This is a genomic window from Vreelandella neptunia (assembly GCF_000712975.1).
In the GTDB taxonomy this organism is placed as follows: Bacteria; Pseudomonadota; Gammaproteobacteria; order Pseudomonadales; family Halomonadaceae; genus Vreelandella; species Vreelandella qaidamensis.
In genome coordinates this window covers 629591-687133 of the sequence record NZ_JHQL01000002.1, presented here as the reverse complement: position 1 = coordinate 687133, position 57543 = coordinate 629591, and the positions used below count along the sequence as shown (strand labels likewise).

Sequence of the window (57543 nt, the reverse complement as noted above, 5' to 3'; positions counted from 1 at the left end):
CAAAGATCAGCACAACGATCATCGACGGCGTCATAATCCCACGGTACAGCTTACGTTCCATGGTTTTAAAGTAAGTGATCGCTTGTTCATCACCTTTGTCTCGCGCCATAGCGTGATAAACATACAGCCGTGGTAAATAAAACAGCGCAGCAAACCAAGTAACAACCGCCATTAGATGAATGGCCTTTACCCATAAATACATGGTCTCTCCTTAGGCATTTGGCTTATTGCTGAGCATCAGCATCACGGGGATCAGCACCGCGTGGGTCAGCGTAGTGATAATAACGCTCGATAGCGTCCCGAGTAATGATACCTGAAATTCGCTGCTGCTTTGGCCGATAACCGTGCACCACATAAAGCGCGCCTAACGCATTGTTCTGAAGCTTTAGAAACGCTTCAGATAGCGTTGCCTGTAGCCCGATAGGTGCCATCTCAAGTCGCTGCCCAGGAATTTCTAGTAAATCGATGAGTTCATCGTCTGAAGGGGCTTCGTCCTGCAGCGCTTCATCATGCTCTAGCAGCCAACGCGCAAGCTCAGCGGCTTTTAGCGCCAGCACCGGTTTTTCTGCATTAGAACGCTCAATCACTAGCCACACAGGATTGGTTTCCAACAGACGCCGAGCCTGATCGGGCGTTATCATTCGCTCGGTACGAACTAGATGGCGCTCCATGACCGCTGGCACCGATACCCGCGAAAGTGCCTGCATTAAAGGCTGTTGTAATGGGTGCAGCCCATAACGCACCGAGCTGATAAAAAAGCCTTCACAACCGGTAAGTTGCCTCGATGTTAAACAGGCCACCACAACGGCTAGCATGCCTGGCAGCATAATATGAGGTGAATGAGTTAGTTCAAGCAATGCCATTAATGCGGCAAGGGGCGCTTGCAATACAGCGCCCATCATTGCTGCCATACCTAGCATGGCATAAATGCTCGGGTCTGCCGCTTTATCTGGCCATACCCAGCCGCCTAGCATTCCCCCTAACGTACCAGTGGCAGCACCGATCACTAACACAGGCCCAATAATGCCGATCGGCACACCACCTGCTACGGTAAGAGCGGTAATCAGTAATTTAGCAATTACCAGTGCGAGCAACACACTGATCGTCAGCTGGTTATTCAACATGGCCGCTACACTGTCGTAACCGATACCTTGTACGTCAGGAAACCACCACGCTACAGCGCCTGTCGATACGCCTACGACCGCTAACCTTAGCCACAGGGGCCATTGCTGCAAATACTGATTGCGGGAGATATGAATAAACAAACCTGCTAATAGGCCAATCGCTAAACCAATTACCACCACCCAAGGCACATTCATCAAAGAGCCTAGAGCAACCTCAGGAATGCGAAACGCTGGTTCGTTGCCATAGACCAATTGAGCCACTAATGCCCCCATGGTAGAGGCGAGAATGACCGGCATAAAGCTCATCAGGGTGTACTCCATCATCACTACTTCCATAGCGAAGATGACCCCTGCAATGGGTGTGTTAAACGACGCTGATATACCCGCTGCTGTACCGCAAGCGACCAACACCCGCAAACTGTTATTGGGTAAACGAAGCTTAAGCCCCAATCCACTGGATGCAGCCGCGCCCAAATGAATAGCAGGCCCTTCACGACCGGCAGAAAGACCACCCAGCACAGAAACAACACCCACCCACCATTGGTTTAACCAGTTGCGCAAAGGAAAGCGCCCCTGGTGATAAGTGAGGCGTTCGATCACATGGCCAACCCCTAATTTTCGTGCCGCGGCTTTTTGGCGATAGAGGAACGTGCCAATGATAGTCACCGCGATGACCGGCAGCAGTGCGCGTATCCAAGGTGAAAGCCCTTCGAACGCTTCGGGATTGCCTTCCGGCATGTAAAGCGCAGCACCCGCTTCTAGCAGCAAACGAAAAGCTACCATCACCGCGCCCGTGATCACCCCAGACACTAACCCCAGCACACAAAGCTGGGGCAACGCATCCACATTGGCCAGCTGGCGGCGAAAACTCTCCAACGTAAAATCTGATCGCGAAAAACGTGCCACAACGTTCATCCTTGCACTGATTATTCGTTTTTTTGAGCGGTGTTTTGCTTTACCACTGAACGGATCACCCTAAACGAGCTTCTTCTGCGCAGTGCTCTTAAGCATCTGCTCTCTTGTGTATCATAGCCAGATACCGTTCGACAGCCTGTTGCCATCTCTTTAGGCTGTTAATTATTGTTATGTCTTAACACGCAACGCGCGCAAGGAGTCGTTTGTGATCAAGGTTGGCATTGTGGGTGGAACCGGCTATACCGGCGTTGAGCTGTTACGGTTACTCGCCCAGCATCCCCAAGTAAGTGTTGAAGCGATTACCTCTCGCTCAGAAGCAGGCGTAAAGGTATGTGATATGTACCCTAACTTGCGCGGCCACTATGATGCACTCACGTTTAGTGAGCCAGACGCCAAGGCATTGGGTGCAATGGACGCCGTGTTCTTTGCGACCCCCCATGGTGTGGCCCACGCACTAGCAGGCGAACTGCTCGACAATGGTACTCGCGTAATCGACTTATCTGCTGATTTTAGGCTGCGCGACGCCGACGAGTGGAGCCGTTGGTACGACCAACCCCACGGCGCGCCGGAACTGCTGAAAGAAGCCGTGTATGGCCTGCCAGAAATGCACCGGGAACAGATCAAAAATGCCCGTTTAATTGCTGTGCCTGGCTGCTACCCAACAGCGGTTCAACTGGGCTATCTACCGCTTTTAGAAGCTGGTTTGATCGACCCAGGCCAGTTAATTGCTGACTGTAAATCAGGCGTTACCGGCGCAGGCCGTGGTGCCAAGGTGGCCTCGCTGCTAGCCGAAGCCAGCGAATCGATGAAAGCTTACGGCGCGTCAGGCCATCGCCACTTGCCTGAAATTCGCCAAGGATTAGGTGATATGCAGCCTAACGCTGTCGGTCTAACCTTTGTACCCCACTTAACGCCAATGATTCGTGGGATTCATGCCACGCTGTATAGCACGCTGGCGAAAGAGCCCGGCGATTTACAGGCGCTTTTTGAACAGCGCTATGCTAACGAGCCATTTGTTGACGTCATGCCTGCAGGCAGCCACCCGGAAACCCGTAGTGTCAAAGGCAACAATACCTGCCGTATCGCTGTTCACCGTCCTGACAATGGCAATACCGTGGTCGTACTTTCAGTAATTGATAACTTAGTTAAGGGAGCATCTGGGCAAGCGATTCAAAACTTGAATCTCATGTTTGGCTTTGAAGAAAATATGGGCCTCAACGCCCCAGCGTTGATGCCTTGAGCCACACAAAACACTAGCATGTAGAAGACAGTTCAAAGAGGAGGGCATTTGCCAGAGCCTCCTCGGTGAGCTGTCCTTTACTTGATACTCCAACACAATAGTTGACCATTTTGCTGGGAATTACCCATAATCACACTCCAATGCCGATTTTTCGTTCTTAAAGCTCGCGGGAGGTACCCATGAGCGGTGCAGAAGCTTTTGTTCCAACGCCTTTACTACTGTCTGATAGTGCCCGGAAACGGATCCAAGCACTAATAGCAGAAGAGGCAAACCCTGCGCTGAAATTACGCGTTTATGTCACCGGTGGTGGCTGCTCAGGATTCCAGTATGGGTTTGATTTTGCTGAAAACGTGGCCGAAGACGACACGTTAATTGAATTTGGTGAGGCGATTCTTGTGGTCGATCCTCTCTCCTACCAATATTTGGTGGGTTCTACCATCGACTATGAAGAAGGGTTAGCAGGTGCCCGTTTTCGTGTCCAAAACCCTAACGCCACAACCACCTGCGGCTGCGGGGCTTCCTTTATGGTCTAACCAACGTTGGTAACAACCCCCACCCCGTGACTTGACGCCTTGGTGGTTTCTCGCCAAGGTTAAAAGGTCAATAACGGTTACAGATGCAATTTATAAGAAAAAATCTTCTTTAAATCGCGTTGCTAACCAAATAAAACACGGGGAAACGAATGAACTACCTACTGAAAAAATCTGTCTTTGCTACCGCCCTTGCGCTTGGCTTAGGTACTACCACTGTCGCGTTTGCACAAACACCCTCTGTCAATGTAGCGACCGACCCAAGCTTTGTGCCGTTCGAAATGATGGATCCAGAAACCGGCGAAATGATTGGTTTCGATATGGATATCATCAACGCCGTCGCCGAGCGTGCTGGCTTTGACGTTAACCTTACCACCATGGAATTCTCTGGCATCATTCCTGCCGTCCAAACCGGCAATCAAGAAATCGCCATTGCTGGCACCACCATTACGGAAGAGCGTGCCCAAGTGGTCGACTTCTCCGACCCCTACTATGACTCAGGTCTGCAAATTATCGTGCGTGCCGACAACGAAGATGTCTCTTCGATTGAGGACCTAGCGGGTCTCACCGTTGCCACCAAAATTGGCTCTACTAGCTACGACTTCCTTCAACAAGAACTCGGCGAAGATGCTGATATTACTCCCTATCCAGGCACCGCCGATATGTACATGGCGCTCTTAGGGCGTAACGTTGATGCGGTACTGTACGACGCCCCTAACGTTGCCTACTTCTCACAAACTCGTGGCGAAGGCCGCACCAAGGTGGTTGGCCCGCTATATGAAGGTCAGCAGTACGGTATCGTGTTCCATAAAGGTAGCGAGTGGGTAGAGCCAACCAACGAAGCGCTTGCTGCCATGCGTGAAGATGGTACCTACGATGAAATCTACACAAAATGGTTTGGTGAAGCCCCCAGCGCTGAATAACATCGCTGGTCGCTATTACTACCGCCAATGAGTAATTTCATTTCAGGGCCGGGTGGCTAACCTCCCGGCCCTGTGCCGTTGTTTATTTTTCTGGAGATAACGCGTGGACGTTAACTTTCAGTTTGATTGGTCGGCCGCGTTTGGGTCGATCCCTTACCTATTACCAGGTATTCCTTGGACACTGCTGATATCGTTTGGCGGCCTAGCCATTGGCTTCTTTATTGGCATTTTCTTTGGCTTATTGCGTATTAGCCCAGTACGTTGGCTGCGTTGGCCAGCTATTTTTTATGTCGAAGTTTTTCGCGGCACGCCTATTTTAGTGCAGGTTTTGTTTATTTTTTACGGTCTACCCCAGCTTCTGGGCAGTCCAATCAACGCCTTAGTCGCCGGCATTGCCGCTATCGCCATAAATTCAGGAGCCTATATCTCTGAAATTGTGCGAGGTGGCGTACAGTCTATTGAATGTGGCCAGCGAGAAGCATCGCTCTCATTAGGCCTATCTCGAACCCAAGCTTTTCGCTATGTGATTTGGCCCCAAGCTCTGCGCCGCATGATTCCGCCACTAGGTAATCAGGGCATTATCAGTATCAAAGATACCTCGCTATTTTCCGTTATCGGGGTCGGTGAGTTAGTCCGCCAAGGACAAATTTATATTGCGACTACCTTTACCGCACTAGAGGTCTATTTCATGGTGGCATTGCTGTATCTTGCCATCACTTGGACCCTCTCTTTGATTCTGCGCCAAGTTGAGCGCAGAGGCCTCGCAGGACAATAAGGAACGTGCAATGACCTCTACCCAATCACCCATTGTGCGTATGCAGCAGCTCAATAAGCATTTTGGCAGCCTGCACGTACTCAATAATATTGACCTTGAAATTGTCCCTGGTGAAGTCGTCGTTATCATCGGTGCCAGCGGCTCTGGTAAATCAACGCTCATCCGCTGTATCAATGGTTTAGAGGAGTTTCAATCCGGTTCGCTTGATGTTGATGGCAACCAATTACTACCCAATGGTAAAAGCAGTAAAGCGCTGCAAACCATCCGTACTGAAGTCGGCATGGTGTTTCAGCAGTTCAATCTTTTTCCCCACTTGAGCGTGCGCGACAACGTTACCCTCGCGCCTATGAAAGTTAGGGGATGGAGCCGCCAAGATGCTGAAGAGAGCGCTGAACGTCTGCTAGAACGTGTGGGCATTGCCGACCAAGCAGATAAATACCCAAGTCAGCTCTCTGGCGGGCAGCAGCAGCGTGTCGCGCTGGCGCGTGCATTGGCCATGGAACCCCGCCTTATGCTGTTTGACGAGCCTACCTCAGCACTTGACCCTGAAATGATTGGTGAAGTATTGGATGCCATGCGCGAGCTTGCCAAAGAAGGCATGACCATGGTGATTGTGACCCATGAAATGGGGTTTGCCCGTGAAGTAGCAGACCGCGTTATCTTTATCCATAAAGGTGAAATTGCTGAACAGGGACCACCTGAACAGCTGTTCGATGCTCCTCAACATGAGCGCACACAATCCTTCCTGGCTCGTGTGTTGAAGCATTAAATAGCAGAGTTAAACTGATTTTTTAGCCAATTTTTACTTCGTTAAATGGCCTGTCGTTGCGACAGGCCATTTTTTTTGCCTGTGGATACTATTTTTTACATGCTGCGCCACATCACGCTGCATCACCTACCATGAGCGGTTATAGCCACTTTTCACGATACTGACTCTACTTGTTCACAGGTGCGGTAACAAACTCGGTATGAGTCGGTGGATAACCCGTTGTTTGCCATGCTTGTGCATAAGTCACGCTTTCATCCACAGGAGTAGCACCGCTTCTACTCAGGTACTTCGCCGTTTAATCATGTAAAAACTAACAGTTTAACTGCATGAAAAATATTGATTTATTATGGTTATCAACAGATTTTGTCCACACTAGTAGTTACAACATCAATAGAACTTCTCTTATATATTTTTATATTGTTATTAATAATAGACAAAGACCTAATTTGGAATGTGGAAAAACCTGACGGTTACCCACAGGAGGTTTATACTGGCCGGCTTACTCAAACAGTGAACACACACTGACCAACATCATCCGTGCCAAACGGCACAAGACGAGGTGCCTCTTGAACTATCCCGACCGCTTTGACGTGATTGTCATCGGCGGTGGCCATGCGGGAACCGAAGCCGCATTGGCCTCTGCTCGTATGGGTTGTCAAACCCTGTTGCTAACCCACAATTTCGAAACGCTCGGCCAGATGTCGTGCAACCCGGCAATTGGTGGGATTGGCAAAAGCCACTTAGTAAAAGAAATTGATGCACTTGGTGGTGCAATGGGGCTAGCCACGGACTTAGGCGGCATCCAATTTCGTGTGCTCAACGCACGCAAAGGTCCGGCGGTTCGTGCCACGCGTGCTCAAGCTGACCGCATACGCTACAAAGCGGCTATTCGTGGCATGTTGGAAAATCAGCCGAATTTAACGATTTTTCAGCAAGCTGCTGGCGATCTGATTGTGGATAACGACACCGTACGTGGTGTCGTAACGGAAACTGGCATTCGTTTCCACGCAGAGTCTGTCGTGTTATCAACAGGCACGTTTTTAGGTGGTGTTATCCACATTGGGTTAGATCAAAGCCGCGGTGGCCGCGCTGGTGATCCCCCTTCCAATGCCTTAGCTGAACGCCTACGTGCACTGCCATTTCGCGTTGACCGGTTAAAAACCGGCACGCCCCCGCGTATTGATGCCAAAACCGTTGACTTCACATCGTTGGAAGAACAGCCAGGTGATACCCCAACGCCAGTTATGTCATACCTCGGTTCACGGGAGATGCACCCTCATCAGGTGAGTTGCCACATAGCACACACCAATGAGCGAACCCATGAAATCATCATGGCGAATTTAGATCGTTCGCCTATGTATTCTGGTGTCATCGAAGGCGTTGGCCCGCGCTACTGCCCATCGATTGAAGACAAAGTTCACCGCTTTGCGGATAAATCGAGCCACCAAGTGTTTATCGAACCTGAAGGGCTCGATACTCATGAGCTGTACCCCAACGGAATTTCGACGTCACTGCCTTTTGACGTTCAGCTACAGGTAGTTCGCTCGATTAAAGGGCTTGAGAATGCACACATCACTCGCCCTGGCTACGCGATTGAGTACGACTTTTTTGATCCGCGGGATTTAAAACATTCGCTAGAAACTAAATTTATCCACAACCTGTTTTTTGCCGGACAAATAAATGGGACCACCGGCTATGAAGAAGCCGGTGCCCAGGGGCTTCTCGCCGGTTTGAATGCCGCTCGTCGCGCAAAGCAGCTAGAAGCTTGGTACCCCCGCCGTGATGAAGCTTATCTCGGCGTATTGGTGGATGATCTGATTACCATGGGTACCAAAGAACCCTATCGGATGTTTACCTCGCGTGCGGAATATCGTCTCCTGCTACGCGAAGACAATGCTGACTTGCGTTTGACTGAAAAAGGTCGTGAGCTGGGTTTGGTGGATGACAAACGCTGGTCGGCGTTTAGCCAAAAACGCGATGCCATTGAGCGTGAAACTGCACGTTTAGCAACCGTTTGGGTACAGCCCAATACACCTGCTGCCGCGAAGATTGCCGAGAAAACCGGCAGGCCACTTCCACGAGAATATTGCTTAAGCGATTTGTTAAAGCGTCCCGAGCTGACTTACGCTGATATCACATCACTGCCCGGCATGGAAAACCATGACGTTAATGACGACGCCGTCGCCGAGCAGGTACAAATTCAAGCGAAATACCAAGGCTATATTGATCGCCAGCAAGACGAGATCGATAAGCTCAAACGCCATGAAGCAACCCCGCTGCCTGCTGAGCTGGATTATCAACGGGTTGAGGGACTATCCAATGAGATCCGTCAAAAACTTAGCGAAACGCGGCCTGAAACGTTAGCTCAAGCAGCTAGAATCTCAGGGGTGACCCCTGCAGCAGTGTCTATTTTGCTGATACATCTAAAAAAACGTCGGCTTGTAAGCAGTACCGAGGTTGTTAACGGATGACTCAATTAACTCCGTTAATCAACAGCTTACCAAATACTGTTGCACCTCGTTTAGATGAAGGAATGGCAGAACTTGGAATTGCTATCAGCGCTGTTCAACGCGAACAGTTACTAGGACTGTTAGCACTGTTGCACAAGTGGAACCGGGCTTATAACCTCACGGCAGTGCGCAATGTTGAAGACATGGTGTCTCGCCATGTACTGGATAGCGCAGCAATTGCACCGTATATTCATGGCACAACGTTGTTAGATGTCGGAGCCGGGCCAGGCTTGCCTGGACTTGTGCTGGCTATTTTAAAGCCTGACCTTCAGGTAACGTTGCTTGATAGTAATGGTAAAAAAGTACGTTTTCAGCGCCAAGCCGTCATGGAGCTATCGCTGAACAACGTAACGCCAACCCAAGCACGTGTTGAACAGTTTAGTGAGCAGGTCTTTGATCAGGTGATTTCCCGAGCGTTTGCCAGCTTGGTAGACTTTGTCACACTGACCCAAGGGTTACCGGCAACTAACGGTCAATGGCTTGCCATGAAAGGCCCTGGCGCTGATGATGAGCTGCGTGAGTTGCCCGCCTACGCTGAACTACAGTCACGACTTTTATTAAGCGTCCCCTTTGAAACGGCCGAGCGGCAGCTGTTGATTCTGACCCCAAAAGGAGTTGAGTAGTGAGCCAGATCATTGCCCTGACCAACCAAAAAGGCGGTGTGGGCAAGTCCACTTCAGCCGTTAACCTTGCCGCTAGTTTAGCGGCATTGGATCGTCGGATCCTGCTGGTAGATTTAGACCCGCAAGGGCATGCCAGCATGGGTAGTGGTATCGACAAGTACGCTCTTGATAAAAGTGTACTTGATGTATTGCTGGGAGAAACAACCGCAAGCGATGCGATTGTTCGCGGACTTCCAGTGAAATATGACGTCCTACCAAGCAATGGCGACTTAACGGCTGCAGAGGTAGAACTGCTTGATAGTGAACAGCGACAAAGCCGTTTGTCGTTAGCGCTACAGAGCGTCGCAGATGACTATGATGTTGTCCTCATTGACTGCCCACCGTCACTGAATATGCTTACCGTCAACGCGCTAACGGCCGCTAATGGTGTGCTGATTCCATTGCAATGCGAATTTTATGCATTAGAAGGTTTATCAGCATTGCTGGATACCGTTGAGCAGATCAAACAAAGCATTAATCCTGACTTAGCCGTTTCTGGCATTCTGCGGACTATGTACGATAAGCGCACCAGTTTGACGCGTGAAGTCGACAAACAGCTGAGAGACTTTTTTGGCGATGCCCTATTAAAAACAACCATTCCGCGCAATGTGAAGGTTGCTGAAGCACCAAGCCATGGCTTGCCCGTTACCCAGTACGCACGTTTTTCGCGGGGTAGTCAGGCTTATCGTGTGCTTGCAAAAGAGATGATCCGGCGGCTATCGCTGTAACGTAAAAAGTACGAGGGGAAGCGAATGACGCGTAAACGCGCGCTAGGACGTGGCCTGGATGCCCTGATTGGTGCGGGCGCCCGTCGTCGTGACAGTTTAGATCTTACTGGTGGTGTAACGCTTGATGGTGCAGACACATCACTGATGCCCGCGCCAACAACGGAAGCGGCGGCTGAACGGCTAGAACGTTTACCTCTAGGCCAGCTTACTCGCGGTAAATATCAGCCACGCCGAGATATTCAGCCAGAAGCCCTAGAAGAGCTTGCCGACTCCATCCGTGCGCAAGGGGTAATGCAGCCTATTGTGGTTCGCCCAGTAGGTGAAAACCGCTATGAAATTATCGCAGGTGAACGGCGCTGGCGCGCTGCACAGTTGGCTGAATTAGACGTTATACCAGCGGTTATTCGCGATGTTAGCGATGAAGTAGCTTTAGCCCTCGCGCTGATTGAGAACATTCAGCGCGAAAATTTAAACACAATCGAAGAAGCGCTTGCTCTAAAACGCTTAGGGGAAGAGTTTGAGCTTACCCAGCAGCAAATTGCCGATGCAGTTGGTAAATCACGCACCCAGGTCGCTAATTTACTGCGCTTGTTAGCGTTAGACCCTGAAGTACAAACGTTGCTTGAACGCGGTGATTTAGATATGGGGCATGCGCGAGCCCTGCTTTCGCTTAACACTACCCAGCAACGTCAAATTGCCCATGAAGTGGTCAACAACGATTTGACCGTCCGTGACACCGAATCGCTGGTTAAAAAAGTCCAATCTAACAACACGCCTGCCCAAGTTTCACCACGTACCGCTAAAACACCGGATGTTTCACGGCTTGAAACACATCTGGGGGAATTGCTAGGTGCCCCCGTCTCTATAGACCATGGGCAAAAAGGAAAAGGTAAAGTAACGATTCGCTACACCAGCCTTGAAGAGCTAGACGGAATTTTGGCACACATTAAATAGCAGGCTTACGAAGTTACCGCATATTTTTAGCCCTTTGGTCGCAAGTAAGTGCTGAAAGGCGCGAAATCCGTGCAACATCGGTTGAAGGTGTGATAGCGCTTCCCTATAATCGCGCAAGATTTGTGCAGGTCGCTCGTAATGATGATAAGTGACAGGTTGTAAAACTTTTCAACCTAACGTGCTGGGGAATTATGCGACGTTTGGAAACCCAGCGACAAAAAACATATTTTGTTCGACTGATACTCGCGCAACTTATCGTTACGTTCTTGGGCATGTTATTCGCCCTTTTGATAGCACCTCCGGCTGATGTGCTGTCGGTGTTAAAAGGAGCGCTGGTAGCATTACTACCACACGCTTTTTTTATCTATCGAATGGGTGTGTTTCGTGTAAAGCGTCGCACATCTGGCGCGATGGATTTATTTCGCGCCGAAGCAGGCAAGTTTGGTTTGACGGTGGCACTTTTTTCACTGGTGTTTGTTGTAGCGCCCCCCTCAAACCCCGCTTTCTTTTTTAGTGCTTATGTCGCGATTGTTCTGACGCATTGGCTAGCGCCTTGGCTAATGCCCAGGAAATCGCACAACTTATTGAGGTGACATGTCTATGGCCGCAGGAAACGAAGTCTCGTCGACTTACTATATCCAGCACCACTTGCAGAACCTAACCTTTGGTAATCACCCGGAGAACGGTTGGTCGCTGGCACATTCCGCCGAAGAAGCGCGTGAAATGGGCTTTTGGGCTATCCATCTAGATACCATGGGTTGGTCCATTGCCATGGGCTTGCTGTTCATTTGGCTCTTCCGCAAAGCTGGCAAGTTAGCCACGACGGGTGTGCCCGGCGGCTTGCAAAATGCTGTAGAGATGGTGGTTGAGTTCATTGAAAACCTGACTCGCGCTACTTTCCATGGACGCAACCCTATTATTGCGCCTCTAGCGTTGACGCTGTTCGTGTGGATTCTGCTCATGAACACGTTGAAGATTATCCCCGTTGATTACTTCCCTGTGCTGTTCAATAAGCTCGGCGTTGAGTACATGAAAATCGTACCGACGACTGACCCTAACGCCACCTTAGGTATGGCGTTAGGTGTGTTCTGCTTAATTATTTATTACAGCATCAAAGTAAAAGGAGCGGGTGGCTTTGCGAAAGAGCTTTCACTGACACCATTTAATCACTGGGCACTTATTCCCTTCAATTTGGTGCTTGAAGTGATTGGTTTGCTTGTGAAGCCGCTAGGTCTTGGCCTGCGTCTGTTCGGCAACATGTTTGCCGGTGAGGTTATTTTTATCCTGATCGCCCTACTGCCGTTCTGGGCTATCTGGCTGTTGGACGTGCCATGGGCCATCTTCCACATTCTTGTGGTAACGCTGCAGGCCTTTATTTTTACCACGCTTTCGGTTGTATACCTGAGCGCGGCGCACGAACACCACTAAACCAAGCAACAACGTTTTCATTAACCCTCAACCCTTAACCAAAACTTAAACTCAGGAGCAACATCATGGAAATGGTTTATCTCTCAGCTGCCATCATCATCGGTCTGGGCGCACTGGCTACTGGCATTGGCTTTGCCCTGTTGGGCGGCAAGTTGCTTGAATCTACTGCGCGTCAACCTGAACTGGGCGACCAGCTGCAAACCAAAACCTTCATCATGGCCGGTCTGCTTGACGCCGTTCCGATGATCGGTGTTGGTATCGCGATGTACCTGATCTTCGTTGTCGCCGGTTAATGACAGCTTAGCCGAGCGGTCTACCCGCTCGGTTTTGTTTCACTCCGGTCGCCACGAACTTGTCAGAGGTACATCCCTGTGAATATCAACATGACGCTTATCGGGCAGACGATCGCCTTCGCGATCTTTGTCTGGTTTTGCATAAAGTATGTGTGGCCTCCGATCAGCAACGCTCTTCACGAGCGTCAGAAAAAAATTGCTGATGGCTTAGACGCAGCCAGCCGTGCTACTCGCGACCTTGAGCTAGCTCAAGAGCGTGCAGAACAAACGCTGCGTGAAAGCAAGGAGCAGGCTTCTCAAATTCTCGAGCAAGCCAACAAGCGCTCAGCTCAGATGATCGAAGAAGCACGTGAACAGGCCCGCGCTGAAGGCGAACGCCTAATGGCAAGTGCACGTTCAGAAATCGAGCAAGAAGTGAATCGTGCAAAAGACGAGCTTCGTGCCCAGGTTTCTCACCTCGCCATCATTGGTGCTGAGCGTGTACTAGAAGCTTCGGTCGACGAGAAAGCACATCGCAAGTTACTTGATGAGCTTGCTGCTGAACTGTAAGGAGGTGACCCATGGCGGAATTACTTACCGTCGCTCGTCCTTACGCTAAGGCGGCGTTTGAATACGCGCGTGATCATGAGGCGTTTGATAGCTGGTCCCAGGCGCTTGGTTTTTTAAGTGCTGCGGTTGCCAACAGCGACGTTCGTCGTCTGCTGGGTAGTCCAAAACTTGAGAACGACAAAAAGGTAGCTCTGCTTTCCGATATGTTATCGGAAAAGCAAGAAGGCCTGTCGCGGTTTTTGGATACCCTAGCTGACCAAGGGCGCTTGTTGGCACTGCCTTTCATTGCTGAACAGTTTGAGTACTTGCGTGCCGAACATGAACAGCGTGTTGAAGTGACAGTAACGTCAGCGTACAAGCTGACTGCCGCACAGCAGACCAAGCTAGCGAACGCACTCAAGAAACGTCTGAATCGCGAAATCTCCATTACTACTCAGGTGGACAAGACGCTTATTGGTGGTGTCATCCTACGTGCCGGCGATACCGTCATTGACGGGTCGGTACGTGGTCGATTGAACCGCCTTTCCGAAGCGCTGACCGCTTGAGTCTGAGGGACATGGCATGCAGCAACTGAATCCTTCCGAGATCAGCGACATCATCAAGCAGCGAATTGAGAAGCTTGACGTCGCATCCGAAGCCCGTAATCAGGGCACCATCGTCAGCGTTTCCGACGGTATCGTGAAAATTCACGGCCTCGAAGACGCGATGTTCGGTGAAATGATCGAATTCCCTAACAGCATCTTTGGCATGGTACTGAACCTGGAGCGTGACTCCGTTGGTGCCGTTGTCTTGGGTGACTATTTGCAACTTCAAGAAGGTATGACTGCCCAGTGTACCGGGCGTATCCTTGAAGTGCCGGTAGGCCCAGAGCTGGTAGGTCGCGTAGTCGATGCGCTGGGTAATGCTATCGACGGCAAAGGCGATATCAACGCCAAAATGACCGACGCGGTAGAAAAAGTAGCGCCTGGCGTTATTACCCGTCAGTCCGTTGACGAGCCGATCCAAACTGGTTTGAAGTCTATCGACGCCATGGTGCCAATCGGTCGCGGTCAGCGTGAGCTGATCATCGGCGACCGTCAGATTGGTAAATCTGCCATTGCTATCGATGCGATTATCAACCAGAAAGGCAAAGGCGTTACCTGTGTCTACGTGGCAATTGGTCAGAAGCAGTCGACTATTGCTAACGTGGTACGCAAACTAGAAGAGCATGGCGCGATGGAACACACCATCGTTGTCGCTGCTGGCGCTGCCGATCCGGCACCGATGCAGTTCTTGGCTGCTTATTCTGGCTGCACCATGGGTGAGTACTTCCGTGACCGTGGTGAAGACGCACTGATCGTTTATGACGATCTTTCCAAACAGGCTGTGGCATACCGTCAGGTATCTCTGCTGTTGCGTCGTCCGCCGGGTCGTGAAGCCTATCCTGGTGACGTTTTCTATCTCCACTCGCGTCTGCTTGAGCGCGCTGCGCGCGTTAATGCTGACTACGTTGAGAAGTTTACTGACGGCGAAGTGAAAGGCAAAACCGGTTCTTTGACCGCACTGCCGATTATCGAAACCCAAGGCGGTGACGTTTCTGCGTTCGTTCCGACTAACGTAATCTCGATCACTGATGGTCAGATCTTCTTGGAAACCAACCTGTTTAACTCCGGTATTCGTCCGGCAATTAACGCAGGTCTATCGGTTTCTCGTGTTGGTGGTGCAGCGCAGACCAAGATTATCAAAAAGCTGGGTGGCGGTGTTCGTTTGGCCTTGGCTCAGTACCGTGAGCTGGCGGCATTCTCGCAGTTTGCTTCTGACCTTGATGAAGCGACCCGTAAGCAGCTTGAGCATGGCCAACGCGTTACCGAACTGATGAAGCAAAAGCAGTATTCGCCGATGTCAGTGGCGGAAATGGCGCTGTCTCTGTACGCCGCTAACGAAGGTCACCTGGATGATGTGAGCGTCGATAAAGTGTTGGACTTCGAACGTGCTTTGCACGACTACATGAAGTCTGAGCACAACGACCTGCTCGATAAGATCAACCAGACCGGCGACTACAACGGCGAGATTCAGGACGGCTTGAAGTCAGGTCTCGAGAAGTTCAAGGCGACTCAGAGCTGGTAATGTCCGGCCCGCCTGCGGGCGGGCTTGCATGCTTTCTGAGAGCCACGAACGAAGGGTAGATCGCTATGGCAGCTGCAAAAGAGATACGCACCCAGATCGGGAGCATTAAAAATACGCAGAAGATTACCAGCGCCATGGAAATGGTGGCTGCATCTAAGATGCGTAAAGCACAAGATCTGATGAAGGCTGGCCAGCCGTATGCCAAGCAGATTCGTAATGTGGTAGGCCACATTGCTGACGCAAACCCCGAATATAAGCACGACTACATGGTCGAGCGTAATGAGGTGAAGCGCGTTGGTTACATTGTGGTATCTACTGACCGCGGTCTGTGTGGCGGCTTAAACGTCAACCTGTTTAAGGCAGTGGTGAAAGATGCCGTTGTCTGGAAACAGCAAGACGCCGAGCTAGACTTCTGTGCCCTCGGCTCTAAAGCCGGCGCCTTTTTCCGCAACTATGGAGGCAACCTCGTTGCTGCCAAGAGCGGATTGGGAGAATCGCCGTCTGTCGAAGGACTGATCGGTAGTGTCAAGGTCATGTTAGAAGCGTACGACGAAGGACGCCTTGACCGTTTGTTTGTGGTGTATAACGAATTTGTTAACACCATGACGCAACGGCCAGTCGTACGTCAGCTTCTTCCGTTGTCGTCCGATATGGGCGCAGACGCGAAGCATGACGAAGAAAACGCCCGTCCCGGAAGCTGGGACTACCTGTATGAACCGGATGCCAAGGCGTTGCTAGACAGCCTGTTGGTTCGTTTCATCGAATCACAGGTGTATCAGGCGGTAGTCGAAAACGGTGCGTGCGAACAGGCCGCCCGAATGATCGCTATGAAGAGTGCCACTGATAACGCGGGCAACCTGATCGACGATCTGGAGATGGTATACAACAAGGCCCGTCAGGCCGCCATCACCCAGGAAATTTCCGAGATCGTCGGCGGCGCTTCTGCCGTATAACGCCTAGGGAGCTAGCTATCGCAAAGATAGCTCCCGGCAGACAGGTTTCATTTGCAGGTTTTTGAGAGGAACCAAGATGAGCGGACGTATCGTACAAATCATCGGCGCGGTGATTGACGTAGAGTTTCCGCGGGACTCTGTGCCCAAGGTCTACGACGCGCTGAAGGTCTCTAATGCTGAGACCATCCTCGAAGTCCAGCAGCAGCTGGGCGACGGCGTGGTGCGCACCATTGCCATGGGCTCTACTGAGGGCTTGAAACGTGGCTTGGACGTGACCAACACAGGTACCGCGATTTCCGTACCCGTCGGTAAGGAAACGCTAGGTCGCATCATGAACGTGCTCGGTGAGCCGATTGATGAAGCTGGCCCGATTGGCGAGCAAGAGCGCATGCCAATCCACCGTAAAGCACCAAGCTACGCTGACCAAGCAGCTTCCAATGAGCTGTTGGAAACCGGCATCAAGGTTATCGACCTCGTTTGCCCGTTCGCTAAGGGCGGTAAAGTTGGTCTATTCGGCGGTGCGGGTGTTGGTAAAACCGTTAACATGATGGAGCTTATCCGCAACATCGCCACCGAACACAGCGGCTACTCTGTATTCGCCGGTGTCGGTGAGCGTACGCGTGAGGGTAACGACTTCTATCACGAAATGACTGAATCCAACGTTATCGACAAGGTATCGCTGGTTTACGGTCAGATGAACGAGCCCCCCGGTAACCGTCTACGTGTAGCACTGACTGGTCTGACCATCGCTGAGAAATTCCGTGATGAAGGCCGTGACGTACTGTTGTTCGTCGATAACATTTACCGCTACACCCTGGCTGGTACCGAAGTGTCTGCCCTGCTGGGTCGTATGCCGTCTGCGGTAGGTTATCAGCCGACGCTGGCTGAAGAGATGGGCGTTCTGCAGGAACGTATCACCTCGACTAAAACCGGCTCTATCACGTCTGTGCAGGCCGTTTACGTCCCTGCCGATGACTTGACTGACCCGTCGCCGGCGACCACCTTCTCGCACCTTGACGCCACCGTCGTACTTGCGCGTTCGATTGCTGAGCTAGGTATCTATCCGGCTATCGACCCGCTGGATTCTACGTCGCGTCAGCTAGATCCGTTGGTAGTGGGTGAAGAGCACTACAACGTAGCTCGTGGCGTACAGAACGTTCTGCAGCGTTACAAGGAACTGAAGGATATCATCGCGATTTTGGGTATGGACGAGCTGTCTGATGAAGATAAGCTGGCCGTATCTCGTGCGCGTAAAATCCAGCGTTTCCTGTCGCAGCCATTCTTCGTTGCTGAGGTATTCACTGGTTCGCCCGGTAAGTATGTTTCTTTGAAAGATACGATTCGTGGCTTCCAGGGCATCCTCGCGGGTGAGTATGACGAGTTGCCGGAACAGGCCTTCTACATGGTCGGCTCCATCGACGAAGCTGTCGAAAAAGCCAACCAGATGAAGAAGTAATCCCGTCCACTAGGGGGATTCGCTATGGCGAATAGCTTCACTTGCAATATCGTCAGCGCTGAAGCATCTATCTTCTCAGGCAGTGTTGAGCAGGTAGTCGCTTCCGGGATTATGGGTGACCTCGGCATTTTGCCGGGTCACGCCCCGCTGCTGACCGAGCTTCAGCCGGGCCCAATCCGCGTGATCCACGATGATGGCAAGGAAGAGAACTTCTTTGTCTCGGGTGGCTTCATGGAAGTCCAGCCGGATGTTGTGACGATCCTGGCAGACGCTGCGGCGCGTGCTAGCGACCTCGATGAGGCCGCTGCTGAAGAAGCACGTCAGCAAGCGCTGAAAGCTTTTAACGAGAAGTCAGCAGAGCTGGATTATACGCGTGCTGCCGCTGAACTTGCCGAAGCCGTTGCACAGCTACGAACGATTCAACAGCTGCGTAAGAAGGCGGGTAAAGGCTAGTAAAACACGCACTCGCGTGAATAAAACGCTCCTGGAGCCCGTTAGGGTTTAAGGAGCGTTTTTTTTGTCTGGTACCATAGGAAAACGCACTCAGCGTAGATCCACAGAGTAGGGATGCTCGGCTGTAACACCCCATCTGCACACTATGCGTCTGCACAAAGGGAGATAGCGATGTCATTGAATGATGAAGCCTTACAGGAATTAAAATCCGAGCTGCTTGACGAGCTAAATAAAGAAAAAGCAGATAAAACGCTGTTGGCAGCACGTTTATCCGAAATCCGTTCGGCAGATATTGGTGAGGTGCTAGAAGAACTCATCGAAGACGATGAAGAACTTCCGGCAGCGCTTGCCATACTTGATACTCTTTCTACTGAGCGTGCCGCTAATGTTCTGGGCTACTTACCAAGAGAGAGTCAGCTTGAGGTAGTTGGGAAACTGTCGGATACCCAAGTGCTAAAGCTTCTCGAAGAAATGGGCTCCGATGAACGGGCGGATTTATTTAATCTGCTTGGTGAAGACCGACGCGAAGCGCTGTTGCGGCGTATGGCGCACCAGGAACGGGAAGACCTAAAGCGCCTTGCAAGCTACGAAGAAGGTACCGCAGGCGCCATCATGACCTCTGACTATGTCGCTATAGCCAGTGGCATGACGGTGTCGCAAGCCATGATGCGGGTACGCCAAACCGCTCCAGATGCGGAAACGGTGTATCAGCTCTATGTACTTGATAGCGACGGCCAGTTAATAGGAACGATGTCTTTACGCCAGCTGATGGTGGCTCGCCCAGGGGCGTTGGTTGATGACATCATGATCAAAGATGTTATCAGCACCCCGGTAGATGAAGAGCAAGAAGAGGTGGCGCGGATTGTGGCTCGCTATGACCTGCTGGCACTGCCTGTTTTGGATGCGGATGGACGCATGGTCGGTATTGTTACCCACGATGATGCGATGGATGTTGCCGAGTCTGAAGCAACTGAAGATATCCACAAGGGGATGTCTATCGGCCAGTTAGAGGATGGTGTTAGCCGCGTTCCGCTGTGGAGCCTTTACCGTAAGCGGGTGTTTTGGCTGGTACTACTAGTATTCGCTAACTTATTTTCTGGCGCGGGGATCGCCTATTTTGAGGATACGATTGCCGCCCAAGTGGCACTGGTATTTTTTCTACCGCTGCTGATTGGCAGTGGCGGTAATGCAGGCGCTCAGGCAGCCACGCTGATGGTACGCGGTATGGCAACTGGCGATGTGGGGGTGAAAGACTGGAGCAAAATGCTCGGCCGTGAGCTGTTGGTGGCTGGCTCTTTGGGTATCACCATGGCAATTGCGGTAACGCCAATAGGGATTTTTCGTGGCGGCGAAGCAGTCGCCATTATCGTGGCGTTAAGCATGGTGACCATCGTTTTGTTTGGCAGCATGATTGGTATGTGCCTACCGTTTGTATTAGAGCGCTTTAAGGTCGACCCTGCCACTGCGTCAGCGCCATTGGTAACCACACTAATTGATGCCACCGGGGTATTAATTTACTTCAGTATTGCGACGGTCGTACTGGCAAGCGTGTAACGCAGGTTAACGCATCGCACTGCTGGCCGCGCGGGTAATAAACAGTACTTCCACATGGCCCAGCCACTCAATATCGCTGGCTAGCGCTTTTAACTGGCTGGCAAGACACTGAGGTGGCTGGTGTACTGAATCGCCTATAATCAGCGATACCGATACCTTATCGTCTAGATAGTGGAGTTGAAGCTCGTTTAACGTGCGCCAAACAGGATGCATATACCAACGCTCGTTCAGCGCGGCTTCTACTTCGGGCCGCAGAGGTAGGCCGGGAAGTCGGCTAGGATCGCCTTCTCCGGCGTCGTCTTCAGGGTCTACGTGAAAAATAACATCGGTGAGCAGTGGGAATTCATGGCGTAGGCGACGGCTCACTTCGTTGCCGATTTCATGGGCTTCTGACACGGTAATTTTTGGTCCGACCACCACATGCAAGTCCACCATTACCCAGCCTGCGGACTGACGGGTGCGTAGATCATGCACGCTATCAACCCCTGGCACGCTACAGGCAACATCGTGCATTTGCTGTTGAACGCTTTCAGGGAGTGCGGTATCCACGAGTTCTCTCGCGGACTCCCACAGTAAATCCCAGCCTACTTTACCCACCAGTAAGCCAACGATAATGGCCGCGACGGCGTCTAGCCAGCCAAAACCAAGCTGCGCGCCAATTAACGCGACCAGCACTACCGCAGTGGAAAGTGCATCGCTACGTGAATGCCAGGCGTTCGCCTCTAACAGCTTGGATTTAACGCGTTTAGCAACGCGCATGGTATAGCGAAAAATCCACTCTTTACTGAACAGAGCGATAATTGTGATAACAATAGCGACTGCACCTGGAGCATTGACTTCCGTACCATTAAATAATCGATCCAAGCTAGACCAAGCAATACCGCCAGCCACAAAAATCAATACACTACCCAATAGCAGTGTTGTAAGGGTTTCGATACGGCCGTGCCCGTAATGATGGTCGTCATCTGGTTCCTGACGACCGTAGTGAATAGCGGCCAACACAAAACCATCAGTCACAAGGTCTGAAAGTGAATGGATACCATCGGCAATGAGCGCCGCGGAGCCTACCCAAAAGCCAACCACGACTTTAACAACACTCAACAAGCCATCTAGCCAGGCGCCTATATAAGTGACACGTTTGGCCTCTCGGCTATCTAGCTCATGCTTGGGAACCACTGGTGATTCTACGGTCTGAGTCATGGGTGACCTTACAGGATCGCGCATTACTAATGAGTACCTATTGTAGCGTACCGCGTCCTTGGCTCTATACCTTCTTGTGAATTTGCTCGTATGCTGAATGCGGACAATGAATTAAGGGATGTGTATCCTTAGCGCCATTGCAAGCGCATGAGTGTCATCAAACACATGAATGCCATCAAGAATAGTTAAACACAGGATAACCCATGGATTGGTTCCAGGTAGTTGTGTTAGCGGTAGTTCAGGGGCTTACAGAATTTTTACCCATATCGAGTTCGGCTCATCTTATATTGGTACCGGTGCTGACTACCTGGGAAGACCAGGGCCTTGCCTTTGATGTGGCATTGCATCTTGGTAGTTTAAGCGCGGTGGTTATCTATTTCCGACACGAAATAGGCAGAATGATCGTTAGTAGCTTGACCGCACTTCGCGGCCAAGAGGTTAACGACGATGCTGTATTGGCGTTTTGGGTCGTGATTGCCACGCTGCCCGTATGTATTGTCGGCTTTTTGCTTCATGACCTGATCTCGGGTTACATGCGCTCTACGTTGATTATTGGTGCCAGTTTGATTGTTTTTGGCCTGTTACTTGGTTATGCAGACTGGAAAAAACGCGGCACTCGTAGCGAATACCAGATGACGTTAAAGGATGTGCTCATTATTGGAGGTGCCCAAGTGTTGGCGCTTATTCCAGGCACATCCCGTTCAGGTATCACCATAACAGCGGCGTTAATGGTGGGTATGAGCCGAGAAGGTGCGGCACGGTTTTCGTTTTTACTGTCAATCCCCGTTATTGTTCTGGCAGGGGGGCTTGAGGCAATTAGCTTATTGAAAGATCCCCAGCTCATCGATATACCGGCAATGTTAGTAGGCACCTTACTCTCAGGTATTAGCGCCTATGTGTGTATTCACTATTTCCTGGTAGTGATCAAAAAACTGGGCATGCAGCCATTTGTCATTTATCGGGTGTTGTTTGGGGCTTGGTTGCTATGGTTTTTCCATTTTTAGCTGGTGGTTCATTGCTAGTTTTTCATAGCTAGGTCTTTTCATCTTGACCCCGTGCCTTATCTCCAAGGGAAAACAAAATGAAGGTTACTTCTCGTTTATTAAAATACTCAGGGCTCCTACTCATTGCTGCTGGCGTATTAGCGGGGTGTTCAGAAAATGATCGACCACTGGATTCCCCGGTTCGCTTTGAAGGCGGTATTTTCGGAACGTTTTATCAAGTCACCATTGCGGACCCGTTAACCCAAGGCGAGGCGAATGCTTTAGAAGAAGGTTTTCTAGCGGAACTTAATGACGTTGATCAGGCAATGTCTACTTACCGTGATGATGCAGAGCTTATAGTTTTTAATGATGCTCCTTTGAATGAATGGCAGCCGCTTTCCAACGCGTTAATTGAAGTGCTTGCGATCAGTCGTTCCGTATCCGAAGCAAGCAACGGTGCGTTTGATATTACGGTCGGTGATGTCGTCAACTTGTGGAGTTTTGGCCCCGAAGCACGCCCTGAAGAGGTGCCTTCAGACGCTGAGCTAAACGAGCGTATGGCTACGATTGGCTATGAGGCAGTTGATGTTGATACTCAACTTATGCAGGCGCGCCGCACGCGCGATGTGTTTGCTGATCTATCGGGAGTGGCTAAAGGGCATGGTACTGATCGCGTTGGGGCATACCTTGATCAGCAGGGAATTGAAAACTATTTAGTCAATATTGGTGGTGAATTAATTGCTCGCGGCTATCGGGATTTAGAAGAGCAAAGCCCATGGCGTGTCGGAATTGAGGTGCCACATAGCGGTTTGCCTGAGGCGCAACACGTTCTTCCTCTTGAAGATCTGTCGGTCGCAACGTCTGGGGATTATCGTAATTATTTTGAAGTAGATGGCGAGCGCTTTTCCCATACTATTGACCCTCGCACCGGTCGGCCGGTTAAGCACCAGCTTGCCTCTGTTTCTGTTTTTCACCCTTCCAATGCCTGGGCAGACGCGTGGTCTACAGCAATCTCGGTAGCGGGTAGCGAAGAAGGGATGCAGATGGCCGTTGAGAACAATCTAAGTGTGTTGATGCTAGTGAAAGACAGTGATCATTGGCAAAGCCTAGCCAGTCCCGCCTTTATGGACTACTTCGATAAAGCACTTATTGATGAGCTAGGTATTGACGCTTGGGAAGCACCAGCTGTCAATCGCTAAACCGTTACAGGTGAATATTATGCAAGAGCTTGATGTTGTTATCCTTGCCGCTGGCAAAGGCACCCGCATGCGTTCGCAAACGCCAAAAGTGCTGCACACCTTGGCGGGTAAACCGATGGTACAACACGTACTGGACACAGCCAGCGGACTCAACCCTACGCGTACCCATGTTGTGATTGGCCACGGTGCAGATCAACTGTGTGAAGCACTAGCGGAGAGTGACGTATCCTTTGCGATTCAAGCAGAGCAAAAAGGCACCGGCCATGCGGTGGCTCAAGCGCAGTCTCAGTTAGGTAACGGAAAGGTGTTGGTTCTGTATGGCGATGTGCCGATGATTCGTCGCGAATCTTTGGCTGCGCTTCTTAACCACGTGGATGAGCAGCACATGGGGCTGCTGACCGTCACGTTAGATGACCCCTCTGGCTATGGACGTATTGTTCGTAATGATGAGGGCGAAGCGGTCGCTATCATTGAGCAAAAAGATGCTAACGCTGAACAGCTTTCCATTAACGAATGCAACACCGGCATTATGGCGATGACCAGTGCCCAGCTGAAACGGTGGCTGCCCCAGTTGTCGGCAGAAAATGCTCAAGGCGAGTACTACTTAACCGATGTCATTGCCATGGCAGCAGATGAAGGTGTGAAGGTGTGCACTGCCCAGCCAGCCAGCGCAGTAGAAGTTGAAGGCGTGAATAATCGTTCACAAATGGCCCGGTTAGAGCGCGCTTATCAGCAGCAGCTAGCGGATAAGTTAATGGAGCAGGGGGTAGCATTGGCGGACCCAGCAAGAATCGATATTCGCGGTAAGCTTACCTGTGGCCACGATGTGTTTATCGATGTGGGCTGTGTATTTGAAGGTGATGTTGAGCTGGGTGAAGGGGTAAAGATTGGCCCTTACTGCGTGATTAAAAACAGCACAATTGGGGCTGAAAGTGTCATCGATAGTCATAGCGTGATTGATAACACGGTGGCCGCAGGGTTGAATCAAGTTGGCCCCTTTGCACGACTACGCCCTGGCACACGCCTAGCAGTCAAAGCCAAGGTAGGAAACTTTGTTGAAACTAAAAACGCTGATGTTGGAGAAGGTAGTAAAATTAATCACTTAAGTTATGTGGGTGATGCGCGTTTAGGGCGTGATGTGAATGTCGGGGCGGGCACTATTACGTGTAATTATGATGGCGTAAATAAGCATATTACCCAGATTGGTGATAATGCGTTTATTGGTTCTAACAGCGCCTTAGTAGCGCCGGTGACGGTGGGTAAAGGTGCCACGATTGGGGCAGGCTCAACAATCGCTAAAGACGTTGCTGAGCACGCCTTGGCAGTTACTCGCAGCAGACAACTTGAAAAACTGGATTGGCCGCGCCCTGTCAAAAAAGTTAAATAAAGCGGTCTATTCGCGGAATCGTTAGGTTTCAATAACGCATTAAGACGCCCAAGGAGAAATGGCTATGTGTGGCATCGTTGCTGCGGTTGCACAGCGTAATGTGCAAGGAATTTTGCTGGAAGGCCTCAAGCGCTTGGAGTATCGCGGCTATGACTCTTCTGGTATGACGGTGCTGAACAGTGGTGTGTTAACGCGTCACCGCGCCTTGGGCAAGGTAGCCGCTCTTGATGAACGGTTAGCCACCGCAGCGCTACCCGGCACCTGTGGTATTGCCCATACCCGCTGGGCTACTCACGGTAAACCGTCTGAAGAAAACGCCCACCCGCATCACAGTAGTGACCAAGTAGCGGTGGTGCACAACGGCATTATCGAAAACTACGAGCAGATCAAAGACACCCTACAGGCCAGCGGTTACCGCTTTACCTCCGAAACTGATACCGAAGTCATCGCCCACTTACTGTCTGAAAAATTAGCAACCGGTCTGACATTATTTGAAGCAACCCAGCAAATCGTCAACGGCTTAGGCGGTGCCTACGCGCTTGGTGTGATGAGCGCTGCAGAACCAGGGGTGGTGGTAGGTGCTCGTCAGGGCAGTCCGCTGGTGGTGGGGGTAGGGATCGATGAAGCTTTTCTCGCCTCGGATCCGTTAGCGCTTTTACAAGTGTCCGACCGCTTTATTTACCTGGAAGAAGGCGATTTAGTAGAGCTTCGTGAGCAAGGCTCAATCCGTATCGTTGACCATCAGGGGAATCCCGTTGAGCGGCCAATTCAAACGTTTGAACATGGCGACGGCGCCGCCAGCAAAGGCGACTACCGGCACTATATGCTCAAAGAAATCTTCGAGCAGCCTGACGTCATTAGTGCCGCCCTTGAAGGGCGTTTAAGTGGCAGCAGTGTATTGATTGAAAGCTTTGGCCCTGATGCCCAAACACTGTTTCAGGCTACCCGCCAGATTCATATTATTGCTTGTGGTACCAGCTACCATGCTGGCTTAGTGGCGCGCTACTGGCTAGAGCGCTATGCCGGTGTGCCAGTACAGGTAGAGGTGGCCTCTGAGTACCGCTATCGACACCCTGTTGTGCCTGAAGGCACGCTGTTTGTCACGCTGTCGCAATCCGGTGAAACAGCGGACACGCTGGCAGCGCTGCGTTTTGCAAAAACGCTTAGTTATGTTGGGTCGCTGGCTATTTGCAACGTACCCGGCAGTTCCCTGGTACGGGAATCGGATATGTCGCTGATGACACGGGCAGGCCCAGAAATCGGCGTTGCGTCTACCAAAGCATTTACCACACAACTGGTTGCGTTAATGCTGCTAACGCTGTCGGTAAACAAAGCTAAAGGCCAGCCAGAGCAGCAAGATATTGTCGAAGCGCTACGCGGACTCCCTGCACTGTGTCAGCAAGTATTAGCGCTAGATAGCCAAGTTGAAACCCTTTCCCAAGCGTTTGCGGAAAAACATCACGCGCTCTTTTTAGGCCGTGGTGCTCACTATCCTATTGCGCTAGAAGGCGCGCTAAAGCTTAAGGAAATTTCCTACATTCATGCAGAGGCTTACCCCGCTGGAGAGTTAAAGCACGGGCCGCTGGCGCTGGTAGACAGCGAAATGCCGGTGATTTCAGTTGCCCCTAACGACGACCTGCTCGAAAAGCTAAAGTCGAACCTACAGGAAGTCCGTGCCCGCGGTGGTCAGCTGTTTGTGTTTGCCGATGAGCGTGTAGGAATCAGCGAGCAAGATGGCGTTCGCGTATTAACACTTCCTCATGTTCACGAAGCACTGGCGCCGCTTTTATACACGCTGCCCCTGCAGCTTCTGAGCTACCACGTGGCGGTTCTAAAAGGCACCGATGTGGATCAGCCACGTAATTTAGCCAAGAGCGTAACGGTCGAGTAGGCCTTCACAAAATAAATGTTTCTGGCACTGTAAAACGGCTTTACAAGATGCGGCAAATGGCCGCATCTTTAGCGTGATCGCTGCGTTGCAGCACTTAGTTAGTGTGCTTATCATCGTGGCGGTCTCTTCCAACCCTGCCAGGATCACTTTACTATGAAACCACCTAACGTCCTTGCAATGCGGCAGTCTACTTGCCGGTTTGCTTGGTTGTTGATTGCGTTGTGTTTGTTTGCTTTTCCCACCCTCTCTTATGCCGCTTCTGGCCCGTTAGATCTTACTGCTTCGTTTGCCGGTATTGCCTCTGTTGTCATCTTTGTTCTTGCCTACGCCTTGGTAATGAGCGAAGAGCTAATTCACATGCGTAAATCCAAGCCTGTACTAGTGGCCGCCGGGCTTATCTGGGCGTTGGTGGCGTGGGTCTATGTACAGGCGGGCATGCCGCAAGAAGCGGAAGCAGCGTTTAAAGAAACGCTGCTTGAATACACTGAGTTGTTGCTGTTCTTGCTGGTAGCGATGACCTACATCAACGCTATGGAAGAACGCCGTATTTTTGATGCCCTGCGGGCTTGGCTAGTACGTAAAGGCTTTAGTTATCGCAGTCTGTTTTGGATTACGGGATGTCTTGCCTTTGGTATTTCTGCCATTGCCAACAACATGACCACGGCGATGCTGATGTGCGCGGTGGTGCTGAAAGTGGCTGAAGGCGATAAAAAGTTCATTAGTCTGTGCTGTGTCAACGTGGTGGTAGCATCAAACGCAGGCGGTGCGTTCAGCCCGTTTGGTGATATCACCACGTTGATGGTGTGGCAGGCAGGCCAGGTGCCGTTTGGCGGCTTCTTTGCGCTCTTGGTGCCTGCTATTGTCAATTTTATCGTGCCGTCGGTGATCATGAACTTCTTCATTGTTAACCGCCAACCTGCAGCGCTCACCGAAAACGTCTGGTTAAAGCGTGGTTCGCGTCGCATCATCGCGCTATTTTTGGTGACTGTCGCTATTTCCGTATTGTGCCATTCGGTTCTTTATCTGCCGCCTGCGATGGGCATGATGTTTGGTCTTGGCCTACTGCAGTTCTTTGGCTACTACCTGCGCCGCAGTCTGCCACGCTCCCTGGAGCGCAAGCGTGAACGTTATTCCCGCCGTGGTGACTGGAATAAGCTTGAGCAACTGGGTAGCGTTGTTCCTTTTGATATCTTCAGCCGTATTGCCCGCTCAGAATGGGACACGCTGCTCTTCTTCTACGGAGTTGTGATGTGTGTCGGTGGCCTGGGCTTTATGGGCTATTTAAGTCTATTGTCAGAAACCTTGTATGGCAGTTGGAATCCTGTGTGGGCCAATGTTGTTTTGGGGCTTATCTCGGCGGTAGTCGATAACATTCCGGTGATGTTTGCGGTGCTTTCCATGGCGCCCGATATGTCGCAAGGTAACTGGCTGCTGATCACATTGACTGCTGGTGTTGGTGGTAGCCTGCTGTCAATGGGCTCTGCGGCGGGGGTTGCGTTAATGGGCCAAGCCCGAGGTATTTATACTTTTGCGGGCCACCTGCGCTGGGCACCGGCTATTTTGCTGGGGTATGCTGCCAGTATTGCTGCGCATTTGTTGATAAACGCAGCGCTATTTTAAATTAGCAGCTAATTTAGCTAAAAACACGCCCCTTATCATTGATAAGGGGCGTGTTTTTAATACTGTTAGTAGGTTTTCTAGCTTTACTTAATGACTATAAATTTGATGTCGAGACTATAAATCGTGCCCGGTAATGACTTTGCAAATATCGGCAAAGCTACTGGCAGTCGGCACTGCTGAAGAGGTGAATTTCATCGTGGTTTTATTGCCCATGGCGTGCTGTATATCGGTGGCAGAAATAATACCGCGTACGCTTAATGGTTGATTTTGTTTATGCTCAGTAATCAATAAGTGCTGCTCTGTAAAGCGCTCCATAGAAAGCACAAGGTCTTCAATCGTTAATGAGTTAAGTTGCTCAAATGGCATCGCACTAAGCTGTTGCCAGGGCGTCATAATCATGTCGGCTGTAATTTCCGTACGATCAAGATTTCTCTGCTGCATCGCCAAGTTAATGCGCCGTGTTCCAATGACTTCTTTGGCAGTCAGTACGCCAATGCAGTGGTTAGCTTTGTCGAGAACAAACAACAGGCGAACACCGCCATGGCGCATTTGTAAATGAGCATCGTCGATAGGCGTATCCGCGGTTACTGCCTGGGGTCTGACCTGAGTAAAATCCGTCAGCACCGATAACGCAGAGCTTTCAGGTGTTATCTGCTTTGTTGTTGGCGTAATAAGCAGTGGTGTTTCACCAAACTGGATAAGTGGTTTGGGGGTATGGACTAGCATATTCATCAGGGAATCTCCGTCGTATGAATAGACAGGTCGTTAACCGCTTGCCTGTCTTGTACTTTCACACTTGCACGGAATTCTTATGGGAACCTTAACAGGCCCCTTTATGGCCGATTATTTTTTGGTTGGCGTTGAGATAGGGCGTTCCTGGTAAACGTTGCGCGCACACGAAGCCCACCGCTAGGGGCCTCATCAAGCAGTAAGACGCCCTGATGGCGTTTGACCAAGCGCTCGACAATGGATAAACCTAAACCCGCGCCAGCACCAGGCCCAGCACGTTGAAATCGCTCCATCAGCTGGTTGCGTTGTGCTGCAGGGATACCGGGCCCTTGATCATCAACAATGACAATAACACTTTTCGCTAATGTTTTAAGCGTGATCGTAATAGCGCTTTGAGCAGGCGAGTGTTGAATGGCGTTACCCACCAGATTTTGCACCAGCGCCTCAATAGCTCCTGGTTCCGCTTCTATTTCCCATTTAGCCGAGTCGTCTGCCTCTAATAACAACGGTTGTTGTCGCTCGGCGGCCAGTGGTGCAAGCTTTGCCAACGTTTCGCGAGCTTCGTGTAATACATTACAGCGGTGATACTCTGACAGCGGTTCTTCTTCGTGGTCTAAGCGCGCCAGGGTTAAGAGTTGAGAGACTAGCCGCGTTGAACGTTTCACTCCACTGCGTAAATGATGCAGCGCTTCTTTTCTGTCATCGGCATTGTCAGCGGTCAGTGCATTTTGCGCGTGCAAATCAAGTACCGCCAAGGGGGTGCGTAGTTCGTGGGCAGCGTCGGCAATGAAACGCTTTTCGCGAATACGCAGCTGTCGCAGCTGTTCCAACAGCCGGTTTAGGGCGCTAGAAATGGTTTCCAGTTCCTGGGGAAGTGGATGAAGCGTCAGTGGCTTTAGGTGGTGGGGATCGCGGGCACGGATTTGCTCTGCCATCCGTGATAGGGGGGCAAGCCCCCAGCCAATTGACCACCACAGTAATAGTGTCAATAAGGGCAAGCCAATAAGATCAGGTAATAAGGTACGCAGTGCTACTGCGCTGATCAATTCACCACGAACGTCCTCTCGTTCGCCCACCGCTACGCGTTTGTTAGTGCCTGTTATTTCCAGAACAAAAACGCGCCAGTCGTGTTGATTCACTGTAAGCGTTGAATAACCAGATGGTTGCTGGGTAAGCTGTATTTCGGGGGCGCTGGCGGAACGCAGCAGTAGGCGATCGCCATCCCAAAGCTGAAATGCCTGCTTGCTCTCATAGCGATGATCTGCAAAACGATGATTGGATTGCTCGGCACTAAGCAGCGCACTCTCCACACTTTCTAGTAAAAGCGTACGGTCGCTATCGGGCAGTGGTGCCTGTAGTAATCCTTCTAGCAAACGGGCACTTTGTGCCAGGCTAGCATCGTGAAGTTCTTCGATTTCATGGGCGGCATAGCGATAGCTAATAAAGCCAATCACTAGCATGCTCGCGCCAAACACAAGCAGCGCAAGCCCCAGGGTGCGTTGACGAATAGAACTCATGCGCTTGCCTTGTGTACGTTAACCATTATGATTTATCCATGACATAGCCGATCCCTCTCACGGTGCGAATAACCTCAGGAAACAGCTTTCGTCGTAAGTGGTGGATATGAACTTCGATAGCGTTACTCTCGACTTCTTCCTCCCAGCCGTACACTAAACGCGTTAAGGTATCGCGGGTAAAGACACGACCTGGGTGGCTCATAAACTCCTGTAGTAATGTCAGCTCACGACGCGAAAGCGTGATCACTTGATGTTGATAACTGACCTGTAAGGTCTGAGGGTCCAGGCTAATTCCCCGGCAGTTGAGTAAGCCGCTGCTTTGCCCTTGACTGCGGCGCAATAAAGCACGCAGGCGCGCTTTTAATTCTGCTACCTCGAAGGGTTTGGTGATGTAATCGTCGGCTCCTGCATCCAACCCTTCGATACGGTTATCCACCGCATCGCGGGCGGTCAGAACTAAAATAGGCAGTTGGCTGCCATGTCGCCGAATAGCGCGCAGCACTTCCATTCCATCGATCGTTGGTAAACCAAGGTCCAGGATGACCGCATCAAAGGGTTCATTTTTAAGCGCATGAAGCGCGTTATCGCCATCGGCTAAATGATCTACCGTATAGTGCTCAGGTTTTAGCGCCATACGAATCCCTGACGCTAAACTGGGGTCGTCCTCAACCAGTAAAATGCGCATATCGATGGATGACTCCTTTCATTCATGGCGGGCTACTTTCATTCATGGCGGGCTACTCAGGAACGTAACATGACACGTCATTCTCCTTTCGGCCATCGCTCCTTAACTACCACAGTAATGCAGTGCCCACGTGAACAACGGCGTGAAGCATTGCTGCAGTTAGCTGCCGTGCATGATCCTGCGCAACAACCTGCATTGCAGCATGCCTTATCAACCGTAAAAGCGGGTCCTGACACTATATGGCAAGGCCTTTGGATAGCCACTCAAGCGGGCCATATCGAAGCCGCCGCCTGGGTACAGCCATTGGCTAATCAAATGGCGCAGCTTTGGCTACCCAGGCAGCATAATTCGTCAGTTGATGCGTTGTTGAAAGCCTTGCAGGGCTGGGTAAACGAGCAGCCGATTGCGCTATGCCATGTGGCGTTATCCGACGATGCGGCCAGCTGGGAAACAAGGTTAGTGACCCACGGTATGCGGGCGCTTGCCACTCTGGAGCATCTTGTGTGGCAGTGCCAAACCGTTCAATCACCCGCTAATCTACTGATACTAAGCCCCTTTGCTGAATTGACTCCCGCTCAACAGCGGGCGTTAGTAGAGAAAGTAAGCGAAGGCTCGTTAGACTGCCCAGAGCTTCGCGAAGTGCTCACCATTGACGCGTTACTAGCGGGATTTTATGACCAAGCGCCGAATGCCCCAGATAACTGGTATCAGCTTAAACATCAGGGGGAAACTATCGGTGTATTATTACTTGCTTCCAACCCTGTTACACAGCGCTGGTCATTGCAGTTGATGGGGCTGCTACCTGATTGGCGTGGCGGGGGAATGGGCAAGGAAATTATTCAACAAGCGCAGGCGTTGGCTAGCAAGGCGGAAGCCCGCGACATTACGCTCACTGTCGATACACAGAATGTTCCAGCAAAGCGTGTATATGCTCAGGCAGGCTTTACGCGTTATGCTCAGCAGCGTTTGCTGGCTTGGTGCTAAATAGCTGAACATTGATACGGTTTTTAAACCGCTGAATTAAGCATAAAGCTCAGTTTAGGTTGAATTGCCGCGCTTAGTAGCATTTTCTTACGCTTGGCGTTCTCGGTATACTAATGCGATATGCACGTCTTGGCGTTCCGGTTGCCGCAGGTTGATGATGTCGCTGCCGCGCGCAGGGGTTAAGCACAAAACGTTTTATGACAAAACTCAAGAGGTGGTGAGAGTGAAATCTAAGCTGATCATGAGCGGGCTGGCGGCCCTAGGCGTCATGGCAGGCACATCCGGTGCTTATGCTCAAGACGCAGCACGTGACGCAATCGCTGAGCGCTTAGCGCCGGTAGGTCAACTCTGCTTGCAAGGCCAAGACTGTGGCACCGCAGCAGCGCCAGCCGCCGCTAGCAGCGGTGGTGGTGACGAAGTTGATGGCGAAGGTATCTACAACAACGTCTGTATGGCGTGCCACGAAACGGGCGCAGCGGGAGCCCCTATTCGCGGTGATGAAGCTGCGTGGGCTGAGCGTACCGAACAAGGTTTCGCGACACTGCTAGAGCACTCGATTAACGGTATTGGTGCAATGCCTGCTCGTGGCGGCAACCCCAACCTGTCAGACGAAGAGATGGAAGCGGCGACAGCGTATATGGTGGAGCCTGTCATGGACGTTCCCGAGCTAGGTGGCGGTGACGAAGAAGCGGCTGCAGAGGCGACGGAAGAGAGCGCTAGCGATGATATGGCCGCAGCAGAGGAAACCAGTGCCGATGAAGGCACCGCAGACGCTGCAGCTAGCGAAGAGGAAGCTTCTAGTGGTGGCAGCGGTTTAGATGGCGAAGCGCTTTATGCCAGTGCTGGTTGTGTGGCTTGCCACGCGGCAGGTGTTGCTGGTGCCCCTTTGATTGGCGATGCTGATGCGTGGGCGCCGCGCCTTGAGCAGGGTGTCGATGCGTTATACGAAAGCGTGTTTAACGGCAAAGGCGTGATGCCGCCACGTGGTGGTAGCAGCGCCTCTGACGAAGAAATTATGGCCGTTGTCGATTACATGGTGTCAGAAGTGCAATAAGCTGTTGTTGTAATAATGTTGTGCAATCTATCCACAGGTGGGTTTTGAAAATCCCCTGTGGATATTTTTTTGTGTTCTTATGACTTGCTGCTAACCCAACAAGGAACGCAGCCCGGCAATCGCGTCTTTCCCGCGTGCCTGCTTTTTCTCGGGGTCTTCTTTATCGGCGCGGCCCTCCCACTCCAAATCATCAGCGGGCAGTTCGTCTAAAAAGCGGCTGGGCTGACAGTCCATTAGTTCACCATACGCTTTACGCTGGCGGGCTAATGTCAGTGTCAGGGTACGCCTTGCTCGTGTAATCCCAACGTAAGCCAAGCGGCGCTCCTCTTCCACGGTGCCCATTTCAATAGCATTGCGGTGGGGTAGCAGATCTTCCTCTAAGCCCATCAAATACACATGGGGAAACTCCAGTCCTTTCGAGGCGTGCATGGTGAGTAGTTGCACACGGTCTGAGTCGTCTTCTTCAGCCTGTTGCTCAAGAATATCCCGAAGCACTAGGCGGGAAATGGCGGCTTCTACGCCGTCTGTTTCCGTTGCGGTGGAGTCATCGGCATCTTCTGGGTCGCGGTTTAGTGACTTCTCTAGCTGATCAATCAAAATCCATACGTTGGCCATACGCCGTTCAGCAACGGTTGGGGCGCTGGCATTTTGGTACAGCCAGGCCTCGTAATCCATATCGCGCAGCATGTCGCGAATGGCGGCGATGGCATCGTCTTGATCCATGCGTTTACGCACGCCATCAATAAAGTGCGTAAAGCGGGAAAGCCGCTCTACGGCCCGAGTCGGCAGCGTTTGCTCTAACCCTAGCTCGTGGCAGGCAGCAAACAGCGAAATTGAACGCTCTGTTGCGTAGTTGGCTAGCTTTTCCAACGTGCCAGGGCCTATTTCCCGGCGGGGCACGTTCACAATACGTAAAAAGGCGTTATCGTCAGCAGGGTTAATTAACAGCCGCAGATAGGCCATGGTGTCCTTGATCTCGTTGCGCGAGAAAAACGACGTACCGCCGGAAAGCTTGTAGGGAATTTGGTAGTGCTGCAGCTTGAGCTCTAATAAACGTGCCTGGAAGTTACCCCGATAGAGCACCGCAAAATCTCGCCATTCTGCTTTTTCTTTGATACGCCGAGTCAGCATTTCGCTGGCTACCCGCTCGGACTCCGCCTCTTCATGACGGTTGACGATGACCCGAATCGGCGCGCCATCGCCCATATCCGACCACAAGGTTTTATCGTAAACGTGAGGGTTGTTAGCAATTAACGTGTTGGCCGCACGCAAAATGGTGCCGGTCGAGCGGTAGTTCTGCTCCAGCTTGATAACGTTCAGACGCGGGAAGTCTTCGCCAAGGGTCACCAAATTTTCAGGCCGGGCCCCGCGCCATGCGTAGATCGACTGGTCGTCGTCGCCAACCACGGTAAAGGTCGCCCGTTCGGCCATCAGCAGTTTCACCAGTAGGTACTGAGAAACGTTAGTGTCCTGATATTCATCCACCAACATATAGTGAATTTTGTTCCGCCAGCGGGCCAGTGCGTCTGGGTCACGTTGTAGTAGCACCACCGGCAGTAGGATCAGGTCGTCAAAATCCACCGCGTTATAGGCTTTTAAGTGGCGCACGTAAGCTTCATAAACCCGTGCGGCAAAGTGCTCGTCATCATCCGCGGCAAAAGAAAGCGCGTCACTGGGCAGCACTAAATCGTTCTTCCACGTGGAGATTTTGCTCTGCACTGCGTTGATCTGCTCGGCGTCTACCTGAGCGTCTTTGTTCATTAGATCGCGCAGCAGTGCTTTGGCATCTTCTGGGTCAAACAACGAAAAGCCTGGTTTGTAGCCTAGTGTTTTCAACTCACCGCGAATAATAGTCAGGCCTAAATTGTGGAACGTCGACACCGTTAGCCCGTGGCCCTCTTTACCCTTCAGCATTTGCCCAACGCGCTCTTTCATCTCCCTGGCGGCTTTATTGGTGAAGGTAACCGCCGCTATTTTGCGCGCGCTCATGCCGCACTCTTGCACCAGATAGGCGATTTTGGTGGTAATAACGCTGGTTTTACCAGACCCCGCGCCCGCCAAGACCAAACAGGGGCCATCGATATAGCGCACCGCTTCCTGCTGGCGCGGGTTTAGCCCTTTAATACGGCTAAGAATGCTCTTTGGCGGTTGGGGCGTCATGGTGAAGGGTGACCTCTACAAGTGTTTCTAGGCAAATTCCATTACAATCAGCGGCGCTGGGCGAACGCACAATGAGTTAATAATAGGCAGGTGGTAATGTTTGAAGTAGCGCTATTTGAACCGCGTATGGCACCCAATACGGGTAACATTATGCGCCTGGTGGCTAACAATGGCTGCCGATTACATTTAATTGAACCGCTGGGCTTTGATCTCGAAGAGAAAAAGCTGCGCCGCGCCGGACTAGATTACCGTGACCTAGCCAATGTTACCCGCCATGCTAATTTTACGGCGTTTCAAGCGGCAATGCAGGGGCGCACGATATGGGCGATTACCACCAAAGGCACCCGAGCCCACAGCGACGCGGCTTTCGCGCCGGGCGATGTACTGCTATTCGGTTCGGAAACCGCAGGGCTGTCGCCCCAGGTCCATGCTGCGCTACCCGCAGAACAGAAGCTGCGCATCCCCATGCAGCCCAATAACCGCAGCTTGAACCTTTCTAACGCCGTTGCCATCGTCAGCTATGAGGCGTGGCGCCAGCAAGATTACGCTGGCGCATTAAGCGGTAAGTAGCGACTAACCCGCGATGCCGTAGCGGTCGCGATAAGCGCGTACCGCTTCGGCGTAAGCCAGCATTTCGCCGCCAGCATGCTCTTCAAGGTAAGTAAGCACTTGCTCTAAGGTGACAATACTGACAACCGGCATGCCGTACTGAGCCTGGACTTCCTGGATAGCGCTTTGTTCGCCCTGGCCGCGCTCTTGACGATCAAGCGCAATAATCACGCCACCTGCGCGGGCACCACTTTGCTCAATTAGGCTCATCACTTCACGGATAGCCGTACCGGCTGTAATCACGTCGTCAATGATCAAAATATCGCCGGCCAGTGGTGCACCGACAATATTGCCGCCTTCGCCGTGGGTTTTGGCCTCTTTACGGTTAAACGCGTAGGGCATATCGCGATCGTGGTGGTCGGCTAAGGCCGCGGCAGTGACCGCCGCCAGGGGAATGCCTTTATAGGCTGGGCCGAACAGCACATCCGCTTGCAGACCACTATCGACAATGGCTTGAGCGTAAAAACGGCCCAGCTTAGCCAGGGCACGACCGGTTTGAAACAGGCCCGCGTTAAAGAAGTAAGGGCTTACTCGCCCAGACTTAAGCGTGAACTCGCCAAACTTGAGCACGCCCTGCTCAATAGCGAAGGCAATGAAATCGCGCTGATAGGGTTGTAGAGTGGTAGCCACGATGGTCTTCTCTTGTCGATAGGAATGTAAGTAATAGAAATCTAAGTAAACGCAGTAATAAATCAGAGTTAAACAGCAAGATTGGGTTTGTCTATTTACCCAAACGTCTAAACGTCGGGTATCATACAGCAGCGACGCAAAAGGGACGATTTATGAAAATTGCCAGCATCAATGTCAATGGTATACGTGATGCCGTCGACCGTGGCTTCCTGGACTGGCTGGCTCAGCAGGATGCCGACGTGATCTGCGTGCAGAACATCAAGGCAAAAAGTTTTGAACTGGACGACCATATTCTCTATCCGGAAGGCTACGAAGGCTACTTCCTGGATGCAGAAGAAGATGGTTTCTCCGGCGTGGCACTCTACTGCCGCAAAATTCCCAAGGCGATTATGTATGGTCTTGGGTTCCCTCAGTGTGATCACGAAGGGCGCTTTCTGCAGGCGGATTATGACCGCTTCAGCATTGCCACCTTCTTGATGCCTGATGGAAGTGATCAAAAAGCCAAACAGGCGTTTATGGAGCAGTACCAAGAGTATCTAACGAAGATGTCGCGCAAACGTCGCGAATACATCATCTGTGGTACTTGGCACGTTGCCCATAAAACCATCGATTTGGCCAACTGGTCGGACAATCAGCTAACCTCTGGTTTCCGCCCGGAAGAGCGTGCCTGGATGGATCAGGTGCTTGGCCCAACCGGCTTTATCGACACCTTCCGCGAAATTAATCGCGATGCGGGTGAATATACCTGGTGGCCAAAGCTCGACCAAGACGTGCCCCGTGAGCGCCAAGAAGGCTGGCGGATCGACTACCAGCTGGTCGGCCCCAACTTCCGTCGCCATGTGGTCGACGCGTGGATTGATTACGATGCGACCTTCTCCGAGTTCGCACCGCTGATCGTTGAGTATGACTTAGCGCTGTAAGCGCTCACTTTCCCGCGTCGCATTACCCGTCTCAGCAACAGGCCAGCTTATAAGCTGGCCTGTTTGCGTAGGCGCGTTGAGTGCTTGCTAACTAACGGTTTAGCCGCGAATACCCAATGCTTCGCGCTGTTTTTCGCGCAGCTCGGAGCCAGCTTTCTCAGCGAGATCAAGCATCGCGTTCAGCTCGGTACGGTTAAACGCCCCCGCCTCTGCGGTACCCTGGACTTCAATTAGCTCGCCGTTTTCAGTCATCACCACGTTCAGATCGGTGTCAGCTTTACTATCTTCCGGATAATCCAAGTCCAGTACCGGTACGCCTTTATAAATACCCACCGAAATCGCGCTAACCAGCTGCTTAAAGGGATCACCTTTGATCTTCTTCTCACGCTGCAGATAACGAATGGCATCTACCAGCGCCACACAGCCGCCGGTAATCGCAGCGGTGCGCGTGCCACCATCGGCCTGAATCACATCGCAATCCACGGTAATGGTGAACTCGCCCAACTTCTTCAAGTTAACCGCTGCGCGCAGGCTACGGCCAATCAACCGCTGAATTTCCAGCGTACGGCCACCCTGTTTACCACGCGTCGCTTCACGGCCACTGCGGGTGTGAGTGGCACGGGGCAGCATGCCGTACTCAGCGGTGATCCAACCCTGATTTTTGCCACGCAGCCAGCGCGGTACGCCCGCTTCCACACTCGCATTACACAGCACTTTGGTATCACCAAACTCCACCAGTACCGACCCTTCTGCATGGCGGGTGTAATCGCGGGTTATGCGAATTTCACGGAGCTGGTCGGCTTCACGACCGCTAGGGCGAACAACATCAGGACGCATAACACCTCACATCAATTTATCAGTGGAAAAGCCCACCATTGTACACGTCAGCGACGCCGTTGATGGGCCTATTCAAGGCAGACGTATCTACCAGCACAAGATCGGGTAGACTGACCTAAATGCGCGATGAACAGGAATCTTTAATGGCTAACCCACGCCACGTACACAGCATGACCGCCTTTGCCCGCACCGAGCAGGCCGCCCCGTTTGGAACCCTGCAGGTGGAAATCCGCTCGGTGAACCAGCGCTATCTGGAGCCGCACTTTCGCCTACCCGACGCCCTGCGCGAGCTAGAGCCGGTGCTGCGCGATGCCCTACGCACACGCCTAGCGCGAGGTAAAGTCGAGTGCAGCCTGCGTTTTGAAGCCGCGGAAACCAATCAAGCTCCTGCGGTAAATGTGCAACGGTTGAAAGAGATTGCCGATGCCTTGGCCGCCATTCAGCAGCAGGTGCCCAGTGCGATACCACCCACCACGCTGGCGTTACTTAACCAACCCGGCGTTATGGAAACCCAGCACCTAGACCAAGAGGCCATTAAAGCCGCTGCTAAAACGCTGTTTGACCAAGCGCTAGACGAGTTGATCGACGCCCGCGCCCGGGAGGGCGAAAAACTCGCTGAGATGATCACCACTCGCTTAACGGCCGTCAGTGAACAAGTCGCCACCGTGCGCAGCCTGCTGCCGCAAATTTTAGAGCGCCAGCGCGCCCAGCTGCTGGAACGCTTAGACGTCGCCAAAACCGAACTCGACCCGCAACGCCTGGAAGCCGAATTGGTACTGGTGGCACAAAAAGCCGATGTAGATGAAGAGTTGGATCGCCTAACGGCGCACGTACAAGAAGTCAGCCGCCAGTTAGCCCAAAAAGGCCCCAAAGGCCGCCGTCTGGATTTCCTAATGCAGGAACTCAACCGCGAAGCCAACACGCTATCGTCAAAATCGGTAGTCGCCGAAACCACCCGCTGCGCGGTGGAGCTAAAAGTATTGATTGAGCAGATGCGAGAGCAGATTCAGAATATTGAATAGCCTTTAAAGCTGCTCGGCTGGCGTCATTATTTAGTAAGAGGGCTCTAATATAAAAGCATGCCCAGTGTCTAAGAGTAGAGTGAGTTCTCCAGAGTGGCAGCGCTAACGATGGTTAGCAGTAAGACCGATGAGTCTTTTGGTTTAAACGTAAACGATATCTTCGTTCTAGTTCTATTAGAACAGTGATTGATGCGTATCAGCTTTGTTTAATGAGTATTACGGTACGATGCTCTTTAAAAGGCGATTAATACCGTGTTGCAAAAGAGGAAGAGGCTGTCATGGTAAAAACAAACACAACCAATAGCGACACGTCACCCCAGGCGAAGGCACCAGTACCATGGGTGGATGAATTTAGCGTGATGAAAAAGACCCATGGCGCACAGGAAGCCCAAGCTGCTGCTATTGCCGATATTTTGGGTCTCAAAGGCCCGCTGCCTGAGTCTCATGAAGAAACGCTAAAAGCCGTGGCAGACATTATTGATGGGGCGTCACTTGATGATGTAGCCGAACTGAAAAAAGCGCTGACGCATTGGAAGCAGTTTGATAAAGGCCGCGCAGTGTCTAAAGACGAAGCGTTGGTCGAAAATTGGAGAACAGCAGCTTATCCGTACAAAAATCGTCTATCTCGCAAATCTTATGAAAAACAAAAGTACTACCTGCAAGTAGAGTTATTGAAGCTGCAGTCGTGGATTAAGAAAACTGGTCAGCGTGTCGTGATTGTGTTTGAAGGGAGGGATGCAGCAGGTAAAGGGGGCACCATTAAGCGTTTTATGGAGCATTTAAACCCCCGAGGATCACGAGTGGTCGCGCTTGAAAAACCCACTGAAACTGAGCAAGGCCAATGGTATTTTCAGCGTTACATCACGCATTTGCCAACTCACGGCGAACTGGTGCTGTTTGATCGTTCCTGGTACAACCGAGCAGGCGTAGAGCGAGTGATGGGGTTTTGTACTGAGAAGCAGTATCAAGACTTTTTACGTCAAGCACCTGAACTAGAACGCAATTTAGTAGGCAGTGGCCTCCACTTAATTAAGTTCTGGTTTTCGGTTAGTCGCGAAGAACAGCAGCGGCGCTTTAAAGAACGTGAGCTGCATCCGCTTAAGCGTTGGAAGCTTAGCCCGATTGACTTGGCATCGTTGGAAAAGTGGGATGAGTATACTGAGGCCAAAGAAACCATGTTTTTCCATACGGATCACTCAGAATGTCCTTGGGTGGTGATTAAGTCGAACTGTAAAAAGCGGGCACGCCTAAATGCTATGCGCTATGTGTTGAACGCGTTCAACTACGAAGGTAAAGATATTAATAATATTGGGGCTACTGATCCGTTGGTGGTAGGCCGTGCAGAGTTTGCTAATGGTTAGCGATTAAGCCACCTAGCTCTGCCGCTAACAATAACGGTTAAACGTTGGCCGTATTAATTGAGACTGAAACGTAAGGCGTCGCTGCCTGCTGGTCACCATCGACTGAGGATGCCTCACTATGCCTATTTTACGAACTCTCTTTTGCACGCTTCTCGTCGGCATTCTCGGCATACCGCCTAGCAATGCTTACGCAAACGAAACCACCTGGAAGGCGCTGCAAGAGGGAGGGCTGGTGATTTTGATGCGTCACGCACTGGCCCCTGGCATTGGTGATCCGGCTGGGTTTGAGCTTTCTCAGTGCGATACACAGCGTAACCTTTCAGCCCAGGGGCGCGCTCAGGCTGAGGCAATTGGTCGTTCATTTCGTGACCGGGATGTGCCTATTGCCTTGGTGTATTCGTCTCGTTGGTGTCGGGCACTGGAAACCGCTGAGCTAATGGCGTTGGGCCGCGTGGAATTAACCCCCTGGCTTGATTCGTTTTTTCGCCAGCGCAGTGAGCGAGATGATCGCACGCAGGCGGCCAGTGAGCACATTGCTGCTTGGCAGGGTCCAGGCAATTTGTTGCTGGTGACTCATCAGGTCAATATTACGGCGCTCACAGGCGGCGGAGTGAGCTCAGGCGAAATGATCGTTGTGCGCCCAACGGGCGATTCGTTTCAGGTGGTGGGCCGATTAAACGATAAGTAGTGATAACGCTTCTTTGATGGCTCATATTAGTTAGTTAAAAAGACGATGTTAAAGAAACACTTTTTAGCGTTTCAATGTATTTCATAATTTTTATTGCCGATATATTGTTTATTATTGTTTATTTTAAATGCATTGGTAATATTTTGTTGCCTGGTTTTAAAGGCTGTTATATAAATCTCGCCTTTATTGTGGGTGATTAGTTAAATGAGTTTCTTCGCTAATTCGCTATAATAAATTTTAACAATGCGGTTAGTGTTAAAAGCTAATTTCTTACTTTTCACTAATTAAAAAGTGTCGTGCACTGAGTGCGCGCATTACTGCGTACATACTAATGGGTGACCTTATGGGTGCTTAATTAGGTGGCGTGGTATTCCCAATGGTACTTGGTCATTAGAGGAGTAGTGATATGAAAAAGTACGCAGCGGAGTTAATCGGTACGTTTTGGTTAGTATTGGGTGGTTGTGGCAGTGCGGTGTTAGCAGCGGCTTTTCCAGACGTAGGTATTGGCCTATTAGGGGTGTCGCTGGCATTTGGTTTGACGGTTGTTACGATGGCGTATGCGATTGGGCATATTTCAGGATGCCATTTAAATCCTGCGGTATCGGTAGGACTTTGGGTGGGAGGGCGCTTCCCTGCTAAAGAGTTGCCTTACTACATTGGTGCGCAAGTAATAGGTGCTATTGTTGCCGGTGGCGTGCTGTATCTCATTGCGAGTGGCCAAGCAGGGTTTGATGTGACTGCTGGGTTTGCCTCCAATGGGTATGGAGAGCATTCACCCGGCGGTTATAGCATGACGGCGGCGTTACTAACGGAAGTCGTAATGACCATGATGTTTATCTTCATCATTATGGGGGCAACCGACGGTCGCGCTCCGGCTGGGTTTGCGCCGTTGGCGATTGGCTTGGGCTTAACGCTTATTCACCTAATTAGCATTCCGGTTACCAATACCTCGGTGAATCCAGCGCGTAGTACGGGCGTTGCTCTGTATGTAGGAGACTGGGCGACAGCTCAGCTGTGGCTGTTCTGGGTAGCGCCAATGCTCGGCGCGGCGTTAGGGGCATTAGCGTATCGCTTTATTGCTCAGCCTGTGTCACTTATAGCCCCGCCATCTTCTTCTGATCACGACGATGATCTGACGGGTAAGATTGTTCCTTAAAGCGGTTCTCCACGATAGTAGTGCCATAAAAATAGCGAACCCACGCTACGCCAGGGGGCCCAATGTTCAACTAACTGGCGAGCCTGTTTAGGCGTGGGTTTGTCTTCCAGCTTTTTTAGACGGCCAAGCGCTACACGTAAAGCAAGGTCGTCGGCGGGAAATATATCCGTGCGTTGGAGCGAAAACATCAGGTAAATTTCGGCGCTCCAGCGTCCAAAACCACGCAGTTGAGTGATGGCGGCAATCGCCTCGTCATCGCTCAACATGGCCAGTCCGTCGGCACTGAACGTGCCTGCAAGTTCTGCCTCCGCCAGCCCTTTGGCATACTCAACTTTGCGCCAGGAAAGCCCTGCATCACGTAGCGCTTGGTCTTCAACGTCCATGACTGCTTTCGCGTGCAATTCAGGTAGCAATGAAGTCACACGGCCCATAATGGCGCGGGCTGCTCCCGTTGAAATCTGCTGGCTAACAATCGTGCTAAAAAACGTTGCGAAGCCTTGGTCGCGCTGGCGCGGTGCGGGTGCGCCAACGAGCGGGTAAGCTCGGGCAATATCGGGGTCGGCCTTAGCCAGTGCCTCCATGGCGAGCTCGATAGTTTCTAGTGTCATGAATAACCTGCCTGCCTATAAAGTTAAAACACACTAACAAAACTAGGTCATTAGTGTTTTAACCTACAGGAATTACCTTATTCGCCCGCTAACTTTTTTGGTGTCGCATATTTCTACTTTTGTCTAATCCTGCGATCATTTGTCGCTATACAAGACCGTTTCGTTAAGCAGGTGTGAGTGCGCCTGGGGAGAAAAGTATGCAGGCGACGTCATCGGGATTGGCACGTAACCCGCGATTGGCAGAAGTTGTGTTGGCGTTAGGCGGGTTTGGTATTGGCACCAGCGAATTCGTCATTATGGGATTAATGAACCGTGTCGCGGAAGATCTCGCCGTCACGGTGCCCCAGGTGGGCTACGCCATCAGCAGTTATGCCCTTGGAGTGGTGGTAGGCGCGCCACTGATATCTGCCTTTGCAGCGCGTGTACCTAAGCGTGCATTGCTCATTGTGCTGATGTTGGTATTTGCGGTTGGTAATATCGCCAGTGCAATGGCTCCAGGGTTTTGGTCATTTGTTGGGCTGCGCTTTATCGCTGGGTTGCCCCATGGTGCTTACTTTGGTGTAGCCGCTTTAGTAGCGGCTGGCGCAGTGCCGGTTGATCAGCGGGCGCGGGCTATTTCACGGGTAATGATGGGCTTAACATTGGCGATTTTGATTGGCGCGCCGTTAGGCACATGGACAGGCAATCTATTTGGCTGGCAAATTGCCTTCGCAGCGGTAGGTGTTATTGCACTGCTGACGGCGCTGTTGATTCGCCTGTGGGTGCCTGTACAGCCATTCGATGCGTTAGCAAGCCCGTTACGCGAGTTGTCGGCATTGATAAAACAGCGGGTGCTGGTAACGGTGGCCATTGCCTGTATTGGCTGTGGCGGCATGTTCTCGATTTTTAGTTATGTGATGCCCACACTTACTCAGCAAGCGGGTATGAGTGAAGCGCTAGGGCCGATGGTGTTAGTGATTTTTGGCCTTGGCTCTATTGCTGGCAATTTAATTGGTGGCCGCGCAGCGGATAAAAATTTAATGCGCGCGATTCCCGCTACCTTGGTGTGGTGCGCAGTGATTCAGGGGTTGTTCTATTTCGCTGCCAATAATGTTTGGACAGGGCTGTTATTTGTGGGGTTGGTAGGCACTAGCATGGCGTTAGCACCTGCGCTGCAAACCCGTTTAATGGATGTAGCAGAAGATGCCCAAACGATGGCGGCTTCACTTAACCATGCTGCTTTTAATGGGGCAAATGCGTTGGGAGCGTGGTTAGCGGGTTTAGTGATTAGCGCAGGTTTCAGCTGGTCAAGCACGGGGTTAGTCGGTACCGGGTTAGCACTCTGTGGGCTAGTGATTTTTGCTTGGGGGAGCTGGCTTGAAAAGCGTACTTTTAGAGCGGCTGAGCATTACCAATAAGCGGTGAGTAAGCGTGGGCGGCTGCCGCTAAATTGACAAAAACTGTAACTTTTATCTAGGGTGATTAGGTGCAATCCATATGGAGGTGACCTATGCATACCCGATTAATCAAGATGCCGCGTTTGTTAACGTTGAGTGCTATTACCGCAGTAACCTTGGTCTTAGCAGGCTGTGGTTCCACTACGGGCGAGCGGACAGCCAGTGGCGCAGGGGTAGGCGCTGCTGTTGGGGCTGGTGCTGCCGCTGCTACGGGTGGCGACGTTACGCAAGGCGCGGCGGTTGGCGCAGGTGCAGGTGCTGCGACAGGGGCCGCGACGGACGAAGACGATATTAGCCTAGACTGATTGGCCTTAACCAACCCCGCGAGTTAGCGACATAGCCTGAAGCCGCGCATGCCTAAGTGAAAATGGTCAGCATGTGCGGCGTTGTAGTCTGGCCCTAGCACATTGCCAAAGGTGTCGCAGGCACCGTCCCTTGCTGCTCTTAAGAACTCCCCCGCTTCACCGTCATCATCCCAGTGATTAATCAGCGTAATGCGCTGGCCGTTTTCAAACTGAAACCCCACCACATCCAACGCTTCAGCTGTGGCGTGTTCACTGCGTCTGCCAGTTTTGCGGCCGTAAACATTACGGCAGGCAAAGCTGCCGACGTGATTAACCTGGGCCACTTGGCTGCCCATGATCTCCTGGGCGGCGGGTTGCAGCGCGTGGCGCTCGTACATTACCCAGGCCAGTGCCAGCGGGCAGGTGGCGACAAAGCTTTGGTTGAAGCGAACGGTGCTTGACTGCACACGTACGACATTTGTGAGTGGACAACTAGCGGTTGGCGAGTAATCGGCTAATGGTGTGTATCGAAGCTCGTTTGTTGGTGCGGTGTCTAGGGCCGCTAAGCAGGCTTTTGGGTCATCGTTTAGACGTTTGAGCTTTAGCTGGGTGATGGGCGTTATAGGATCATCAATATAGAGCGGTGCCCAGGGCGCCCAATGGCGGGGTATCTCAATCAGTCCTTTTTGGAGCGCTACCCCCAAGGCAATAAAGCATAAAATAACGAGGGTACTGCGCATGATGACCTCCTTGTGACTGCGCTGAAACGCTACAGTCCATAGCATAGGTGTGCGATACTGCGCGCATACTTTATGCACGCACAGTACTTGATGAGCAGTACTTGATAAACAAGACAACGCCTTACCGTTGCCCTGTTTATCTTCGCTAACGATTTTCCGCTGACTATCATTTCGCTATCTATCTTTTGCTAATTAGGGAAGCGCTTCATGTCCCAGGGTACGCTTTTTATTGTTTCTGCCCCGTCAGGTGCTGGTAAAACCAGCTTGGTTCGTGAGCTGATCGAGAGCCTGGATGGCATTCAGGTGTCGGTCTCTCATACCACACGAGCTAAGCGCGAGGGAGAAGTGGATGGTGTGAATTACCACTTTACTCACGTAGCCGACTTTGAAGCGATGATAGAGCGTGGTGAGTTTTTCGAGTATGCCAAGGTCTTTGATAATTATTACGGCACGTCACTGCGTGCGGCGCAAACCGTACTGGATGCAGGGCAAGATGTTATTTTAGAGATCGACTGGCAAGGAGCGCAGCAGGTACGCAAACAAATGCCCACAGCGGTATCGATTTTTATCTTGCCGCCCTCGCGTAGCGAGCTTGAACGCCGCCTTTCTAGCCGAGGTACCGATGAACACGCAGTGATCGCGCGGCGTATGCGTGATGCCGTTAGCGAAATGTCTCATTTCGATGAATATGATTACTTAGTGATCAACGATGATTTCACCACAGCACTTCAAGAGTTGCAGTCGCTGGTGATCAGTCGCCGCTTAACACGTCAGGCGATGCAGGCGCGTCATGCGCCACTGCTCGATGCGCTCTTGTCACAAGCGCCTAGCGTCGAGTAATCTAGCAGGTTCCATTACCACTTTTTTGCTGGGCCAGTGGCGTTTCCCCACAACGCTGGCCCAGCGTTGTCATTACAGGAAGACCCCCATGGCTCGCGTAACCGTTGAAGATTGTCTGGAAAATGTTGAGAACCGCTTCAAGCTGGTGATGATTTCCACCCAGCGCGCGCGTCAGCTTGCGCGTGGCTCCCGTGAAGCACAACTGCCCTGGGAAAACGACAAGCCTACTGTTATGGCGCTGCGCGAGATTGCTGCTGGCCTTGTAAATCACACTGTGCTGGATGAGCCAGTGGAAGCCCCGGTACGTGTTCGTCCCGCGATGACACCTACCACACATATCGACGACTAAGGTTTACTAGAGACTGGACTTAGAAGCGACTAGGGGCGCGGTAAATGTTCACCATTGATGACCTGGCCGATCGACTCGGCGGCTATTTACCTCCGGATGAGATTCAACAGGTCAAACGCGCCTTTTATTATGCCGAGCAAGCCCATGACGGCCAGCGCCGCCGCTCGGGCGAACCTTATGTTACCCATCCGCTAGCGGTCGCCAATATCTTGGCCAACATGCACATGGATCATCAAAGTTTGATGGCTGCCATGCTGCATGATGTCATTGAAGATACGGGTGTCTCCAAAAAGGCGTTATCTGCGCAATTTAGTAAGCCTGTTGCCGAACTAGTCGATGGTGTTTCCAAACTGACCCAGATCACCTTTGAAGACAAAGCTGTCGCTCAGGCGGAAAATTTCCAGAAGATGGTGTTGGCAATGTCGCGGGATATTCGCGTCATTATTGTAAAATTAGCCGACCGTCTACATAACATGCGCACGCTGGGTGCCTTACGGCCAGATAAAAAGCGCCGTATAGCTCGGGAAACGCTGGAAATTTATGCCCGTATCGCGGGGCGTTTAGGCATCAATACGATTCGTGTTGAGCTGGAAGATCTCTCTTTCCAAGCGATTCATCCTATGCGCGCTGAACGCATTAAACGCGCGGTGGCTAGCGCCCGGGGTAATCGGCGTAGTGCGATGCGAGAAATTCAGTTATCGCTGCAGCAAAGTTTGGACGACGAAGGGCTGAAAGGTACTGTGATCGGTCGGCAGAAGCATCTGCTGTCGATTTATAAGAAGATGCGTGATCAGCGTAAGCCGTTTGCGGAAATCATGGATGTCTTTGGTTTTCGCATTATTACCGAAGATGTCGCTAGCTGCTATCGCATCCTGGGTGTAGTGCATAATCTCTATAAGCCTGTGCCAGGGCGCTTTAAAGATTACATTGCCATCCCAAAAGCCAATGGCTACCAAAGTCTTCACACCACGCTGTTTGGTCAGGGTGGAATGCCCATTGAAGTGCAAATTCGCACCCGAGAAATGGAGGCGATGGCTAATAATGGCATCGCTGCCCACTGGCTCTATAAAGCCGGGCAAACTACCCATCCTATTGCTGAAGGCAGCCATGCCCGCGCTCGGGCTTGGGTAAAAGGGCTGCTGGAAATGCAGCGCCATGCAGGGGACTCGCTAGAGTTTATCGAACACGTCAAAAACGACTTGTTTCCAGATGATATCTACGTGTTTACCCCCAAAGGCGACATTATGGAGCTTCCTCAGGGCGCAACGGTGATTGACTTCGCCTACAGCGTACACACTGATATTGGTAACAACTGTATTGCTTGCCGTATTGATCGCCACTTGGCACCGCTGTCTACGCGTCTTGAAAGTGGTCAAACGCTGGAAATTATCACCGCTCCTGGAGCGCGGCCTAACGTAGCGTGGCTTAATTTTGTTACCACGGCTAAAGCGCGTTCTGCGATACGCCATGCTTTAAAACACCAGCAGCAGGCTGAAGCGATTACGTTAGGGCGGCGTTTATTGAACAAAGCACTCGCCCCCTTTGAGACCAGCCTGGAAGAACTCGATGAAAGCGTATTTGCTAAAGCTCTTAAAGAACTTGATGCTGCCTCATTAGACGCGTTGCTTGAATCAGTTGGATTGGGAAACCGGATGGCTCATGTGGCAGCGCGTCGTTTAGTCGATGCTGCTCATGGTAGTAATTTTGACTATATCCTCAGCACGGATAGTGACAAAGCGGTAGTGATCAGTGGCAGTGAAGGTATGGTAATTACCTTTGCCCGATGCTGTCATCCCTTACCGGGTGACCCCGTGGTTGGCCATTTGTCAGTAGGTAAAGGGCTAGTCGTCCATCGCAGCGAGTGTAAAAATCTTGGTGAACGTAAGAACGACCCCGAGAAGCTATTTGCGCTTGAATGGTCGGACACGATAGATGAAGACTTTCCGGTCGCACTACGCATTGAAATTGAGAGCCGTCGTGGGCTGGTGGCCGAGCTGGCAGGCGTGGTGACCGATGCCGACGCAAATATCGAACGTATAGGTATTGAAGAGCGAGATGCTCGGCTTTCAATTGTTAATTTAACCTTATCCGTCAAAGGCCGCGTGCATCTTGCGCGCATTATTAAGCGTATTCGCAACCTTCCTAATGTTGGCAAAATAACCAGAATGAGCAATTAAACACCCGTGAGTAGGCTGCTGGCGTTGGGCTGGCAGCGACTGCTATGGCGGGCCATAAGAATTAAGATTTAAACCTATCACTATATCTATAACATACATCTAAAAATACGTTAAACACGACAGGAGAGTGCTATCTCATGAGCAATAAAGCGGTTATTAACACTGAAAAAGCCCCCGCTGCAATCGGCCCTTATTCACAGGCGATTAAGGCTGGCAATACGGTGTATCTTTCGGGCCAGATCCCACTGAATCCAGAGACAATGGACATTATCTCTGACGACTTTGAGGCGCAAGCGCGTCAAGTATTTACTAACTTGCAGGCGGTTTGTGAAGAAGCAGCTGGCTCGCTTGGTGATATTGTTAAGCTCAACTTATACCTTGTTGATCTGGATAATTTTGCGATCGTTAATAAGGTAATGGAAGAGTTTTTCTCACCGCCTTTCCCTGCTCGCGCAGCGGTTGGCGTGAAAGCGCTGCCTAAAGGCAGCCAAGTGGAAGCAGAAGCGGTAATGGTAATCGGCGACTAAGTCATCGGGCTTAACGTTGCCAGCCATACGAGCGAGCACTGTTTAATTACGTGCTCGCTCTTTTTGAGGTGGGTATGAATGAGAATAGTGAGGCGCTAAATAAGGTTGAATAAGTTAGCGCCAAGTAAGTTAGAAAATTTACGTTAGTGAAAAGTAAGTTAGCGAAAAATAAGTTAGTGAAAGAGCGGTTAGGCTTTTTGTGGCGTCAAGAAACCACCTTCTTTTAACACCTGTGCGTAGCCTTCTTTGTAAGTCGGGTAGCGGAACTGGTAGCCCATTTCACGAATACGGCTGTTATCGCAGCGCTTGCTGGTTCGGCGGCGCAGTGGTGATTGCATGGTATCGGTAGATTCGACATTTAGCTGCTTGGCTAGCCAGGCCATCACGTTATGCAGGGTGACAGGCTCGCAGTCACTGCCTAAATAAAGCTCTGCTAGCGGCATACCTTTTTCCTGACAGCGGATTAAGTGCGCCAAAATACCGGTGCAGTCATCACGGTGAATGCGGTTAGAGTAGCTAACCGGCGTAACTGCGGCAATGCGACCTTCCGCAACTTGGTGAATGAGACGGTCTCGGCCAGGGCCATAAATGCCGGAAAAACGCACCACTGTACCGGGTAACGGATGCGTAATGAGTGCCTGTTCAGCATCACACATCAATTTACCAGAAAAACTGGTTGATTCTGTTGGACTATCTTCGCTAACGACTTCGCCTTCCTGCTGTCCGTAGACACTGGTTGAGGAGACAAAGAAGATACGTCTTGGCGGTGTTTTGTGCTGTTCGAGTACGCCAAGCACACGCTTTAAACCGTCTGGGTAGGCGCTTTGGTATGCGCTTTCTTCGAAACGGTCAGCGCTAACGGTGTAAACAACATAATCAGCATGGGGCAATGCATTGGCATCAGCACTCTCAAGATCGTTGAGATCCAGTGCTAACGGCTCAATGCCGGTGTCCTTTAACGTTTCGACTTGGCGGCGCACGCCGATGACACGATGCCCTTCACTGAGTAGCTCGCGTCCTAACGTTATGCCAATATCCCCGCAGCCAATAATCAATACCGTTAGCTTCATCTTGCGCACTCCTGTTGATTAATATTCCCTATCAGATACAAAGTCCCTATGAGATGTGCCATCTTCAATAGGGTTTGTTTGTCCTTTTCCATCTCGCTATCACGATTACCTGTAACGAGCTGCAACGAGAGGATGCCTCTGGCACCGCTATGACTTTAACAGAACTACGCTATATCGTAACCCTTGCCCAAGAGCGTCACTTTGGTCGCGCTGCTGAACGCTGCCATGTTTCTCAGCCAACGCTCTCGGTGGCAGTGAAAAAGCTGGAGGACGAGCTCGATACGCCGCTATTCGAGCGTTCGAAATCGACCGTGCAAGTCACCCCGCTGGGAGAAAAAATTGTGGCTCAAGCACAGCGCGTGCTGGAGCAGAGCCGGCTTATTTATGAAATGGCCAATGCCGGCAAAGATCAGCTGGCTAACCCGCTGCGTATTGGTGCTATTTATACGATAGGCCCTTATTTATTCCCGCATTTAGTGCCAGCGCTGGCGAACGCCGCACCACAAATGCCGCTGTATATTGAGGAGGGTATGACCAGCACACTACGGGCGAAGCTGCGCAGTGGCGAGCTAGACGTCATCATCGTGGCACTGCCTTTTACAGAGACTGATGTGGTTACTAAACCGATTTACGATGAACACTTTGAAGTATTGATGCCCGCTAGTCACCGCTGGGTAAGCCGTGAGGCGATCTACAAAGAAGACTTATTGGAAGAGCGATTGTTGTTGCTAGGCGAAGGGCACTGTTTCCGTGACCAAATTCTAGAAGCGTGCCCAGCGATTACCCAAAAGCTCAACAGCCCGAACAATACGCTGATTGCCGAGGGCGGCTCGTTGGAAACGATTCGTCATATGGTCGCCTCGAAGCTGGGAATTACGGTGCTTCCTCAGTCGGCATTGGGGACCGACCAGTATGAAAATGCCATGCTGGTCAGCCGTCCCTTTGTTGAACCCGCTCCATCGCGCACCGTTGCTATTGCTTGGCGGGCAAGTTTCCCTCGGCCAAAAGCGATAGATGCGCTAGCCAAGGCGATCAGCCAATGCCAGCAACCCGACCATAAGGCCAGCATATCCTCATGAGTGAGCTTTCTGCACCGGTTTCGTCGCTAAAAGGCGTGGGTGAGGCGCTCGCGCTGAAATTAGCGCGAGTGGGAGTAGAGCGCGTTAGCGACCTCTTGTTTCACTTGCCGCTGCGCTATCAAGATCGCACACGGCTAACGCCTATTGGCTTATTGCGGGCGGGCAGTGAGGCGGTAGTAGAAGGGGAAGTTACTGCCTGCGATGTGGTGAAAGGGCGTCGGAGAAGTTTGTTAGTCAGGTTGCGTGATGGCAGTGGTATTTTAAGTCTGCGTTTTTTTCATTTTTCCCCTGCCCAGCAGCAGCAAATGCGTCCTGGTGTCACGGTGCGCGCGTTTGGAGAGGCGCGGGCAGGGGCAACCGGGCTGGAAATCTATCATCCGGAATATCGGCTAAGCGGCGGTAGCGAAACGCCGGTAGAGGAGTATTACACGCCGATTTATCCTACTACGGAAGGGCTGCATCAAACGCGCCTTCGCGCACTTACCCAGCAAGCACTTGCGCTACTGCAACGCTCGCCTGAGTCGCTGCCGGAGGTGATTCCCGATGACCTGCGCCAGCGGTTTAACCTGCCTGGGCTGCATGCCAGCCTGCAGCTGCTGCATCAGCCACCTCCAGATGTAGATTTAGAGCAGCTTGCCCATGGCTTTCACCCCGCCACACGTCGGTTGGCGCTGGAAGAGTTATTGGCCCACCAGCTTAGCCTACGTGAAGTGCGTCTGCGCATTCAAGCTGATGGTGCGCCATCGCTGCCGTCAGGCCGCAGTCTACAAGCCCGCTTTTTAGCCCAGCTGCCGTTTGCCCTAACGGGGGCGCAGCGCCGCGTGCTGGAAGAAATTACCCTAGACCTTTCACGCCCTGCCCCAATGCTGCGGTTAGTACAAGGAGACGTCGGTTCAGGGAAGACCGTGGTGGCGGCAATGGCAGCGCTTTCAGCCCTGGCGGGTAACTGCCAGGCAGCGATGATGGCACCAACGGAAATTCTTGCTGAACAGCACTACCGGGCGTTTAAAGCCTGGTTTGAACCTCTAGGCATCGAAGTAGCCTGGTTGGCAGGTAAACTAAAAGGTAAAGCGCGATTAGATGCCAAAGCCGCCATAGCCGATGGTCGCGCCCGCATGGTGGTGGGTACCCACGCGCTGTTCCAAAGCGACGTACACTTTCAGTGTTTGGGGCTGGCGATTATTGATGAGCAGCACCGTTTTGGCGTCCATCAGCGCCTAGCACTGCGTGAGAAAGGTGAAGCGGGTGGGCTAACACCACACCAACTGATCATGACCGCGACGCCGATTCCCCGTACGCTGGCTATGAGCGCTTATGCTGATTTAGACGTGTCGGTGATTGATGAGCTGCCGCCAGGGCGTACGCCGGTTAAAACGGTGGTGGTGTCTGACGAGCGGCGGCCTGAAGTGGTTGAGCGCATTCGTAATGCCTGTAGCGATGGCCGTCAAGCCTATTGGGTGTGTACGCTGATTGAGGAGTCTGAGGTGCTGCAGTGTCAGGCCGCCGAAGTCACCCGTGATGAACTAACCCAGGCGCTGCCTGAACTCGCGATTGGTCTGATTCACGGTCGTATGAAGGCCAGTGAAAAAGTTGAGGTGATGGAGGCCTTTAAAACGGGCGAGCTCGACCTGTTGGTAGCCACCACGGTGATTGAAGTGGGTGTGGACGTACCCAATGCCAGCCTGATGATTATCGAAAACCCGGAACGCCTGGGGCTTTCTCAACTGCACCAGCTGCGCGGCCGAGTAGGGCGCGGCAGCACGGAAAGCTTCTGCGTATTGCTTTACCATCCGCCGCTATCAAAAAGTTCTCGGGAGCGCCTGGGCGTCATGCGTGAAACCACCGACGGTTTCCGTATTGCCGAAAAAGACTTAGAAATTCGTGGCCCTGGGGAAGTGCTCGGCACCCGTCAAACCGGCCTGGCCCAGATGAAAATTGCTGATCTTGAGCGTGATGCCGACCAGCTAGAGCGTGTTACCGCCCTTGCCCAGGCGCTTCAAGGCAATGCTGAAGTCACTGCTGTCTTAGTACGGCGCTGGCTCGGCGAAGCCGCCGGCCGCTATGGGCAAGTGTAGGGCTTGATGCAACGCTAAGCAGCGGTGCTCGCGTTAGAGTGATTCTCTACTGGGTCGTCAGTTAACCGGTTGGCGGCTTCACCAAGTGGGCCTAGCTGTGCTGCAATCAGGCGGAGCTGACTTTGTATGGGGCGGTAAAGCGCCACGGCTTTTTCATTTTCCTTTAGGCCTTGTTCATCCTGAGTTTTCTTATCTAATGCGTCAACGGCATTCTGCTCTAGCTGTGCCAGGAGGTCGTTGACGTGATCGGCCAGCGGAGTAACAGGCTGGCGCTTATCAAGCTGTTCTGCAAGTTGCCCCATCAGCTTGCTGATACGTTTAGCAAGTGGCATGAGGGCGGCATCATCTTCATCGTCTGCTAACTGGTGACGATGGGCACCGAGGGCAGATAAATGGCTCAGCAGCGTATTAGAGAGCACCAGAAAGCGTAGGCCGTTGTCTGCATCTTGTTTACGGTAGTGGCCTGGCTCGTGGAGCATATTGGTAAGCAGCGTTGACAGCGCGGCATCGGCATTATGGGCATTGCGGCGGGCTAACCGGTAAGCCAAATCGTCTTGTTTCCCATCCTCGTACTGATGCACTATTTCATCCAAATAGCGGCGATGGTTGACGAGCACATTGGCCGCTTCTCGATACAGTTTGCGGCCTTGCCAGTCGGGGAGAATAAAAAATACTGCCAGCCCTGCAATTAGTGAACCGATCAAGGTATCAAAAAGGCGCGGCCAAATCAGATTAAAGCCATCACCCACTTGGTTGAAGCTACATAACACTAGGAGGGTGATAGAGGCGGTGGCGATCACATAATGCTTTTCACGGTTGGCAAAAAATGAGATTCCCGCTGCCACTGCAATCATGCTTTGAATGCTGGCCTGGGGGAATAGGCTAATCGACGCCCAGCCGGCAATTAAGCCAAGCACGGTGCCCAGAATACGCTGGGAGAGAAAGCGCCGCGTGGTGGCAAAGTTAGGACGGCAGACAAATAGTGTGGTTAGCAAAATCCAAAACCCCTGTTCTGGGTCGAGCCACTGGAGCAGTCCATAACCCACTAATAGTGCAATCGATAGGCGTAATGCATGGCGAAATGTTGGAGAGTTCAGCGTCAAATTTAGCTGAATACGTTTCCATGCTTCTAGCACGCTAGACGGAGAGCGATCATAAAGAGAGCTATCACGGTGGCTATCATTGGTGCCTGGGTTATGGGCGCTGGCAATCTGCGCTTCCAGGGTAGTGAGATTGTCGGCAAGCGCATTGAGTGGATGCATCAGCGGACGCCATTCTGCTTTTCCCTGTTCGTTTAGGTTGGCGATAGAGGCACGTAGATCGGCGAGTGCCTGCTCGCTCTGTTCATGACCAAAGGGGCGGTTAAGTAGCAGCGACTTGGCTAGCTGTCGGCAGGCTCGTCCTTGCTGGTCTAAAAGTCGTTGGCAACGAAAGAGGACATCGTGGTGGAAAAAAGCTTCAGTGAGTGCGCTATAAGGGTAGTGAGTAGAACTTGCCCGTTCGTGAATATCCTGGGCGATAAAATAGACCTGTAGATAGCGGTTCAGTTTGCGGCTGCCGCGCTGGCCTTCTAAGCGGCGGAAAATCATCTCTTTTGCTTGGTTGAGGGCATCGACCACCTTGCCGTTTTGTCTAGCTAGTGCCACACGACGGGCTTCCAGGTCTACCCCACGAACAGGTTCAAACAGCGCCGACTTCAATATTAAAAATTCACCTAGCGCTTTATATACCCTGGCCATGCTTTGCTTAACCGGTTGACGCGAAAAAAAGGCGCACCATAAGATCGAAATAAATCCGTACCACGCTGCCCCGGCAAGCAACAGCCATTGTCGGGCAGCCACGTCTTCGTCAACGCCACCGTGCTGTTCAATGTTGATCATCGAATAGATCGATAGGATTAATGTGCCCGAGGCAATGGTGGCGTATCGTTGGCCAATGGCACCCAGCATAATCAAAGTGAAGGTAGAAACTGCTAGCCCTACTGCAAACAACCACGGCCATGGGAAAAGCCACTGAACGATAAACGAGGCTGAAGCAAAGCAAGCAAGGGTGACTAGTAGTGCTTGTAAGCGTCCCTGCCAGCTGTCATCGGTTTCAGAAAGAGCGCTCGCAATAATGCCCAAAAATAGCGGAATCACCAGCGCGATGTCACCCGCAAAACCACTAAATAGCAACGCCCCACTGAACGCGATAAACACGCGCAGGCTATAGGCGAACTTATCTAGGGTCCAAAGACGCCGCAAAGGCAAGGATATCGGCATAGAGGCTCTTAGCGTTCTCTTTTTTAGACTTTAGTTTAATAATTAGTATAGAGGGAATGGCCTGTGCTTGTCTTTACCTGCTGTTATCAATGACAGTGTTCTCCCTCACGTTTACTGACACTCCCCGCCCAGCCGGCTTTATAGGTGAGTGGGCGGACAAACTCGCCCCAACCCGCATCAATACAGCACCTTGGCGGTACACGCTTATATCACCGCCCGGTTGGGCAATGCTTTACACGCTGAGTGGTAAACAAAAAGAAAGGAAGAAAAAAGCCCGCCACTTTAAGGTGGCGGGCTGTTTATTACATATTTTTCAGTAGCTTCTGTAGCTTGTTCATATCAGCAGAGTCGCCCACTAGGCGAACTTCACCGGCTAGCATACCGTCGAGAAAGGCCTGTTGTGTAGGTTTCTTGAGTATTTTTAACGCGGTATCTTGATCGCGGAAACGAAGCTCAAGGTCTAGGTCAACGGGCAAGCCTTTGCCGGTAGTGATGCCTTTTGGTGACATTCGATAATACCGTGCAATGCTTAGGTCTTCCGTGGCAACACCCCAGTCCAGACCGCGCATTCGCTCAAGTTGTTCCCTAAAGCGCGGTTTGCGTCGCAGGGCTCTTTTAAGCAGTAAGCTCAGTAGCCACAGCGTCAGCTTGAGTTTCATTAGGAAACGGCGTCCTTAAGCGCTTTGCCTGGCTTAAACGCAACGTTTTTGCTGGCAGGAATCTGCAGTGGCGCGCCAGTTTGTGGATTTTTGCCAGTACGTGCAGCACGTTCGCGCACGGTAAACGTTCCAAAACCAATGAGAGCGACATCTTCACCTTTGGCCACGCTATTGGTGATTTCGTCCAAGATAACGTTGAGCACTTGACCTGCTTTGTCTTTGGATAGATCAGCGCTTTCAGCAATGGCGGCGGCGAGTTCAGGTTTGCGCATAAAGGTATCTCCCTATGTGAAAATCAAGCGTAAGTTCATCGATGTTATTAGCAGCATTGCTCAGCTGGTTAGCTTTTTCAGCTTAGCCGTAAATGCGGCGAGAATCAGCCTAGCAGCGCAGGGGCCGTTCTGGAAAGCTCCACTTTCCTTCTCACGCAGCCACCTGTCAACGCAAATCCAATCAAACGTCCGTCTTTATTTTCAGCAATGGCTGTCATTTCGTTCCCTTCTCCCTCAATTTGCCACCGTGCTGGCGTGGTTGCAGGTGGGTAGGCAACAACGGGTAGTAAGGGCGTTTTTACTATCACAGGCCATGCGCCAAAGCTGACGCTGGTTGGCTTTCCGGTAAGTGTCGATGTCAGCGCTTTTATGCACGCTTGCAAGGGCTGCACGTACATTGCATTTACGTCCTCAACGCAAGCCACATCGCCTAGCGCAAATATGTGGGGTTGCGAGGTGCGTAATTGGCGGTCAACCATGATGCCGCTGCGGGACACCGCCAGCCCGGCAGTTTCTGCAAGCTCGCTGCGCGGCGTTAAGCCGGTGGCCAGTAACGCTATGTCGGCAACATAGTGGTCGCCATTATCAAGGTGCAGCGATAGGGCATTGTCG

General features: G+C 51.7%; 56 protein-coding genes (2 of these 56 only partly in view). 40 read left to right on the top strand and 16 right to left on the bottom strand.

The window, feature by feature from the left end; all coding sequences use genetic code 11:
- Both hemJ and CR46_RS0107910 read right to left on the bottom strand, forming a co-directional pair.
- On the bottom strand, positions 1 to 202 hold the start of the coding sequence (gene hemJ, locus CR46_RS0107915) for a protoporphyrinogen oxidase HemJ (protein WP_030071624.1). Its footprint begins 230 nt before the window's first position; only the first 202 of its 432 coding nucleotides appear in the window; its start codon is at positions 200 to 202; its stop codon lies off the left edge, out of view.
- A 22-nt stretch (positions 203 to 224) separates the two neighbouring features.
- Entirely contained in the window at positions 225 to 2030 is a 1806-nt protein-coding gene (locus CR46_RS0107910; RefSeq protein ID WP_030071622.1) for a chloride channel protein, read from the bottom strand.
- A 214-nt stretch (positions 2031 to 2244) separates the two neighbouring features.
- Between CR46_RS0107910 and argC the strand changes: the two genes are divergently transcribed.
- From argC to mgtE, 19 genes are all read left to right on the top strand, one after another.
- Positions 2245 to 3279 (top strand): N-acetyl-gamma-glutamyl-phosphate reductase, encoded by a 1035-nt coding sequence (gene argC / locus CR46_RS0107905; protein WP_030071620.1) that lies wholly within the window; start codon positions 2245 to 2247, stop codon positions 3277 to 3279.
- A 179-nt stretch (positions 3280 to 3458) separates the two neighbouring features.
- On the top strand, positions 3459 to 3812 hold the full coding sequence (erpA, locus tag CR46_RS0107900) for an iron-sulfur cluster insertion protein ErpA (RefSeq protein WP_030071618.1): 354 nt from the start codon (positions 3459 to 3461) through the stop codon (positions 3810 to 3812).
- Positions 3813 to 3961: 149 nt separating this feature from the next.
- Positions 3962 to 4732, top strand: coding sequence for a transporter substrate-binding domain-containing protein (locus CR46_RS0107895; RefSeq protein WP_030071616.1), 771 nt, complete (start codon positions 3962 to 3964; stop codon positions 4730 to 4732).
- Positions 4733 to 4835: 103 nt separating this feature from the next.
- Complete coding sequence (locus CR46_RS0107890) at positions 4836 to 5507, top strand: amino acid ABC transporter permease (protein ID WP_030071615.1); 672 nt, start codon at positions 4836 to 4838, stop codon at positions 5505 to 5507.
- A gap of 10 nt (positions 5508 to 5517) precedes the next feature.
- Positions 5518 to 6276, top strand: a complete 759-nt coding sequence (locus tag CR46_RS0107885; protein WP_030071614.1) for an amino acid ABC transporter ATP-binding protein — start codon at positions 5518 to 5520, stop codon at positions 6274 to 6276.
- 566 nt (positions 6277 to 6842) lie between these two features.
- Positions 6843 to 8747, top strand: coding sequence for a tRNA uridine-5-carboxymethylaminomethyl(34) synthesis enzyme MnmG (mnmG, locus tag CR46_RS0107880; protein WP_030071612.1), 1905 nt, complete (start codon positions 6843 to 6845; stop codon positions 8745 to 8747).
- Entirely contained in the window at positions 8744 to 9409 is a 666-nt protein-coding gene (gene rsmG, locus CR46_RS0107875) for a 16S rRNA (guanine(527)-N(7))-methyltransferase RsmG (protein WP_030071610.1), read from the top strand. The genes mnmG and rsmG overlap by 4 nt, the downstream gene beginning before the upstream one ends.
- Positions 9409 to 10176, top strand: a complete 768-nt coding sequence (locus CR46_RS0107870) for a ParA family protein (RefSeq protein WP_030071608.1) — start codon at positions 9409 to 9411, stop codon at positions 10174 to 10176. Before rsmG ends, CR46_RS0107870 begins: the two co-directional genes overlap by 1 nt.
- A gap of 24 nt (positions 10177 to 10200) precedes the next feature.
- On the top strand, positions 10201 to 11130 hold the full coding sequence (locus CR46_RS0107865; protein WP_030071606.1) for a ParB/RepB/Spo0J family partition protein: 930 nt from the start codon (positions 10201 to 10203) through the stop codon (positions 11128 to 11130).
- Between the two features lie 191 nt (positions 11131 to 11321).
- On the top strand, positions 11322 to 11723 hold the full coding sequence (locus CR46_RS0107860; protein ID WP_030071604.1) for an ATP synthase subunit I: 402 nt from the start codon (positions 11322 to 11324) through the stop codon (positions 11721 to 11723).
- A 7-nt stretch (positions 11724 to 11730) separates the two neighbouring features.
- A complete protein-coding gene (gene atpB / locus CR46_RS0107855) occupies positions 11731 to 12558 on the top strand; it encodes a F0F1 ATP synthase subunit A (protein WP_009723319.1) in 828 nt (275 codons plus the stop codon).
- A gap of 65 nt (positions 12559 to 12623) precedes the next feature.
- Positions 12624 to 12851, top strand: coding sequence for a F0F1 ATP synthase subunit C (gene atpE, locus CR46_RS0107850; RefSeq protein ID WP_007112217.1), 228 nt, complete (start codon positions 12624 to 12626; stop codon positions 12849 to 12851).
- A gap of 78 nt (positions 12852 to 12929) precedes the next feature.
- A complete protein-coding gene (locus tag CR46_RS0107845; RefSeq protein ID WP_009723318.1) occupies positions 12930 to 13400 on the top strand; it encodes a F0F1 ATP synthase subunit B in 471 nt (156 codons plus the stop codon).
- 11 nt (positions 13401 to 13411) lie between these two features.
- Positions 13412 to 13945 carry a F0F1 ATP synthase subunit delta gene (locus CR46_RS0107840; RefSeq protein ID WP_009723317.1) on the top strand — a complete coding sequence of 178 codons (534 nt, stop codon included), beginning with the start codon at positions 13412 to 13414 and terminating at the stop codon, positions 13943 to 13945.
- 16 nt (positions 13946 to 13961) lie between these two features.
- The gene (atpA, locus tag CR46_RS0107835; RefSeq protein WP_009723316.1) at positions 13962 to 15506 is read left to right on the top strand and encodes a F0F1 ATP synthase subunit alpha; all 1545 of its coding nucleotides are present in this window, start codon (positions 13962 to 13964) and stop codon (positions 15504 to 15506) included.
- Between the two features lie 65 nt (positions 15507 to 15571).
- Positions 15572 to 16459, top strand: a complete 888-nt coding sequence (atpG, locus tag CR46_RS0107830) for a F0F1 ATP synthase subunit gamma (protein WP_030071601.1) — start codon at positions 15572 to 15574, stop codon at positions 16457 to 16459.
- 76 nt (positions 16460 to 16535) lie between these two features.
- Positions 16536 to 17915 (top strand): F0F1 ATP synthase subunit beta, encoded by a 1380-nt coding sequence (atpD, locus tag CR46_RS0107825; protein ID WP_030071599.1) that lies wholly within the window; start codon positions 16536 to 16538, stop codon positions 17913 to 17915.
- Between the two features lie 24 nt (positions 17916 to 17939).
- Positions 17940 to 18368: a F0F1 ATP synthase subunit epsilon gene (locus CR46_RS0107820; protein ID WP_030071596.1), complete on the top strand. Its 429-nt coding sequence runs from the start codon at positions 17940 to 17942 to the stop codon at positions 18366 to 18368.
- A 171-nt stretch (positions 18369 to 18539) separates the two neighbouring features.
- The gene (gene mgtE, locus CR46_RS0107815) at positions 18540 to 19922 is read left to right on the top strand and encodes a magnesium transporter (RefSeq protein WP_030071595.1); all 1383 of its coding nucleotides are present in this window, start codon (positions 18540 to 18542) and stop codon (positions 19920 to 19922) included.
- A 6-nt stretch (positions 19923 to 19928) separates the two neighbouring features.
- Here mgtE and CR46_RS0107810 read toward each other — a convergent pair whose 3' ends face one another.
- Positions 19929 to 21122, bottom strand: a complete 1194-nt coding sequence (locus CR46_RS0107810; protein WP_030071592.1) for a cation diffusion facilitator family transporter — start codon at positions 21120 to 21122, stop codon at positions 19929 to 19931.
- Between the two features lie 203 nt (positions 21123 to 21325).
- Here CR46_RS0107810 and CR46_RS0107805 point away from each other — a divergent pair, with 203 nt between their 5' ends.
- From CR46_RS0107805 to nhaD, 5 genes are all read left to right on the top strand, one after another.
- The gene (locus tag CR46_RS0107805) at positions 21326 to 22126 is read left to right on the top strand and encodes an undecaprenyl-diphosphate phosphatase (RefSeq protein WP_030071591.1); all 801 of its coding nucleotides are present in this window, start codon (positions 21326 to 21328) and stop codon (positions 22124 to 22126) included.
- 77 nt (positions 22127 to 22203) lie between these two features.
- On the top strand, positions 22204 to 23304 hold the full coding sequence (locus CR46_RS0107800; RefSeq protein ID WP_030071590.1) for an FAD:protein FMN transferase: 1101 nt from the start codon (positions 22204 to 22206) through the stop codon (positions 23302 to 23304).
- Between the two features lie 19 nt (positions 23305 to 23323).
- Positions 23324 to 24691 carry a bifunctional UDP-N-acetylglucosamine diphosphorylase/glucosamine-1-phosphate N-acetyltransferase GlmU gene (glmU, locus tag CR46_RS0107795; protein ID WP_030071587.1) on the top strand — a complete coding sequence of 456 codons (1368 nt, stop codon included), beginning with the start codon at positions 23324 to 23326 and terminating at the stop codon, positions 24689 to 24691.
- A gap of 64 nt (positions 24692 to 24755) precedes the next feature.
- The gene (gene glmS / locus CR46_RS0107790) at positions 24756 to 26582 is read left to right on the top strand and encodes a glutamine--fructose-6-phosphate transaminase (isomerizing) (RefSeq protein ID WP_030071585.1); all 1827 of its coding nucleotides are present in this window, start codon (positions 24756 to 24758) and stop codon (positions 26580 to 26582) included.
- 153 nt (positions 26583 to 26735) lie between these two features.
- Positions 26736 to 28202: a sodium:proton antiporter NhaD gene (nhaD, locus tag CR46_RS0107785; RefSeq protein WP_030071583.1), complete on the top strand. Its 1467-nt coding sequence runs from the start codon at positions 26736 to 26738 to the stop codon at positions 28200 to 28202.
- 114 nt (positions 28203 to 28316) lie between these two features.
- Here the strand turns inward: nhaD and CR46_RS0107780 are convergent, their stop codons facing one another.
- From CR46_RS0107780 to CR46_RS0107770, 3 genes are all read right to left on the bottom strand, one after another.
- On the bottom strand, positions 28317 to 28934 hold the full coding sequence (locus CR46_RS0107780) for a CBS domain-containing protein (RefSeq protein ID WP_030071581.1): 618 nt from the start codon (positions 28932 to 28934) through the stop codon (positions 28317 to 28319).
- Positions 28935 to 29035: 101 nt separating this feature from the next.
- Entirely contained in the window at positions 29036 to 30448 is a 1413-nt protein-coding gene (locus tag CR46_RS0107775; RefSeq protein ID WP_030071579.1) for a sensor histidine kinase, read from the bottom strand.
- A gap of 25 nt (positions 30449 to 30473) precedes the next feature.
- Positions 30474 to 31133 carry a response regulator transcription factor gene (locus CR46_RS0107770; protein WP_030071576.1) on the bottom strand — a complete coding sequence of 220 codons (660 nt, stop codon included), beginning with the start codon at positions 31131 to 31133 and terminating at the stop codon, positions 30474 to 30476.
- Between the two features lie 69 nt (positions 31134 to 31202).
- Here CR46_RS0107770 and CR46_RS0107765 point away from each other — a divergent pair, with 69 nt between their 5' ends.
- Together CR46_RS0107765 and CR46_RS0107760 are read left to right on the top strand one after the other, a co-directional pair.
- Positions 31203 to 32117: a GNAT family N-acetyltransferase gene (locus CR46_RS0107765; protein ID WP_030071574.1), complete on the top strand. Its 915-nt coding sequence runs from the start codon at positions 31203 to 31205 to the stop codon at positions 32115 to 32117.
- Positions 32118 to 32340: 223 nt separating this feature from the next.
- The gene (locus CR46_RS0107760; protein WP_030071572.1) at positions 32341 to 33171 is read left to right on the top strand and encodes a c-type cytochrome; all 831 of its coding nucleotides are present in this window, start codon (positions 32341 to 32343) and stop codon (positions 33169 to 33171) included.
- 90 nt (positions 33172 to 33261) lie between these two features.
- Here the strand turns inward: CR46_RS0107760 and rep are convergent, their stop codons facing one another.
- Positions 33262 to 35331 carry a DNA helicase Rep gene (gene rep / locus CR46_RS0107755; RefSeq protein ID WP_030071570.1) on the bottom strand — a complete coding sequence of 690 codons (2070 nt, stop codon included), beginning with the start codon at positions 35329 to 35331 and terminating at the stop codon, positions 33262 to 33264.
- A gap of 96 nt (positions 35332 to 35427) precedes the next feature.
- Here rep and CR46_RS0107750 point away from each other — a divergent pair, with 96 nt between their 5' ends.
- The gene (locus CR46_RS0107750; RefSeq protein ID WP_030071569.1) at positions 35428 to 35901 is read left to right on the top strand and encodes a tRNA (cytidine(34)-2'-O)-methyltransferase; all 474 of its coding nucleotides are present in this window, start codon (positions 35428 to 35430) and stop codon (positions 35899 to 35901) included.
- Positions 35902 to 35904: 3 nt separating this feature from the next.
- Here CR46_RS0107750 and pyrE read toward each other — a convergent pair whose 3' ends face one another.
- Complete coding sequence (gene pyrE / locus CR46_RS0107745; protein ID WP_030071566.1) at positions 35905 to 36570, bottom strand: orotate phosphoribosyltransferase; 666 nt, start codon at positions 36568 to 36570, stop codon at positions 35905 to 35907.
- Positions 36571 to 36722: 152 nt separating this feature from the next.
- Here pyrE and CR46_RS0107740 point away from each other — a divergent pair, with 152 nt between their 5' ends.
- The gene (locus CR46_RS0107740; RefSeq protein WP_009723298.1) at positions 36723 to 37490 is read left to right on the top strand and encodes an exodeoxyribonuclease III; all 768 of its coding nucleotides are present in this window, start codon (positions 36723 to 36725) and stop codon (positions 37488 to 37490) included.
- A 99-nt stretch (positions 37491 to 37589) separates the two neighbouring features.
- On the opposite strand, the gene rph is transcribed toward CR46_RS0107740, so the two are convergent.
- Positions 37590 to 38327 (bottom strand): ribonuclease PH, encoded by a 738-nt coding sequence (gene rph / locus CR46_RS0107735; protein WP_030071563.1) that lies wholly within the window; start codon positions 38325 to 38327, stop codon positions 37590 to 37592.
- A gap of 143 nt (positions 38328 to 38470) precedes the next feature.
- Between rph and CR46_RS0107730 the strand changes: the two genes are divergently transcribed.
- The 4 genes from CR46_RS0107730 to aqpZ all read left to right on the top strand — a co-directional run bounded on the left by CR46_RS0107730 (position 38471) and on the right by aqpZ (position 42554).
- Complete coding sequence (locus CR46_RS0107730; protein ID WP_030071561.1) at positions 38471 to 39349, top strand: YicC/YloC family endoribonuclease; 879 nt, start codon at positions 38471 to 38473, stop codon at positions 39347 to 39349.
- A 278-nt stretch (positions 39350 to 39627) separates the two neighbouring features.
- On the top strand, positions 39628 to 40710 hold the full coding sequence (ppk2, locus tag CR46_RS0107725) for a polyphosphate kinase 2 (RefSeq protein WP_030071560.1): 1083 nt from the start codon (positions 39628 to 39630) through the stop codon (positions 40708 to 40710).
- 118 nt (positions 40711 to 40828) lie between these two features.
- Positions 40829 to 41398, top strand: coding sequence for a histidine phosphatase family protein (locus CR46_RS0107720; RefSeq protein ID WP_030071559.1), 570 nt, complete (start codon positions 40829 to 40831; stop codon positions 41396 to 41398).
- Positions 41399 to 41804: 406 nt separating this feature from the next.
- Positions 41805 to 42554 (top strand): aquaporin Z, encoded by a 750-nt coding sequence (gene aqpZ / locus CR46_RS0107710; RefSeq protein ID WP_030071557.1) that lies wholly within the window; start codon positions 41805 to 41807, stop codon positions 42552 to 42554.
- Here aqpZ and CR46_RS0107705 read toward each other — a convergent pair.
- Positions 42551 to 43162 (bottom strand): DNA-3-methyladenine glycosylase family protein, encoded by a 612-nt coding sequence (locus CR46_RS0107705; RefSeq protein ID WP_030071554.1) that lies wholly within the window; start codon positions 43160 to 43162, stop codon positions 42551 to 42553. The genes aqpZ and CR46_RS0107705 overlap by 4 nt on opposite strands.
- A 197-nt stretch (positions 43163 to 43359) precedes the next feature.
- On the opposite strand from CR46_RS0107705, the gene CR46_RS0107700 reads away from it, so the two are divergent.
- Both CR46_RS0107700 and CR46_RS0107695 read left to right on the top strand, forming a co-directional pair.
- Positions 43360 to 44559, top strand: a complete 1200-nt coding sequence (locus tag CR46_RS0107700) for an MFS transporter (RefSeq protein WP_030071552.1) — start codon at positions 43360 to 43362, stop codon at positions 44557 to 44559.
- Positions 44560 to 44651: 92 nt separating this feature from the next.
- Complete coding sequence (locus CR46_RS0107695; protein ID WP_030071550.1) at positions 44652 to 44903, top strand: hypothetical protein; 252 nt, start codon at positions 44652 to 44654, stop codon at positions 44901 to 44903.
- 23 nt (positions 44904 to 44926) lie between these two features.
- On the opposite strand, the gene CR46_RS0107690 is transcribed toward CR46_RS0107695, so the two are convergent.
- A complete protein-coding gene (locus tag CR46_RS0107690) occupies positions 44927 to 45622 on the bottom strand; it encodes an extensin-like domain-containing protein (protein ID WP_030071547.1) in 696 nt (231 codons plus the stop codon).
- Positions 45623 to 45829: 207 nt separating this feature from the next.
- Between CR46_RS0107690 and gmk the strand changes: the two genes are divergently transcribed.
- The 4 genes from gmk to CR46_RS0107670 all read left to right on the top strand — a co-directional run bounded on the left by gmk (position 45830) and on the right by CR46_RS0107670 (position 49515).
- Complete coding sequence (gene gmk / locus CR46_RS0107685; protein ID WP_030071546.1) at positions 45830 to 46462, top strand: guanylate kinase; 633 nt, start codon at positions 45830 to 45832, stop codon at positions 46460 to 46462.
- Positions 46463 to 46550: 88 nt separating this feature from the next.
- Entirely contained in the window at positions 46551 to 46811 is a 261-nt protein-coding gene (gene rpoZ, locus CR46_RS0107680; RefSeq protein WP_030071545.1) for a DNA-directed RNA polymerase subunit omega, read from the top strand.
- Between the two features lie 44 nt (positions 46812 to 46855).
- On the top strand, positions 46856 to 48988 hold the full coding sequence (locus CR46_RS0107675) for a RelA/SpoT family protein (RefSeq protein WP_030071544.1): 2133 nt from the start codon (positions 46856 to 46858) through the stop codon (positions 48986 to 48988).
- 137 nt (positions 48989 to 49125) lie between these two features.
- On the top strand, positions 49126 to 49515 hold the full coding sequence (locus tag CR46_RS0107670; protein ID WP_030071543.1) for a RidA family protein: 390 nt from the start codon (positions 49126 to 49128) through the stop codon (positions 49513 to 49515).
- A 188-nt stretch (positions 49516 to 49703) separates the two neighbouring features.
- On the opposite strand, the gene CR46_RS0107665 is transcribed toward CR46_RS0107670, so the two are convergent.
- Positions 49704 to 50585: an SDR family oxidoreductase gene (locus CR46_RS0107665; RefSeq protein WP_030071542.1), complete on the bottom strand. Its 882-nt coding sequence runs from the start codon at positions 50583 to 50585 to the stop codon at positions 49704 to 49706.
- A 149-nt stretch (positions 50586 to 50734) separates the two neighbouring features.
- Here CR46_RS0107665 and CR46_RS0107660 point away from each other — a divergent pair, with 149 nt between their 5' ends.
- Together CR46_RS0107660 and recG are read left to right on the top strand one after the other, a co-directional pair.
- Positions 50735 to 51664, top strand: a complete 930-nt coding sequence (locus tag CR46_RS0107660; protein WP_030071541.1) for a hydrogen peroxide-inducible genes activator — start codon at positions 50735 to 50737, stop codon at positions 51662 to 51664.
- Positions 51661 to 53739, top strand: coding sequence for an ATP-dependent DNA helicase RecG (gene recG / locus CR46_RS0107655; RefSeq protein ID WP_030071539.1), 2079 nt, complete (start codon positions 51661 to 51663; stop codon positions 53737 to 53739). Before CR46_RS0107660 ends, recG begins: the two co-directional genes overlap by 4 nt.
- A gap of 14 nt (positions 53740 to 53753) precedes the next feature.
- On the opposite strand, the gene yccS is transcribed toward recG, so the two are convergent.
- The 4 genes from yccS to CR46_RS0107635 form a co-directional block, all read right to left on the bottom strand.
- Complete coding sequence (gene yccS, locus CR46_RS0107650; protein ID WP_030071537.1) at positions 53754 to 56000, bottom strand: YccS family putative transporter; 2247 nt, start codon at positions 55998 to 56000, stop codon at positions 53754 to 53756.
- A gap of 302 nt (positions 56001 to 56302) precedes the next feature.
- Complete coding sequence (locus tag CR46_RS0107645) at positions 56303 to 56659, bottom strand: hypothetical protein (RefSeq protein ID WP_030071535.1); 357 nt, start codon at positions 56657 to 56659, stop codon at positions 56303 to 56305.
- Positions 56659 to 56931, bottom strand: coding sequence for an HU family DNA-binding protein (locus tag CR46_RS0107640; RefSeq protein WP_018918476.1), 273 nt, complete (start codon positions 56929 to 56931; stop codon positions 56659 to 56661). Before CR46_RS0107640 ends, CR46_RS0107645 begins: the two co-directional genes overlap by 1 nt.
- A 104-nt stretch (positions 56932 to 57035) precedes the next feature.
- Positions 57036 to 57543: the 3' end of an NAD(P)/FAD-dependent oxidoreductase gene (locus CR46_RS0107635; RefSeq protein WP_030071530.1), read on the bottom strand. 686 nt of this gene lie beyond the right edge of the window; 508 of the gene's 1194 nt are visible here — the last part of the coding sequence; its start codon lies off the right edge, out of view — the gene reads right to left on this strand; it ends in the stop codon at positions 57036 to 57038.

Coding starts and splice junctions, on each gene's coding strand:
- gmk (WP_030071546.1), top strand. CDS start 45,830: ATGTCCCAGGGTACGCTTTTTATTGTTTCTGCCCCGTCAGGTGCTGGT.
- CR46_RS0107865 (WP_030071606.1), top strand. CDS start 10,201: ATGACGCGTAAACGCGCGCTAGGACGTGGCCTGGATGCCCTGATTGGT.
- CR46_RS0107695 (WP_030071550.1), top strand. CDS start 44,652: ATGCATACCCGATTAATCAAGATGCCGCGTTTGTTAACGTTGAGTGCT.
- erpA (WP_030071618.1), top strand. CDS start 3,459: ATGAGCGGTGCAGAAGCTTTTGTTCCAACGCCTTTACTACTGTCTGAT.
- yccS (WP_030071537.1), bottom strand. CDS start 56,000: ATGCCGATATCCTTGCCTTTGCGGCGTCTTTGGACCCTAGATAAGTTC.
- ppk2 (WP_030071560.1), top strand. CDS start 39,628: ATGGTAAAAACAAACACAACCAATAGCGACACGTCACCCCAGGCGAAG.
- rsmG (WP_030071610.1), top strand. CDS start 8,744: ATGACTCAATTAACTCCGTTAATCAACAGCTTACCAAATACTGTTGCA.
- CR46_RS0107675 (WP_030071544.1), top strand. CDS start 46,856: ATGTTCACCATTGATGACCTGGCCGATCGACTCGGCGGCTATTTACCT.
- CR46_RS0107720 (WP_030071559.1), top strand. CDS start 40,829: ATGCCTATTTTACGAACTCTCTTTTGCACGCTTCTCGTCGGCATTCTC.
- CR46_RS0107705 (WP_030071554.1), bottom strand. CDS start 43,162: ATGACACTAGAAACTATCGAGCTCGCCATGGAGGCACTGGCTAAGGCC.
- CR46_RS0107700 (WP_030071552.1), top strand. CDS start 43,360: ATGCAGGCGACGTCATCGGGATTGGCACGTAACCCGCGATTGGCAGAA.
- CR46_RS0107665 (WP_030071542.1), bottom strand. CDS start 50,585: ATGAAGCTAACGGTATTGATTATTGGCTGCGGGGATATTGGCATAACG.
- CR46_RS0107805 (WP_030071591.1), top strand. CDS start 21,326: ATGGATTGGTTCCAGGTAGTTGTGTTAGCGGTAGTTCAGGGGCTTACA.
- aqpZ (WP_030071557.1), top strand. CDS start 41,805: ATGAAAAAGTACGCAGCGGAGTTAATCGGTACGTTTTGGTTAGTATTG.
- CR46_RS0107810 (WP_030071592.1), bottom strand. CDS start 21,122: ATGACTCAGACCGTAGAATCACCAGTGGTTCCCAAGCATGAGCTAGAT.
- atpG (WP_030071601.1), top strand. CDS start 15,572: ATGGCAGCTGCAAAAGAGATACGCACCCAGATCGGGAGCATTAAAAAT.
- CR46_RS0107840 (WP_009723317.1), top strand. CDS start 13,412: ATGGCGGAATTACTTACCGTCGCTCGTCCTTACGCTAAGGCGGCGTTT.
- CR46_RS0107800 (WP_030071590.1), top strand. CDS start 22,204: ATGAAGGTTACTTCTCGTTTATTAAAATACTCAGGGCTCCTACTCATT.
- CR46_RS0107860 (WP_030071604.1), top strand. CDS start 11,322: ATGCGACGTTTGGAAACCCAGCGACAAAAAACATATTTTGTTCGACTG.
- mgtE (WP_030071595.1), top strand. CDS start 18,540: ATGTCATTGAATGATGAAGCCTTACAGGAATTAAAATCCGAGCTGCTT.
- CR46_RS0107740 (WP_009723298.1), top strand. CDS start 36,723: ATGAAAATTGCCAGCATCAATGTCAATGGTATACGTGATGCCGTCGAC.
- CR46_RS0107765 (WP_030071574.1), top strand. CDS start 31,203: ATGACACGTCATTCTCCTTTCGGCCATCGCTCCTTAACTACCACAGTA.
- CR46_RS0107645 (WP_030071535.1), bottom strand. CDS start 56,659: ATGAAACTCAAGCTGACGCTGTGGCTACTGAGCTTACTGCTTAAAAGA.
- CR46_RS0107780 (WP_030071581.1), bottom strand. CDS start 28,934: ATGAATATGCTAGTCCATACCCCCAAACCACTTATCCAGTTTGGTGAA.
- nhaD (WP_030071583.1), top strand. CDS start 26,736: ATGAAACCACCTAACGTCCTTGCAATGCGGCAGTCTACTTGCCGGTTT.
- CR46_RS0107730 (WP_030071561.1), top strand. CDS start 38,471: ATGGCTAACCCACGCCACGTACACAGCATGACCGCCTTTGCCCGCACC.
- atpD (WP_030071599.1), top strand. CDS start 16,536: ATGAGCGGACGTATCGTACAAATCATCGGCGCGGTGATTGACGTAGAG.
- CR46_RS0107775 (WP_030071579.1), bottom strand. CDS start 30,448: ATGAGTTCTATTCGTCAACGCACCCTGGGGCTTGCGCTGCTTGTGTTT.
- CR46_RS0107670 (WP_030071543.1), top strand. CDS start 49,126: ATGAGCAATAAAGCGGTTATTAACACTGAAAAAGCCCCCGCTGCAATC.
- CR46_RS0107750 (WP_030071569.1), top strand. CDS start 35,428: ATGTTTGAAGTAGCGCTATTTGAACCGCGTATGGCACCCAATACGGGT.
- glmS (WP_030071585.1), top strand. CDS start 24,756: ATGTGTGGCATCGTTGCTGCGGTTGCACAGCGTAATGTGCAAGGAATT.
- CR46_RS0107885 (WP_030071614.1), top strand. CDS start 5,518: ATGACCTCTACCCAATCACCCATTGTGCGTATGCAGCAGCTCAATAAG.
- CR46_RS0107820 (WP_030071596.1), top strand. CDS start 17,940: ATGGCGAATAGCTTCACTTGCAATATCGTCAGCGCTGAAGCATCTATC.
- CR46_RS0107660 (WP_030071541.1), top strand. CDS start 50,735: ATGACTTTAACAGAACTACGCTATATCGTAACCCTTGCCCAAGAGCGT.
- rpoZ (WP_030071545.1), top strand. CDS start 46,551: ATGGCTCGCGTAACCGTTGAAGATTGTCTGGAAAATGTTGAGAACCGC.
- glmU (WP_030071587.1), top strand. CDS start 23,324: ATGCAAGAGCTTGATGTTGTTATCCTTGCCGCTGGCAAAGGCACCCGC.
- CR46_RS0107895 (WP_030071616.1), top strand. CDS start 3,962: ATGAACTACCTACTGAAAAAATCTGTCTTTGCTACCGCCCTTGCGCTT.
- recG (WP_030071539.1), top strand. CDS start 51,661: ATGAGTGAGCTTTCTGCACCGGTTTCGTCGCTAAAAGGCGTGGGTGAG.
- CR46_RS0107640 (WP_018918476.1), bottom strand. CDS start 56,931: ATGCGCAAACCTGAACTCGCCGCCGCCATTGCTGAAAGCGCTGATCTA.
- atpA (WP_009723316.1), top strand. CDS start 13,962: ATGCAGCAACTGAATCCTTCCGAGATCAGCGACATCATCAAGCAGCGA.
- rph (WP_030071563.1), bottom strand. CDS start 38,327: ATGCGTCCTGATGTTGTTCGCCCTAGCGGTCGTGAAGCCGACCAGCTC.
- rep (WP_030071570.1), bottom strand. CDS start 35,331: ATGACGCCCCAACCGCCAAAGAGCATTCTTAGCCGTATTAAAGGGCTA.
- atpE (WP_007112217.1), top strand. CDS start 12,624: ATGGAAATGGTTTATCTCTCAGCTGCCATCATCATCGGTCTGGGCGCA.
- CR46_RS0107690 (WP_030071547.1), bottom strand. CDS start 45,622: ATGCGCAGTACCCTCGTTATTTTATGCTTTATTGCCTTGGGGGTAGCG.
- CR46_RS0107770 (WP_030071576.1), bottom strand. CDS start 31,133: ATGCGCATTTTACTGGTTGAGGACGACCCCAGTTTAGCGTCAGGGATT.
- atpB (WP_009723319.1), top strand. CDS start 11,731: ATGGCCGCAGGAAACGAAGTCTCGTCGACTTACTATATCCAGCACCAC.